59 protein-coding genes and 1 tRNA gene (1 of these 60 running past the window's edge) are annotated in these 54065 nt (G+C 68.5%); 31 read left to right on the forward strand and 29 right to left on the reverse strand.

All coding sequences use genetic code 11. From position 1 onward, the window contains the following. Positions 1-2089, reverse strand: a 2089-nt coding sequence (locus tag ACEQZY_RS17610) for a methyl-accepting chemotaxis protein (RefSeq protein WP_370156181.1), incomplete at its 3' end; no start/stop codon positions are given. Between the two features lie 699 nt (positions 2090-2788). Here ACEQZY_RS17610 and ACEQZY_RS17615 point away from each other — a divergent pair. Continuing rightward, entirely contained in the window at positions 2789-3262 is a 474-nt protein-coding gene (locus tag ACEQZY_RS17615) for a helix-turn-helix domain-containing protein (RefSeq protein ID WP_370156182.1), read from the forward strand. A 220-nt stretch (positions 3263-3482) separates the two neighbouring features. Continuing rightward, entirely contained in the window at positions 3483-4322 is an 840-nt protein-coding gene (locus tag ACEQZY_RS17620) for a hypothetical protein (RefSeq protein WP_370156184.1), read from the forward strand. Positions 4323-4344: 22 nt separating this feature from the next. Here ACEQZY_RS17620 and ACEQZY_RS17625 read toward each other — a convergent pair whose 3' ends face one another. Beyond that, on the reverse strand, positions 4345-5208 hold the full coding sequence (locus tag ACEQZY_RS17625) for a hypothetical protein (protein WP_341705109.1): 864 nt from the start codon (positions 5206-5208) through the stop codon (positions 4345-4347). Positions 5209-5450: 242 nt separating this feature from the next. Between ACEQZY_RS17625 and hslV the strand changes: the two genes are divergently transcribed. The 3 genes from hslV to ACEQZY_RS17640 all read left to right on the forward strand — a co-directional run bounded on the left by hslV (position 5451) and on the right by ACEQZY_RS17640 (position 8192). Next, entirely contained in the window at positions 5451-6008 is a 558-nt protein-coding gene (gene hslV / locus ACEQZY_RS17630; RefSeq protein ID WP_341705108.1) for an ATP-dependent protease subunit HslV, read from the forward strand. Then, positions 6005-7321 carry an ATP-dependent protease ATPase subunit HslU gene (gene hslU, locus ACEQZY_RS17635; protein ID WP_341705107.1) on the forward strand — a complete coding sequence of 439 codons (1317 nt, stop codon included), beginning with the start codon at positions 6005-6007 and terminating at the stop codon, positions 7319-7321. Before hslV ends, hslU begins: the two co-directional genes overlap by 4 nt. Before the next feature lie 79 nt (positions 7322-7400). After that, positions 7401-8192: an SDR family NAD(P)-dependent oxidoreductase gene (locus tag ACEQZY_RS17640; protein WP_370156186.1), complete on the forward strand. Its 792-nt coding sequence runs from the start codon at positions 7401-7403 to the stop codon at positions 8190-8192. 57 nt (positions 8193-8249) lie between these two features. On the opposite strand, the gene ACEQZY_RS17645 is transcribed toward ACEQZY_RS17640, so the two are convergent. Then, complete coding sequence (locus tag ACEQZY_RS17645) at positions 8250-8600, reverse strand: helix-turn-helix domain-containing protein (RefSeq protein ID WP_341704629.1); 351 nt, start codon at positions 8598-8600, stop codon at positions 8250-8252. Positions 8601-8718: 118 nt separating this feature from the next. Between ACEQZY_RS17645 and ACEQZY_RS17650 the strand changes: the two genes are divergently transcribed. Beyond that, complete coding sequence (locus ACEQZY_RS17650) at positions 8719-9504, forward strand: substrate-binding periplasmic protein (RefSeq protein WP_370156188.1); 786 nt, start codon at positions 8719-8721, stop codon at positions 9502-9504. Between the two features lie 15 nt (positions 9505-9519). Here ACEQZY_RS17650 and ACEQZY_RS17655 read toward each other — a convergent pair whose 3' ends face one another. The 7 genes from ACEQZY_RS17655 to ACEQZY_RS17685 all read right to left on the reverse strand — a co-directional run bounded on the left by ACEQZY_RS17655 (position 9520) and on the right by ACEQZY_RS17685 (position 16135). Next, complete coding sequence (locus tag ACEQZY_RS17655) at positions 9520-10608, reverse strand: M14 family metallopeptidase (RefSeq protein WP_341704631.1); 1089 nt, start codon at positions 10606-10608, stop codon at positions 9520-9522. 152 nt (positions 10609-10760) lie between these two features. Next, complete coding sequence (locus ACEQZY_RS17660) at positions 10761-11348, reverse strand: Smr/MutS family protein (RefSeq protein WP_370156190.1); 588 nt, start codon at positions 11346-11348, stop codon at positions 10761-10763. Beyond that, complete coding sequence (locus tag ACEQZY_RS17665) at positions 11329-12036, reverse strand: lactate utilization protein C (RefSeq protein WP_370156191.1); 708 nt, start codon at positions 12034-12036, stop codon at positions 11329-11331. Before ACEQZY_RS17665 ends, ACEQZY_RS17660 begins: the two co-directional genes overlap by 20 nt. Further along, on the reverse strand, positions 12033-13490 hold the full coding sequence (locus ACEQZY_RS17670; RefSeq protein ID WP_370156252.1) for a LutB/LldF family L-lactate oxidation iron-sulfur protein: 1458 nt from the start codon (positions 13488-13490) through the stop codon (positions 12033-12035). Before ACEQZY_RS17670 ends, ACEQZY_RS17665 begins: the two co-directional genes overlap by 4 nt. 2 nt (positions 13491-13492) lie before the next feature. Then, positions 13493-14308: a (Fe-S)-binding protein gene (locus ACEQZY_RS17675; RefSeq protein ID WP_341704634.1), complete on the reverse strand. Its 816-nt coding sequence runs from the start codon at positions 14306-14308 to the stop codon at positions 13493-13495. Positions 14309-14330: 22 nt separating this feature from the next. Continuing rightward, the gene (locus ACEQZY_RS17680) at positions 14331-15230 is read right to left on the reverse strand and encodes a serine hydrolase domain-containing protein (protein WP_370156193.1); all 900 of its coding nucleotides are present in this window, start codon (positions 15228-15230) and stop codon (positions 14331-14333) included. Further along, entirely contained in the window at positions 15227-16135 is a 909-nt protein-coding gene (locus tag ACEQZY_RS17685) for a LysR substrate-binding domain-containing protein (protein ID WP_370156195.1), read from the reverse strand. The genes ACEQZY_RS17680 and ACEQZY_RS17685 overlap by 4 nt, the downstream gene beginning before the upstream one ends. A 153-nt stretch (positions 16136-16288) precedes the next feature. Between ACEQZY_RS17685 and ACEQZY_RS17690 the strand changes: the two genes are divergently transcribed. After that, on the forward strand, positions 16289-16444 hold the full coding sequence (locus ACEQZY_RS17690; protein ID WP_370156197.1) for a DUF1127 domain-containing protein: 156 nt from the start codon (positions 16289-16291) through the stop codon (positions 16442-16444). A gap of 4 nt (positions 16445-16448) precedes the next feature. Here the strand turns inward: ACEQZY_RS17690 and ACEQZY_RS17695 are convergent, their stop codons facing one another. Beyond that, entirely contained in the window at positions 16449-17003 is a 555-nt protein-coding gene (locus ACEQZY_RS17695; protein WP_341704638.1) for an N-acetyltransferase family protein, read from the reverse strand. Between the two features lie 142 nt (positions 17004-17145). On the opposite strand from ACEQZY_RS17695, the gene ACEQZY_RS17700 reads away from it, so the two are divergent. Beyond that, positions 17146-17664, forward strand: a complete 519-nt coding sequence (locus tag ACEQZY_RS17700) for a PAS domain-containing protein (RefSeq protein ID WP_341704639.1) — start codon at positions 17146-17148, stop codon at positions 17662-17664. A gap of 109 nt (positions 17665-17773) precedes the next feature. Continuing rightward, complete coding sequence (locus ACEQZY_RS17705) at positions 17774-18298, forward strand: hypothetical protein (RefSeq protein ID WP_370156199.1); 525 nt, start codon at positions 17774-17776, stop codon at positions 18296-18298. 5 nt (positions 18299-18303) lie between these two features. Here ACEQZY_RS17705 and ACEQZY_RS17710 read toward each other — a convergent pair whose 3' ends face one another. Together ACEQZY_RS17710 and ACEQZY_RS17715 are read right to left on the reverse strand one after the other, a co-directional pair. Then, complete coding sequence (locus tag ACEQZY_RS17710) at positions 18304-19524, reverse strand: murein transglycosylase A (protein WP_370156200.1); 1221 nt, start codon at positions 19522-19524, stop codon at positions 18304-18306. Next, complete coding sequence (locus tag ACEQZY_RS17715) at positions 19521-20192, reverse strand: Tim44/TimA family putative adaptor protein (protein ID WP_370156202.1); 672 nt, start codon at positions 20190-20192, stop codon at positions 19521-19523. Before ACEQZY_RS17715 ends, ACEQZY_RS17710 begins: the two co-directional genes overlap by 4 nt. Positions 20193-20412: 220 nt before the next feature. On the opposite strand from ACEQZY_RS17715, the gene secB reads away from it, so the two are divergent. Beyond that, positions 20413-20889 carry a protein-export chaperone SecB gene (gene secB, locus ACEQZY_RS17720; RefSeq protein ID WP_341705557.1) on the forward strand — a complete coding sequence of 159 codons (477 nt, stop codon included), beginning with the start codon at positions 20413-20415 and terminating at the stop codon, positions 20887-20889. 13 nt (positions 20890-20902) lie between these two features. Further along, positions 20903-21442 (forward strand): PAS domain-containing protein, encoded by a 540-nt coding sequence (locus ACEQZY_RS17725; protein ID WP_341705558.1) that lies wholly within the window; start codon positions 20903-20905, stop codon positions 21440-21442. 18 nt (positions 21443-21460) lie between these two features. On the opposite strand, the gene dnaQ is transcribed toward ACEQZY_RS17725, so the two are convergent. The 5 genes from dnaQ to ACEQZY_RS17750 are packed head-to-tail and all read right to left on the reverse strand — an operon-like array spanning position 21461 to position 25097. After that, positions 21461-22147: a DNA polymerase III subunit epsilon gene (gene dnaQ, locus ACEQZY_RS17730; RefSeq protein ID WP_370156204.1), complete on the reverse strand. Its 687-nt coding sequence runs from the start codon at positions 22145-22147 to the stop codon at positions 21461-21463. Next, complete coding sequence (gene coaE, locus ACEQZY_RS17735) at positions 22147-22752, reverse strand: dephospho-CoA kinase (RefSeq protein WP_341705560.1); 606 nt, start codon at positions 22750-22752, stop codon at positions 22147-22149. The genes dnaQ and coaE overlap by 1 nt, the downstream gene beginning before the upstream one ends. A gap of 16 nt (positions 22753-22768) precedes the next feature. Then, complete coding sequence (locus ACEQZY_RS17740; protein ID WP_370156206.1) at positions 22769-23614, reverse strand: shikimate dehydrogenase; 846 nt, start codon at positions 23612-23614, stop codon at positions 22769-22771. Next, positions 23611-24207: a Maf family protein gene (locus ACEQZY_RS17745; protein WP_370156208.1), complete on the reverse strand. Its 597-nt coding sequence runs from the start codon at positions 24205-24207 to the stop codon at positions 23611-23613. Before ACEQZY_RS17745 ends, ACEQZY_RS17740 begins: the two co-directional genes overlap by 4 nt. After that, on the reverse strand, positions 24204-25097 hold the full coding sequence (locus ACEQZY_RS17750) for a pyruvate, water dikinase regulatory protein (protein ID WP_341704217.1): 894 nt from the start codon (positions 25095-25097) through the stop codon (positions 24204-24206). Before ACEQZY_RS17750 ends, ACEQZY_RS17745 begins: the two co-directional genes overlap by 4 nt. Positions 25098-25482: 385 nt before the next feature. Between ACEQZY_RS17750 and hemE the strand changes: the two genes are divergently transcribed. Further along, positions 25483-26553, forward strand: a complete 1071-nt coding sequence (hemE, locus tag ACEQZY_RS17755; protein WP_341704216.1) for a uroporphyrinogen decarboxylase — start codon at positions 25483-25485, stop codon at positions 26551-26553. 12 nt (positions 26554-26565) lie between these two features. Here the strand turns inward: hemE and ACEQZY_RS17760 are convergent, their stop codons facing one another. Next, entirely contained in the window at positions 26566-27048 is a 483-nt protein-coding gene (locus ACEQZY_RS17760) for an RcnB family protein (RefSeq protein WP_370156210.1), read from the reverse strand. 148 nt (positions 27049-27196) lie between these two features. Between ACEQZY_RS17760 and hemH the strand changes: the two genes are divergently transcribed. From hemH to ACEQZY_RS17805, 9 genes are all read left to right on the forward strand, one after another. Further along, positions 27197-28249, forward strand: coding sequence for a ferrochelatase (hemH, locus tag ACEQZY_RS17765; RefSeq protein WP_341704214.1), 1053 nt, complete (start codon positions 27197-27199; stop codon positions 28247-28249). Positions 28250-28256: 7 nt separating this feature from the next. After that, positions 28257-28682 carry a protoporphyrinogen oxidase HemJ gene (hemJ, locus tag ACEQZY_RS17770; RefSeq protein WP_341704213.1) on the forward strand — a complete coding sequence of 142 codons (426 nt, stop codon included), beginning with the start codon at positions 28257-28259 and terminating at the stop codon, positions 28680-28682. Continuing rightward, positions 28682-29176, forward strand: a complete 495-nt coding sequence (locus tag ACEQZY_RS17775) for a GNAT family N-acetyltransferase (RefSeq protein WP_341704212.1) — start codon at positions 28682-28684, stop codon at positions 29174-29176. Before hemJ ends, ACEQZY_RS17775 begins: the two co-directional genes overlap by 1 nt. A 304-nt stretch (positions 29177-29480) precedes the next feature. Then, complete coding sequence (locus ACEQZY_RS17780) at positions 29481-29660, forward strand: hypothetical protein (RefSeq protein ID WP_341704211.1); 180 nt, start codon at positions 29481-29483, stop codon at positions 29658-29660. A 2-nt stretch (positions 29661-29662) separates the two neighbouring features. Beyond that, positions 29663-29851, forward strand: a complete 189-nt coding sequence (locus ACEQZY_RS17785; protein WP_341704210.1) for a hypothetical protein — start codon at positions 29663-29665, stop codon at positions 29849-29851. Positions 29852-30314: 463 nt separating this feature from the next. Further along, positions 30315-31511 (forward strand): efflux RND transporter periplasmic adaptor subunit, encoded by a 1197-nt coding sequence (locus ACEQZY_RS17790; protein ID WP_341704209.1) that lies wholly within the window; start codon positions 30315-30317, stop codon positions 31509-31511. 91 nt (positions 31512-31602) lie between these two features. Then, a complete protein-coding gene (locus tag ACEQZY_RS17795) occupies positions 31603-34803 on the forward strand; it encodes a multidrug efflux RND transporter permease subunit (protein WP_341704208.1) in 3201 nt (1066 codons plus the stop codon). A 150-nt stretch (positions 34804-34953) separates the two neighbouring features. After that, a complete protein-coding gene (locus ACEQZY_RS17800; RefSeq protein WP_341704207.1) occupies positions 34954-35499 on the forward strand; it encodes an arsenate reductase ArsC in 546 nt (181 codons plus the stop codon). A gap of 169 nt (positions 35500-35668) precedes the next feature. Next, entirely contained in the window at positions 35669-36469 is an 801-nt protein-coding gene (locus ACEQZY_RS17805) for a type 1 glutamine amidotransferase domain-containing protein (RefSeq protein WP_370156212.1), read from the forward strand. Between the two features lie 36 nt (positions 36470-36505). Here ACEQZY_RS17805 and ACEQZY_RS17810 read toward each other — a convergent pair whose 3' ends face one another. Continuing rightward, a complete protein-coding gene (locus ACEQZY_RS17810) occupies positions 36506-37762 on the reverse strand; it encodes an adenylate/guanylate cyclase domain-containing protein (RefSeq protein WP_341704203.1) in 1257 nt (418 codons plus the stop codon). Positions 37763-37903: 141 nt separating this feature from the next. Here ACEQZY_RS17810 and ACEQZY_RS17815 point away from each other — a divergent pair. Continuing rightward, positions 37904-37990 (forward strand) — tRNA-Leu (locus ACEQZY_RS17815). Positions 37991-38029: 39 nt separating this feature from the next. Here the strand turns inward: ACEQZY_RS17815 and ACEQZY_RS17820 are convergent. Beyond that, positions 38030-38944 carry a LysR family transcriptional regulator gene (locus ACEQZY_RS17820; RefSeq protein WP_370156214.1) on the reverse strand — a complete coding sequence of 305 codons (915 nt, stop codon included), beginning with the start codon at positions 38942-38944 and terminating at the stop codon, positions 38030-38032. Positions 38945-39050: 106 nt separating this feature from the next. Here ACEQZY_RS17820 and ACEQZY_RS17825 point away from each other — a divergent pair, with 106 nt between their 5' ends. The 3 genes from ACEQZY_RS17825 to ACEQZY_RS17835 all read left to right on the forward strand — a co-directional run bounded on the left by ACEQZY_RS17825 (position 39051) and on the right by ACEQZY_RS17835 (position 40937). Next, complete coding sequence (locus ACEQZY_RS17825; protein WP_370156216.1) at positions 39051-39842, forward strand: SDR family oxidoreductase; 792 nt, start codon at positions 39051-39053, stop codon at positions 39840-39842. Positions 39843-39966: 124 nt separating this feature from the next. After that, positions 39967-40629 (forward strand): PadR family transcriptional regulator, encoded by a 663-nt coding sequence (locus ACEQZY_RS17830; RefSeq protein WP_370156218.1) that lies wholly within the window; start codon positions 39967-39969, stop codon positions 40627-40629. Further along, positions 40626-40937 carry a DUF3861 domain-containing protein gene (locus tag ACEQZY_RS17835; protein WP_341705742.1) on the forward strand — a complete coding sequence of 104 codons (312 nt, stop codon included), beginning with the start codon at positions 40626-40628 and terminating at the stop codon, positions 40935-40937. Before ACEQZY_RS17830 ends, ACEQZY_RS17835 begins: the two co-directional genes overlap by 4 nt. Positions 40938-40961: 24 nt before the next feature. Here the strand turns inward: ACEQZY_RS17835 and ACEQZY_RS17840 are convergent, their stop codons facing one another. The 7 genes from ACEQZY_RS17840 to ACEQZY_RS17870 form a co-directional block, all read right to left on the reverse strand. Continuing rightward, the gene (locus ACEQZY_RS17840) at positions 40962-41774 is read right to left on the reverse strand and encodes an O-methyltransferase (RefSeq protein WP_370156220.1); all 813 of its coding nucleotides are present in this window, start codon (positions 41772-41774) and stop codon (positions 40962-40964) included. Between the two features lie 74 nt (positions 41775-41848). Further along, entirely contained in the window at positions 41849-42916 is a 1068-nt protein-coding gene (locus ACEQZY_RS17845) for a DUF2332 domain-containing protein (protein ID WP_370156222.1), read from the reverse strand. Positions 42917-42959: 43 nt separating this feature from the next. Then, a complete protein-coding gene (locus tag ACEQZY_RS17850; RefSeq protein WP_341705432.1) occupies positions 42960-43475 on the reverse strand; it encodes a PAS domain-containing protein in 516 nt (171 codons plus the stop codon). A gap of 158 nt (positions 43476-43633) precedes the next feature. Then, the gene (gene egtD, locus ACEQZY_RS17855; protein WP_370156224.1) at positions 43634-44596 is read right to left on the reverse strand and encodes an L-histidine N(alpha)-methyltransferase; all 963 of its coding nucleotides are present in this window, start codon (positions 44594-44596) and stop codon (positions 43634-43636) included. A 23-nt stretch (positions 44597-44619) separates the two neighbouring features. Continuing rightward, positions 44620-45966: an ergothioneine biosynthesis protein EgtB gene (gene egtB, locus ACEQZY_RS17860; protein WP_370156226.1), complete on the reverse strand. Its 1347-nt coding sequence runs from the start codon at positions 45964-45966 to the stop codon at positions 44620-44622. A gap of 136 nt (positions 45967-46102) precedes the next feature. Then, complete coding sequence (locus ACEQZY_RS17865; protein WP_370156228.1) at positions 46103-46345, reverse strand: hypothetical protein; 243 nt, start codon at positions 46343-46345, stop codon at positions 46103-46105. Between the two features lie 59 nt (positions 46346-46404). Then, the gene (locus ACEQZY_RS17870) at positions 46405-47088 is read right to left on the reverse strand and encodes a DJ-1/PfpI family protein (RefSeq protein ID WP_370156230.1); all 684 of its coding nucleotides are present in this window, start codon (positions 47086-47088) and stop codon (positions 46405-46407) included. A 71-nt stretch (positions 47089-47159) separates the two neighbouring features. On the opposite strand from ACEQZY_RS17870, the gene ACEQZY_RS17875 reads away from it, so the two are divergent. Next, positions 47160-47642 carry a cupin domain-containing protein gene (locus ACEQZY_RS17875; protein ID WP_370156232.1) on the forward strand — a complete coding sequence of 161 codons (483 nt, stop codon included), beginning with the start codon at positions 47160-47162 and terminating at the stop codon, positions 47640-47642. Positions 47643-47647: 5 nt separating this feature from the next. On the opposite strand, the gene ACEQZY_RS17880 is transcribed toward ACEQZY_RS17875, so the two are convergent. Then, positions 47648-48361: a TetR/AcrR family transcriptional regulator gene (locus ACEQZY_RS17880; protein WP_341705519.1), complete on the reverse strand. Its 714-nt coding sequence runs from the start codon at positions 48359-48361 to the stop codon at positions 47648-47650. Between the two features lie 90 nt (positions 48362-48451). Here ACEQZY_RS17880 and ACEQZY_RS17885 point away from each other — a divergent pair, with 90 nt between their 5' ends. From ACEQZY_RS17885 to ACEQZY_RS17905, 5 genes are all read left to right on the forward strand, one after another. Further along, the gene (locus ACEQZY_RS17885; RefSeq protein WP_370156234.1) at positions 48452-49726 is read left to right on the forward strand and encodes an MFS transporter; all 1275 of its coding nucleotides are present in this window, start codon (positions 48452-48454) and stop codon (positions 49724-49726) included. A gap of 242 nt (positions 49727-49968) precedes the next feature. Continuing rightward, the gene (locus ACEQZY_RS17890; RefSeq protein ID WP_370156235.1) at positions 49969-51135 is read left to right on the forward strand and encodes an ABC transporter ATP-binding protein; all 1167 of its coding nucleotides are present in this window, start codon (positions 49969-49971) and stop codon (positions 51133-51135) included. Beyond that, the gene (locus tag ACEQZY_RS17895) at positions 51128-52051 is read left to right on the forward strand and encodes a sugar ABC transporter permease (protein WP_341705203.1); all 924 of its coding nucleotides are present in this window, start codon (positions 51128-51130) and stop codon (positions 52049-52051) included. The genes ACEQZY_RS17890 and ACEQZY_RS17895 overlap by 8 nt, the downstream gene beginning before the upstream one ends. Next, positions 52048-52884 (forward strand): carbohydrate ABC transporter permease, encoded by an 837-nt coding sequence (locus tag ACEQZY_RS17900; protein WP_370156238.1) that lies wholly within the window; start codon positions 52048-52050, stop codon positions 52882-52884. The genes ACEQZY_RS17895 and ACEQZY_RS17900 overlap by 4 nt, the downstream gene beginning before the upstream one ends. 40 nt (positions 52885-52924) lie before the next feature. Next, positions 52925-54065: the 5' portion of an ABC transporter substrate-binding protein gene (locus ACEQZY_RS17905; RefSeq protein WP_370156240.1), read on the forward strand. 134 nt of this gene lie beyond the right edge of the window; 1141 of the gene's 1275 nt are visible here — the first part of the coding sequence; its start codon is at positions 52925-52927; its stop codon lies off the right edge, out of view.

The following is a 54065-nucleotide window of genomic DNA, read 5'->3' on the forward strand; positions in this document are numbered from 1 at the left end:
TCTCGGTGAGGCTGGCGCCGGTCTGGTTCACCAGCGCCGCCCCGGTCTTCACCTGGGCATTCGACGTGGCGATCAGTGCCTTGATGTCCTTCGAGGCATTCGCCGAACGCTGCGCCAGGGCCCGCACCTCCTGCGCGACGACGGCGAAGCCCTTGCCGGCCTCGCCCGCGCGGGCCGCTTCCACCGAGGCGTTCAGCGCCAGCAGGTTGGTCTGGAAGGCGATCTCGTCGATCAGGCCGACGATGTCGGCGATCTTCTGCGCGCTCTCCTCGATCCGGGTCACCGCGGCGACGGCATCAGCGACGACCGAACCGCCCTTTTCCGCCGTGTCGCGGGCGGCCACCGCCAGCTGGTTCGCCGCCTGGGCATTGTCGGCATTCTGCTTCACCGTCGCGGTCACCTCGTGCATCGCTGCCGCGGTCTGCTCCAGCGTCGCCGCCTGGGATTCCGTGCGGCTGGCCAGGTCCTGGCTGCCGGCGGAAATCTCGCCGGCGGCCGCCCGCACCGTGCCGGCACTGTCGGCGATATGGCGCAGGGTTTCGCCCAGCGTGCTGCCGGCGGTGTTCACGTCCTGCTGCAGGCGGGCGAAGACGCCGGCATAGTCGCCGGCAACCCGCCGGGTCAGGTCGCCCTCGGCCAGGCCGGCCAGCACGGTGCCGACCGCATCGATGGCGCCCGCCACCGCATCGAGCAGGCGGTTGATGCCGCTGCCCAGCGTTTCCGCGGCGCCCTGCAGCGGCGCGGTGTCGATGCGGCGGGTCAGGTCGCCGCCGGCCGCGGCGGCGACGATCTCGCCCACGGCACGGTCGAGCAGGGCCTCCTGTTCGGCGCGGCGGCGTTCGGCCGCCTGACGCTCGGCCTCGACCTCGCCGCGCAGGCGCTCGTTCTCGGCGCCATTCTGCTTGAACACCTCGACCGCCGCCGCCATGCGTCCGATCTCGTCGCGGCGCTGCAGGCCCGGCACGGCAGTGGCATAGTCGCCGGCGGCCAGCGTCGTCATCGCCCCGGTCAGGGCGGCGATCGGATTGGCGATGTTGCGGCCGATCAGCACGGCGAACAGCAGCCCGACCGCCAGCGCGACCGCCGACAGGACCAGCACGGTCAGGAAGGTGGCGCGGAAGGCCAGCGCCGCCGCAGACTGCTCGGCCTGCAACTCGGCCTGTTCGCTGGTCTGCACCTGGGCGGTCAGATCGGCGATCCGGCCGATATCCTCTTCCATGGTCTGGTAGATCAGCCGGTTCATGTCGGCGGCGGCGCTGGCGGCGTTGATGATGCCGGCCTCGTACTGGCGGGCGAAGTTCTCGGCATTCTCGGCCTGCTCCTTCAGCGCCGGCTTGTCGAGCGCCCCCTTCAGGCTGTCGATCAGCTCGACGAAGACCTTCACCTTGGCGCGGGCCTCGCTGGCTTTCGCCATGTCGCCCTGGCCGATGAACTGGTTGGCGGCCAGGCGGATCTCGGACAGCGCATCCATCACCAGGCCGGCCTCGGCGGCGGTGGCCATGTCGTTGCCGCGCATCGCCGCGCGGATCAGCTGCATCAGCTCCTCATGGGCCTTCGGCCCGTAGACATCGAGCTGGCTGCCCTTGATCTGCTTGAGCGTGTTGCGGGCGTCGATCGCCTCGCCGAGATTGCCGAAGACCCGGTCGAGCAGCGGCGGAATCTGTTCGAGCAATGCCCGGCGCTGGCTGTCGGTTTCGGCGGCCACCGCCGCTGCGATCCCGTCGCGCAGCGCCGGCTCCAGCCGGCGGGTGCCGAGCAGGCCGCGCGGATCGTCACGCTCCACATAAAGCAGCAGGCTGCGGCGCAGATCGACGATGTCGCGCTCGAATTTCTGGATCCGGCGGCCATTCTCGGTGATGGCATCATAGGTGCCGAAGGCCTGCTCGCCGCGCTGGATGCCGAGCACCGCAGCGGCAGCCACCACCAGCAGCAGCAGCAGGGCGATGGCGAAGCCGGCGGCGATGCGGGCCCGGATGCCCAGGCCGGACAGCCAGACCAGCAGCGGCGGCTGGCGACGCGGCCGGGCCGGCGGCTGATCCCCGGGCGCTGGTTCCTGGGCGGTGGCGGCGACGGGTGCGGAAAGCGACATCAGGCGACTCCTGGCAAAACGGCATGGTGCACGGCACCGGCAGGCGCGGCGGCAGGCCGGGTGAGAATGGACCGGGCGGAAACAGGGCGGGCGGAAACAGCACAGAAAGGACGGACGGGGACAGTCATGCGGGGACAGCCATGGCGGGAGGCCGACCGCAGCATGGCCGGCCCGCGGTTGTCCAATCGCGAGTTCGGATGACCGGAGATAAGCCCCGTTTATCGGCGGAACGGCAAAGACTGCGGACGGGCCGGTTGGCTGTCCGGCGGCATACACCAAGCATCAGACCCCCTGACGGGGCGTCACGGCCAATCCGCGGCCGCCCCTGCCAGCCCGGTCCGGGCGCTTCCTCCATTGTCTGATCCGGCAGATTTGCGGGCGGCCGCGCCGCGGTCAAGCATCACCACCGCCGGCCGGCAGAAATGCCGGCCCCACCCGCAAAGGTGACGCATTACCAAAATTTTACATTGTGCCGGCGTAGTCCGAATGACCGCGCAAGGCGAACCGCCCTTGCGCTGCGGCCGCCTAACCTGTTATCGAATCGGATAGATTCAGGAAAGCCGCCGACCGGCGGCCTAGGCGCCGGCCCGTCACGGCCAGGGCCATGCCGCCTGTACAACCCGGTAGCAGCCGCTGGCAACTGGTGGTAAAGACACTATCATTATTGCAACCTTTGACTCACTTTTAATGGAGAAGGTGATGCGGAAACCGAACCCATATGATGCCCATGTCGGCTCGCGCCTGCGCGCCTGCCGCACGCTGGCGGGCTTCAGCCAGGAGCGGCTGGGTGCCGCGGTCAGCCTGAGCTTCCAGCAGATCCAGAAATACGAAAAGGGCCTCAACCGCATCGGCGCCAGCCGCCTGCAGCAGTTCGCCCAGATTCTCAACGTGCCGCCGTCCTATTTCTTCGAGGATATGCCCGGCGTCGACCAGCAGCCGCAGGCCCGCCCCGAACATGCCGTGGTTTCCGAGATCGAGCAGGACAAGAGCCCGGTTTCGCGCCGCCAGGCGCTCGAGCTGGTGCGCAATTTCGGCAAGATCAGCGACGCCACCGTGCGCGACCGCATCTTCCAGCTGATCAAGGCCGCTGCCTCCTCCTACAGCGGCAAGGACGAGGGTGAGGGCGAAGGCGAACAGCCTGTCGCCGCTGCCAGCAGCGACGAAACGGCCTGATCCGGCCGCAACCTTCCTCCCGTTTTACCTGTACCGGGCTGCGGCTATGCCGCAGCCCGTTTTGTTTCGGGGCCGCCATACAGGCACAGGCTCTGTTTTGTCCGCGCAATCCTATCTGACGTAGTTGTCCACAGGAGATCAGCCTCAAGCTGTCATCTTCCTGAGAATCTGGCGCAGGGAAGTGCAATCATCCGGCCGTCCACACTTAATGGAGGCATGGATGACCATTCACACCCTGAAAACCCGGCTCCTGCAGACCCGCAGCCAGCGCCTGCCGGACCAGCTCATTCTCAACCACGGCCCGCGCGAGCAGCTCGGCCGCTTTTTCCTGGAGGCCGACAAGGCGGCCCGCGACCGCGGGGTTTTCCTCACGCTCAGCACCGATTTCGAATTGCTGCGCGAGGTCAACAAGATGAATCTCAAGCACTGGCACGGCCTCGCACCGAGCTTCGATCCCGCCTACGGCATCGATGCCAGCTGCGGCTACTGGCTGATCGGCCGCAATGCCGATGGCGAGATCATCTCCACCCAGGCGGCGCATTTCTATGACATGGGCAAGGAAACGCTGGCCGATTACCTGACCAGCCTGCGCCTGTTCTACAAGGACCCGGATGCGCAGAAGCGGCCGGGCGAAACCTGCAGCGTGACCAGCCCCAGCGCCACGGCGATCCACGGCCGCGTCGTCTTCTCGGGCTCGACCTGGATCCATCCGGACTATCGCGGCCGCAGCCTGCCGAAAATCCTGCCACGCATCTCGCGGGCGCTGGCGATGACGCGCTGGGGCACCGATTTCACCATCAGCCTTGTGTCGATGGCGCTGGTGGAGAAGGGCGTGGCGGCAGCCTATGGCTACGACCGCATCGAGCCCGGCATCGAATGGCTCGGCTCGGCGGTCAGCCCGCGCTATCTCGGCGCCCTGGTCTGGATGCCGCAGGCGGAGCTGCTGGCCGATCTCGGCCGGTTCCGTGAATCCCTGGACGACGATGCCCGCCGCGCGGCCGCGGCCGCCGGCCAGACGGGGATTGCTGGCGATCCGCCGCCGGCGGTGCCGGCCGGCTGAAAGCCGCGCGGTGCAGACCGGATCAGTCGGCCCCGATATCCAGCGGGATCGACAGTTTCGGATTGAGGATGGAGCTGCCGGTCAGGACTGTTTCCCCTGTCGGCAGCTTCCACCGCAGGATCAGGCGCTGGTAGCGGCGCCGGCGCGGATCGTGGCCCGGCTCCTCGACGATCGCATCGATATCGTCGATCTGCGGATCGCCGTTGCCCCGGCAGGCCGCATAGGACTGCGTCACCCAGGCGCCATAGGCGCGGTCGGGCTGGTCGGCAATGCTGCGCCCCACCGTGCTGGCGAAGGAGAAGCTGTCATAGACCGAGAAGCCGCCGCCCCCATACATGATCGACAGGTTGCCGTCGTTTTCGCCGTTCAGCATCACCGTGCGGGTGATCAGGCCGGAATTGCGCAGGTAGCGCTGGATCGGTTCGGAATAGGTGCCGTCGGTGAAGCGCCAGATGTCGAACAGGCTCGACAGGTCGGTCTGGCCGCTCTTGCTCCAGCGGATCGGATCATAGGGCTTGCGGATGAACAGGTCGCGCATGCGCGGCTCGCGCAGGGTCGCCAGCTCCCCGATCCGCTCCAGCAGCGGCGCGGAATCGAAGAACGCCTCCTCCAGCCAGCCGCTGGCGAAATAGACCAGCCCGACCGGCTTCTCACGGATCGCCTTGACCAGATAGGGCCGCAGCGCCGCCAGCACCGCATCGGACAGCATGCCGGCCCGGAACTGCAGCAGGGTGACATCGGCCCGCACCTCGAGCCAGACATAGCCCAGGTTGCGCGCCGCATAGGCGGCGAGGTCGAAATCGGGATCGGGATAGCCAAGTCGCTCGGCCAGTGTTTCCGAGGGCCAGCGCCACCAGCGACCAGACGTGTCGACCAGGTAATTCATGCACACCCCCCGCGGCCCCACACCTGACCGCTCAGGCATGAGTCTAGGGCAGGGACCGTCGGGAGTCGAGGGGGGCATCCGCACCGGAAAGTCGCAATCCCAGTGGGTTACGCAACCCATCCACAAGCCGCGCAGGCCCGCCGGACGGGCGCCGGAAGGGGCTGCGGGCTGCCCCCGGCTTGCGTATCCTGTGCCGCCTCCCTACATGAACGCCCTGTCGCAGATTGAGGATTTCCCCCGCCATGAGCAGCAGCAACGATCCAGTGCCGGTCTGGCACGGCACCACCATCCTTGCCGTCCGCAAGGACGGGCAGGTTGTGCTGGCCGGCGACGGCCAGGTCAGCCTTGGCCAGACCGTGATCAAGTCGAATGCCCGCAAGGTGCGCCGCATCGGTGACGGCTCGATCCTGGCCGGCTTCGCCGGCGCCACCGCGGATGCCTTCACCCTGTTCGAGCGGCTGGAAGCCAAGCTGGAGCGGCATCCGGGCCAGCTGGCCCGCGCCTGCGTCGAACTGGCCAAGGACTGGCGCACCGACCGCTACCTGCGCCGGCTGGAGGCGATGATGGCGGTGGCCGACAAGTCCGTCTCGCTGGTGCTGACCGGCACCGGCGACGTGCTGGAACCCGAGGACGGCCTGATCGGCATCGGCTCGGGCGGCAACTACGCGCTGGCCGCCGCGCGCGCCCTGATCGACCGCACCGACATGGATGCCGAGGCGATCGCGCGCAAAAGCCTGAACATCGCCGCCGACATCTGCGTCTATACCAACCGCAACATCATCGTCGAAAAGCTGTCATGACCTCCTTCTCGCCGCGCGAAATCGTCTCCGAACTCGACCGCTACATCGTCGGCCAGGCCGAGGCCAAGAAGGCCGTCGCCGTCGCCCTGCGCAACCGCTGGCGCCGCCAGCAGCTGCCCGAGGGCCTGCGCGAGGAGGTGCTGCCGAAAAACATCCTGATGATCGGCCCGACCGGAGTGGGCAAGACCGAGATCTCGCGCCGGCTGGCCAGGCTGGCCAACGCGCCGTTCCTCAAGGTCGAGGCCACCAAGTTCACCGAGGTCGGCTATGTCGGCCGCGATGTCGAGCAGATCGTGCGCGACCTGCTGGAAGGCGCGCTGACCATGATCCGCGAGAAACGCCGCCGGGAGGTCACCGCCCGCGCCGAGCTGGCGGCGGAAGAACGCCTGCTGGATGCCCTGGTCGGCGAGAAGGCCGGCGTCGAGACGCGGCAGAAATTCCGCAAGATGCTGCGCGAGGGCGAACTCGACAAGCGCGAGATCGAGATCGAGCTGAAGGATGGCGGCATGGGCGGCATGCCGATGTTCGAGATTCCGGGCATGCCCGGCGCCCAGATGGGCATGGCCAACCTGCAGGACATGCTGGGCAAGGCCTTCGGCGGCCTGCGCGGCAAGCCGCGCAAGACCCATGTCGGCGAGGCGATGAAGGCGCTGACCCAGGAAGAGAGCGACAAGCTGCTCGACCAGGACAGCCTGGTGAAGGAGGCGATCACCGCCGTCGAGCAGAACGGCATCGTCTTCCTCGACGAGATCGACAAGATCTGCGCCCGCAGCGAATACCGCGGCGGCGGCGACGTTTCCCGCGAGGGCGTGCAGCGCGACCTGCTGCCGCTGATCGAGGGCACCGTCGTCAACACCAAGCACGGCACGGTGAAAACCGACCATATCCTGTTCATCGCATCCGGCGCCTTCTCGATGGCCAAGCCGAGCGACCTGCTGCCCGAGCTGCAGGGCCGGCTGCCGATCCGCGTCGAGCTGAAGGGCCTGACCCGCGAGGATTTCAAGCGCATCCTGACCGAGCCGGAAGCCAGCCTGCTGAAGCAGTATGTGGCCTTGCTGGCCACCGAACAGGTGACGCTGGATTTCACCGACGACGCCATCGACGCGCTGGCCAAGATCGCCTTCGACGTCAATGAAGGCATCGAGAATATTGGCGCGCGCCGGCTGCACACCATCCTCGAACGGGTGCTGGAGGAAATCAGCTTCACGGCGGCCGACCATTCCGGCCAGACCGTGACTATCGACGCCGCCTATGTGCAGCAGCGCATCGGCGACCTCGCCGGCAACAGCGACCTCAGCAAGTATATCCTCTAGGCTGCCGCCTTCCGTCGCGGCCGGACTTGACCCGGCCGGCGGAGCAGCGTTTCCTTCCGGCAACGGAATGGAGGAAACGATGGCGGAAGACCTGAAGGGCCGCGTGGCGCTGATCACCGGCGCATCCAGCGGCATCGGCGCGGCGACGGCGAAGCTGCTGGCCGGGCACGGCTGCGCGGTGGCGGTCAATTTCTCGAAAAGCCGCCCGGCCGCCGAGGCCGTGGCGGCCGCCTGCGGGGCGGCCGGCGGCCGGGCCTTCCTCGTGCAGGGCGACGTCGCCGACGATGCCACCTGCCGGCGCATCGTCGACGAGACGGTGGCGCATTTCGGCCATCTCGATTTCCTCGTCAACAATGCGGGCACCACGAAGTTCGTCGCCCACAAGGATCTCGACGGCCTGTCGGCCGACGACTTCCAGCGCATCTACGCCGTCAATACCATCGGTCCCTTCCAGATGATCCGCGCCGCCGAGAGCTATCTGCGCGCCACAGGGGGCGCGGTGGTCAATGTTTCGTCCACCGCCGCCGTCACCGCCATCGGCTCGTCGCTGGCCTATGTGGCCTCGAAGGCGGCGCTGAACGGCCTGGCGCTGGGCCTTGCCCGCGTGCTGGGGCCGGAGGTGCGGATCAACAATGTCTGCCCCGGCTTCGTCGAGGGCGACTGGCTGAAGGAAGGCATGGGCGCGGCCGCCTACGAGGCAACCCGCGCCGCCTGGAATGCACTGGCGCCGCTGGGGCGCACCAACCGGCCCGAGGACATTGCCGAGAGCATCGCCTTCTTCCTGACCGCGGCACCGAACATCACCGGCGAGACCCTGCTGATCGATGCCGGCATGCGGCTGGCGGCACCGCGGCCGGCCGCCGGAAGGTGAAGACCGGAAAGTCGAATACCGGAAAGTCGAATACCGGGCGATAAAGCCGGACGGCAATCAGCCACGCAGCAGCTTCAGCAGCTGGTCGAGCTTCGCCTCGTCGAGATCGCCGATGCGCCGCGCCAGTTCGTTGGCCAGAAGGGTGGCGCGCGGGCTGAGGCCGGCCGTGTCGATGCTGACCTTCGGATGCGACAGCCGGGCCAGGTCGGCCAGCGCGTCGGCCTCGTCCCAGATGATGTTCAGGTAGCCGCAGATCCGCTGCAGCAGCAGCCAGCTCGGCCGGCCGCGATGGCCGTGTTCCAGCGCCGAGAGATAGGCCGCCGAGACGCCAAGATCGGCCGCCATCTGCTTCAGGGTGATGCCGCGCGCCTGGCGCAGGCTGCGCATGCGGGCACCGAAGGGCGTCATGCCCGGCCCCGCTGCCGGCCGGCCGACCATATGTATGCAAATTGCCGCCGCATGGGCTTCAACCTATTCTTTTGTCATGGTTCCGCGCAATCGCCCGTTCTTATGCCTTTCCGGCCGCTTGGCCGCCCTGCTGGCCATCCTGCCGGCCCTGCTGCTCCTGCCGGCCGCCCTGCCGGCGGCGGCCGGGCCGCTGGTGATCGGATTCCGTCACAGCCCGCCCTACGTGATCGCCGACGGCAAGGGCGGCCTGCGCGGCCTGGAATACGAGCTGGTCAGTGCGGCCGCCGCTGCCGGCAATCTGGTGCTGCGCCCCTATGTCGAACCCTTCGGCCGCCTGCCCGAGGATTTCCGCCGCAAAAAGCTGGATGCCTTCGCGCCGGCCAGCGCCTCGCTCGACCTGCCCGGCTGTCTGAGCGCCACGGTGCTGACCTACCGCAACATGGCCTTCTCGCTGGAACGCGACCGGCTGCCGGTCAACGAGATCCACGACCTGGCCTATTACGATGTGATGGCATTCCAGAACGCCCATCGCCTGCTGGGACCGGCCCTGGCGCAGGTGGAGCGGCTGAACAACCGCTACCGCGAGGTGGCCAACCAGATGCTGCAGGTGCGGGCCCTGTTCAGTGGCCGCACCGACATCGTGGTGGCCGACCGCCGCATCTTCCGCTTCCTGATGCAGAGCCCGGATGCCGGCGTCGATGTCTCGCCGCCGGTGACCGAGCATCCGATCTTTCCGGAAAATCCCTACGGCGTCGCCTTCCATGATCCGGGTGCCTGCGCGGCCTTCGATGCCGGGCTGCAGAGTATCCGCGCCGACGGCCGCTACGACGCCATCCTGCAGCGCTGGGATGCCGCCCTGCAGGCCGGGACGCGGGCGCTGGCGCCACAGCGCATCCGCGGCTGAAACCGGCCCGGGTTTTTACTCGCCGGCAAGGCCGGCGAGAGCCTGCTGCTGGATTTCCACGGCCCGCGGATAGCACAGGTCGCGCCAGCCCGCGCTGTCGGGATAGAAGGCGGCGCGGATCTGCGCCTTGATCGCGCGGCCCTGCGGCGAGAAGACATCGCCGCGCAGATGCAGCCAGTTGTCGGCGATCACCGACAGCCGCACCTCCGGCGACGGCAGGGTGCCGACCTCGATGTTGATCGCCACGGTGACCGCCGGTGCGCAGAAGCGGGCGATGCCCATGCGCAGGTTGCCCTCGATCACCGGCGAGTCCGACTGGCCCATCTGCGGCGAGGTGACGGCCGCCCCGAACCAGGCCTGGGCCAGCCGCAGCGGTTCGCTGGCCGGCGCATGCCGGCAGATCAGCTCCGAATAGCCGAAGGGCCCGAGGCCGGTATGGAAGTCGATCACGCAGATGCGTTTCGCCTGCGCCAGATACCGCCCGCAGATGTCGCGGATGGTGCGGTGCGACCAGCAGGCCTGCCTGCCGCCGTAGAAAATGCCGTCCGGATGGCTGTGCTGGCCGCTGACCAGCGCATGGTTGGCGGCCTTCGCGCCGACCCGCTCGAAATAGGCGGCCATCTTCGCCTGCACGGCAGCGGCGGTCGCATCCGTCCAGTCCTCCGGCAGCAGCCAGTCATGCACCTCGGCATAGGCCGGGTTCGATGGCGGCGGCGCGGCATCGAAATCGACGAAGTTGCGGTTGATGTCCATGTTGTCTTCGTTGACCCGGCGGCCCCAGGAAAAGCCGTAGGGATTGGAGGCATGGATCATCAGCATCGCCATGCCCGCCGGCAGTTCCGCCATGCGGCCTTCGGCCAGCCAGCCGGTCTGGCAGCCCGAACCGTAATAGCCCTCGATGCCGTGGGTGCCGGACACCGTGACCAGCACCGCCCGCGCATCGCGCGGGCCGAACCAGGCGAGATCGGTGAACAAAGCTTCGCCGGCGATGCCCTTCAGGGGATGCGGCAGGCTTTCGGTGCTGCCGCCGGCAGCAGCAGCGGCGGCGAGGAACTTCCGGCGGGCGGTGGCGTAATCGGTGGAGAAGAAATCGTGGTGGGACATGACGGCCTGTGGCGGGATTACTGCGGCGGCGATGAAAGCGCCGCCACTTTCTGCCGCGGTCCGCGACTTGGCAAGCATGACCGGAATTGGTTCGCATTGGCCCCGCGGCCGGAAGACGCGCCGCACCGGACCCGACCCCGCCGGGCCCGCCTTTATGTCTCGCGCTGGCGGCGCAGCAGCACGTAGAAGGCGCCGCTGCCACCCATATCGGGCCGGGCCGGCGCCACGCCCAGCACCTGCTCGCGCCACGGGCCGCGACGCAGGTAATCCGGCAGCCAGGCGCGCAGCACGCCGCGGCCGGGATGGAAACCCAGTTCGGCGGCGCTGCTGCCAGAACTGCCCTTGCCGGTGATCACCAGCAGGCAGCGCTTCTGCTGCGCGATACCGTCGCGCAGGAAGCGCGACAGCGCGCGTTCGGCATTGGCCAGCGTCAGGCCATGCAGGTCGATGCGGGCTTCCACCGGCAGTTCGCCGCGCTGGAACCGCTGGCGCAGGCGCTTGTCCATCTGCGGCAGCGGCCGTTCGCTGCCGGCCGGCAGCGGCGCCAGCGGCCGGGCCTCCGCCTTCGCATAGGCCGCCGGACCCGCGCCCTCCGGCCGGTAGACCTTCGGCAGCGGCGCCAGCGGCCGCGGTTCCGTGTCGGCCTTCTTCAGCGGCCGGGCCGACTGCACCACCTGCTGCCAGACCTCGTGGTCAGGCACCAGCGGCGCCGGCGCGATCTTAGTTTTCCGCGGCGCCATCTCTGATCAGCACGATATGCAGCCGGCGCGGGCCATGGGCGCCCAGCACCGGCACGCCTTCGATATCGGCGGTGCGCGACGGCCCGGTGACGAAGTTGACCGTGCGTGGCCAGTTCCCGCTCCAGCTTTCATCGGGCGCGCCCAGCTTGTCGCGCAGCCGCGCGAAGGCATCCTCCAGCCCGCCGGTGATCTGGCTTTCATGCATCACGACGAGATGATGGTCCGGCACGAAATGCAGGGTGGTCGGCGTGGTGGCCGAGGAATGCAGCATCAGGGTTCCGGTCTCGGCGATGCCGGCAAAGGCCGGGGTGACGCTGACCAGATCCCGGCTGCGGCCGGGGCCGTATTCCACCTGCAGCAGCGGGCGTTCGCTCCAGGGCAGCGATTCCAGCAGCGGGTCGGGCGCCACCCGCAGGGTCGACGGCAGGTTATGCCGTGCCAGATAATCGGCGATCTTCGCCGGCACCGCGCCGGCGCTGTCGACGCGGTCGACCGTCACCGTCAGCGCCTCGGCCTTGGCGACAAACAGATCCACCTGCTGCGCATGCGGAATCTGCGCGCGCTGCGGCACCAGGTTGCGCGGATGGCCGGCGATGCGCCCGGCAACCGCCCGCGGCCGCGCCGAGTCATTCACGCTGTCCTTCAGGCCGGCGCGCAGCGTGGCGAAAATCCTGTCGCGCGCACTCATCGGCCGCCTCCCCGCCTGCGGCGCCTGTATTGCGCCATGAAGGTCTCGGCCGCCTGCGGCGCCGGCAGGTCGCGGCCATCGGTCCAGCCCGCTGCGAGAGGAAGGCGTGCAAAGCGCCCGCCGCGCTTCCGCCCCAGCATGTGCAGGGCGGCAATGGCGATGCGGCTGCCCAGCCGGTACAGCCACGGCCGCTTCGCGGCAAAGGCCCAGGCCTCGATGCCCCAGCGCTGCAGGGGCGGGGTGATCTGCTGCGCATGGGCCTGCTCGCGCCAGTGCCGCATGATATCCGGCAGCGGGATGCGCATCGGGCAGACTTCCTCGCATTTGCCACAGAAGGTGGAGGCGTTGGGCAGATGCCGCGCGGTTTCCAGGCCGATCATGTGCGGATCGAGCGCGGCGCCGATCGGGCCGGGATAGACCCAGCCATAGGCATGACCGCCGACCGAGCGGTAGACCGGGCAGTTGTTCATGCAGGCGCCGCAGCGGATGCAGCGCATCAGCGGTTCGAGGGCGGTGCCCAGCATTTCGCTGCGGCCGTTATCCAGCAGCACGACATGGAATTCCTCGGGCCCGTCCTTGTCGCCGGGCCGCTTCGGACCGCAGGACAGGGTGGTGTAGCAGCTCATCTCCTGGCCGGTGGCCGAGCGGGCGAGGATGCGCAGGATGGTGGAGAGGTCTTCCAGGTTGGGAATCACCTTCTCGATGCTGGAGACGGCGATATGCATCTTCGGCAGCGACTGGGTCAGGTCGCCGTTGCCCTCGTTGGTCACGATCACCGTGGCACCGGTCTCGGCGATCAGGAAATTCGCGCCGGTGATGCCGACATCGGCCTGGAAATAGCGTTCGCGCAGCACGGCCCGCGCCTCGGTGACCAGGGCCTGCGGATCGCTGCTGCGCGGCCCTGCCTTCACCCCGGGCGATTGCGGCAGTTCGTAGTCGGGATGGTGTTCCTCGAACAGCTCGGCCACCTGTTCGCGGGTCTTGTGCAGGGCCGGGCCGATGATGTGGCTGGGCGGCTCATGCGCCAGCTGGATGATGTATTCGCCCAGATCCGTCTCGATGGGCTGGATGCCCTGGGCCTCGAGGAAGGCATTCAGGCCGATTTCCTCGGTGACCATGGACTTGCCCTTGGTCACCGTCTTCGCATTGCGCGACCGGCACAGTGCCAGGATGGTTTCGCGCGCCTCGCGCGGCGTGCGGCACCAGTGCACCTTGCCGCCGCGCGCGGTTACCTGCTGCTCGAATTTTTCGAGATACAGGTCGATATGCTGCAGGACGTGATTCTTGATCTTCACGCCTTCGTCGCGGAGCGCATCGAATTCCGGCAGCTCGCGGGCGGTTTCGACCCGGCGGCTGGCCATCGGGCCGCCGATGATGTCCATCGCCTTGCGCAGGTTCGGGTCCTGCAGCGCCTTGCGGGCATTGGCCTCGAAGGCCTGCGCGGTGACCTGCATGCTCATGGCGCCGCCCCCTTATCCGCTTCGCCCAGGGACGCTTCGCCTATGGCGGGTCCGTCCGCCATGCCGGCCAGCACCTCGGCCACGTGGCGCACCTGCACGGCGCTGCCCTCGCGCTGCAGCCGGCCGGCCATGTTGAGCAGGCAGCCCATGTCGCCGGCCAGCAGCAGCCCGGCGCCGGTGGCGGCGATGTCGGCGGTCTTGCGGCTGACGATATCGGTCGAGACCTCGCCATACTTGATGCAGAAGGTGCCGCCGAAACCGCAGCAGGTTTCCGGCGTCTGCATCTCGACCAGTTCGAGGCCGGCGACGGATTCCAGCAGCCGGCGCGGCTGCGTCTTCACGCCCAGTTCGCGCAGGCCCGAGCAGCTGTCGTGATAGGTGGCTTTCGCGTCGCAGGCGACGCCGGCCAGCGTGTCCACCTTCAGCACGTCGACCAGGAAGCTCGTCAGCTCGTATGTGCGCGCCGCCACTGCCCCGGCGCGCACCTGCCAGTCTGGCTCGGCCGCGAACAGGGCCGGGTAATGGTCGCGGATCATGCCGCCGCAGGACCCCGATGGCGCCACCACATAGTCATAGCCCTCGAAGGCGGCGATCACCTGCCGGGCGATGGCGGTGGTGTCGGCACGGTCACCGGAATTATAGGCCGGCTGGCCGCAGCAGACCTGCGCCTCGGGCACCTCCACGATGCAGCCGGCATCCTCCAGCAGCTTGATCGCGGCGAAGCCGACGCCGGGGCGGTAGAGATCGACGAGGCAGGTGACGAACAGCGCCACGCGGGGCGGCGCGGCAGCGGGGGATTCGGGGCTGGTCATAACGGACGGGGTCTCCTCGGGGTCACTCTAGCGGCTTGGCCGCGGCAGGCAACGCCTCGGCCAGCCGGGCGAAGGCCTGCGCCGCCACATCGACGGGCGCATCCGGTTGTGTCGTGCGCCAGAATGCGCAGATTTTCCGCCCCAATGCATAGACCGCGATGCCGCTGCCCGGTCCGCCGCCGGTATGGCCCCATGGATGTGCCAGCGGATCATGCGCCCACAGCATCAGGCCGAGGCCATAGGCCGGATCGGGATAGGTTGCACTGCCGTGTTCGGGCAGGGCCCGGCCCTGCAGCATACGCGCAAAACTCTCCGGCCGCAGCAGCCGGCCATCGACCAGCGCCCGGAGCAGCCGGGCGGCATCCGCCACCGGACCGGTCGCCAGCCCGTGATAGACCCAGCCGGGGTGATAGCTGGTCACGCTGCCCATCGCCACATCATCGAGGTCAGACGGCAGCAGGGCGAGCCGCGTGCCGGCCACGCTGGCCGGCGCGAAGACGAGGCGATCAAGCGCGTCGCCCAGCGAAAGCCCTGCCGCCTGCGCGACCAGCGCGGCGACCTTCATGTAACCGATATTCGAATAGGCCCAGCCTTGCCCCGGTGCATAGCGCAGGCGATCCGCCTCCGTCTCGGCCAGCAGGCGCGCGGCCGGCCAGGGCGCGCGCTGCGCGGCGACATCGGCCTGGTAGGACGCGAGCCCGCCGTAATCGGGCAGGCCGGCCTCATGCCGCAGCAGCTGCGCCAGCGTGTAATCCGCGCCGGCCAGCGGCGCATCGAGAGACAGCGCGCCGTCTTCGGCAAGGCGCAGCGCGGCGATGGCCAGCAATGTCTTGGTGAAGCTCCACCATGGCACCGCGCCGGCATGGCCGTCCTGCACCAGGGCGCCATCGGCGTCGATCACCGCGACGGCCTGTCTGCTCATGCCGGCCGCATGCCCGCCGCGGATTCCCGGGCACCCTCGGCGACCAGCCAGTCGACGAACTGCATCACCGTGCCGTGGCTGCGGTTGGCCGGATACAGCACGTGATAACCCTCGGAGATGAAGACCGGACCGTCGAGCGGCGCCACCAGCCGCCCGGCGGCCAGATCGTCGGCCACCAGCGGCAGGGCGCCGACGGCGAAGCCGAGGCCGCGCAGGGCGGCTTCCAGCGCGAAGAAATAATTCTCGAAACGCTGGCCGCCGATCGGGATCTGCCCCGATGAAAAGCCGGCGGCACGGAACCATTCCAGCCAGGCATTCGGCTTGCTGTCGCTGTGCAGCAGCGGCGCGCGCAGAAGATCGGCCGGCTCTGCCACCGGCCAGCGCGCCAGCAGGGCCGGCGCCGCCACCGGCAGGTTGGGATCGGCCAGAAACTGCCGCGCGACGAACCCGGCGCGATGCATCGGATGGCGGCGGATCGCCACGTCGAACTCGTCCTGCAGATGCTCGATCGCGGCCGTCGAGGTCGACAGCCGCACCTCGACGCGCGGATGCGCGATCTGGAAGGCCGACAGCCGCGGGATCAGCCAGCGCATGGCGAAGGTGGCGACAATGTTGACGCGGATCAGGCGTGCCGTTGCCGGTTCGCGCATGCGTTCGGTGGCGTTGCCCAGCCGGTCGAGCGCGGCACTGACCTCGGCGAGATAGACGGCGGCGCGTTCGGTCGGGATGCGGCCGCGGCCATGGGGCCGGAACAGCGGCGTGCCGAGAAACTGCTCCAGGGTCTGCACATGGCGGCTGACCGCGCCATGGGTGACGCCGAGTTCCTGCGCCGCGCGGCTGAAGCTGCCCAGCCGCGCCGCCGCCTCGAAGGCCCGCAGGGCATTGAGCGGCGGCAGCAGGCGCATCTGTGATTTTTCCTGACGTATGGTTGAGTAAATCACGGCTGGCGGCGCAGCCGCCTTTGCCTATCATAGCCCCGCATAACCCCGGATCAAGCGAGGTTTTTCATGGCTTTCGCGTATCGGCGGCCCGTCCCGGCAGGACGGGCAGCAACGGATTTGTTTTGCCGTTTCATCACATATCTCTGGGATCGCCACCGCGCCCGGGCGGCCTACCGGCGCAGCTGCGACGCCCTGCGCGACCTGGACACCCGGCTGCTCGACGATGTCGGGCTGACCATGGCCGACCGCCAGCGCCTGCGGCCGGGCGGCTAGCGCCTCAGCGCGACCCCGGATCGGCGGCCGGCAGGTCGCCGTCGCCGCGACCCAGCGGGCGCTGCATGAACACGCTGTCGACCCAGCGGCCATGCTTGAAGCCGATCGACGGCAGGGTGCCGACCACCCGGAAGCCCAGCGCCGCATGCAGGCCGATCGAGCCCATGTTGCGGGTGTCGCCGATCACCGCCACCATCTGGCGATAGCCCTGGCGGGTGCAGTCATCGATCAGGGCGGCGAGCAGCGCACGGCCGATGCCGCGGCGCGGCGCATCGCTGGCCACATAGATCGAATCTTCCACGGCAAACCGATAGGCGATGCGCGGCCGATACGGCCCGGCATAGGCATAACCGACGATCCGGCCGTCGATCTCGGCCGCCAGGTAAGGCAGGCCCTTCGCGACGATGGCGGCGCGGCGCTGGCCCAGTTCGGCGGCATCCGGCGGCACCGTCTCGAAACTGGCATAGCCGTGCAGCACGTGATGCGCGTAGATATCGGCAATCGCGGACAGATCGCGGTCCTCGGCGGGACGGATCAGCAGGGCGGTGGCGACGGTCATGGGAGCGGGCGGGAGAGCTGTCAGTGATCGCAATTCGGTAATCGCAACATCGTCAGTATGCCACACAGCTCCGCCCCGCGGAATGGGGCCGGGCCGGGCATTTCCGCTTGCCGAACCCCGGCCCGCGGCCCAGATTCATGGCATGACCGAGGATTTGTCGGCCGGCCGGGGCAGCACGGACCTGAAATTCCGCGACACCGGCGACCATAGCGGGGCGCAGCCGCGATCGCCGCTGCTGCAGACCCTGCTGTCCTACTGGCAGTCGAAATGCGGTCCGGACGGAATCCTGCCGGGCCGGCAGGATCTCGACCCGCTGGAACTGCGCAGCCTGCTGCCCAGCATCTACCTGGTCGACGTGCTGGACGGGAACAGCTTCCGCATCCGCCTGCTGGGCGAGGAGCATGTGCAGATCTACGGCAATGGCGTGGTCGGCCGCGTGATCGACGACATCTTTCCGCCGGCGGCGGCAGCCGAGTTCAACCGGCTCTATGCCGCCGTGGTGCGGCGCCGGACCCCGGTGATCAATCGCGGCCAGATCACCTGGCTGCAGAGCCATACATGGATGCATTTCGAGGGCCTGCATGCACCGCTGGCCGGCGACGGCAGCAATATCGACACGATCTTCGGGGCCGGTGTCTTTTCCGACCCGGATGCGGGCTGACCCCGGATCCGGCAGAACGGTCCGCCAGCAGGGCCCGGTCAGACCAAGGCAGCATGGCGGGCCGCGTGCATTTCGGCGAGACTGCCGCGTATCATGCTGTCCTGAAGCCATGCTGACCCTGATCGAGACCCCGCCGCAGCGGCGGCCGGATATCCGCGAATGCGCCGAACCGCAGGACCTGCTGCTGCGGGCGCTGAAGACGCACTGGCAGGACCTGGTGGCCGCCGGCAGCGGCCGGCTGCCGGCACTGGACGCGATCCGCCTGGCCGCCATGCCGCAGCTGCTGTCGCATCTGCTGCTGGTCGATGTCGAGCCGCCGGCACCGGAAACCGCGCCGGTCTACCGGATCGGCCGGCTGGGCAGCGCCCAGCGCGTGATGTATGGCGGCGACTTCGCCGGCTGCACCCTTGAGGAGGTTCTCGGCGACGACCGCGCCTGGATGATGCGCCACGCCTTCGACGAGGTGCGGCGGCGGCGCGGCCCGGTCGGCTATGCCGGCCGCGTCGCCTGGTGGCCGGGCAAGAGCTGGATCACCTTCGAGAGCATCCAGATGCCGCTGGCCGGCGACGGCACGCGGATCGACATGATCCTGGGCGCCGCCGTTTTCATCCATGGCGGCCGCAAGCGCGGCTGAACCGTTCAGGCGGCGGGCGCCGCCAGCAGCCTGGCCGCAACCGGCTTCGGCAGCAGCAGCCACCAGCGGCCCGGCTGTTTCATGCGGCCGGCCAGCGCCTCGGCTTCGTCGCCATGGCCCCAGAAGACATCGCCGCGCACGCCGCCGCGGATGGCGCCGCCGGTATCCTGCGCCACCATCAGCCGCCGTAGCGGTTTTTCGGCCGCGCCCGGCTGCAGCGCCGGCTGCGTGGTGTCGAGCCACACGGGCAGGCCGAGCGCGAAATGGCTGCGGTCGACCGCAAGGCTGCGGCCGGGCAGCAGCGCGACGCCCTGGGCGCCGGGCGGGCCGTCGCTGTCGTCCTGCGGCTTGGGCAGCTCGCGGAAAAACACATAGGAGGGGTTTTCACGCAGCAGCGCCGGCGCCTCCGCCGGATGCGCCGCCAGCCAGGCCCGGATCGTCTGCAGCGAGACATCCTCGCGGGCGATTTCGCCGCGCGCGATCAGCACACGCCCCACCGCGACATAGGCATGGCCGTTCTGGGCCGCGAAACCGACCCGCATCTGGCTGCCGTCATCGAGCTGCACGAGGCCGGACCCCTGCACCTGCAGGAAGAAGGCATCGGCGGCATCGTCGAGCCAGACCAGTTCGAGATTGCGGCCGGCCAGCGCACCGGCCTCGATGGCGGCACGGTCGTCATAGGGTTTCAGCCGGCCGTCGCGCACCCGGCCGGCGATGCGCTGGCCCTTCAGGCTGTCGCGGAATTCGCCGAGATCGACCTGCACCAGATCGGCCGGCTGGCGGTAGAGCGGCGCCTGGTAGGCGCCGTGGCGCCGGCGGCTGCCGCGCACCAGCGGTTCGTAATAGCCGGTGAACAGCCCCTGCGCCGCATCCTCGCCCAGCACCGCCACCGGCGCCAGTTCGCGTTCGGCCAGCGCCCGCAGGGCGGCATCGTCGCCGGGCTTCAGGCTGCCCAGTGCCATGCAGAACGGCCGCCAGTCCGCCGGCGTGCCGTAGCGGTCGAACCCGTCGAGACCGCGATCGGCAGGCCGCGCCAGCATGCGCGCGCAGGATCGCGCCAGCGCCGGCAGGGCGGCAGCCGGTGCATCGGCCTGCCAGCCGGGCAGGTCGGCAAAGCCGGCCGGGCGGAATGCGAGGGGAAGCGGCTTGCGCTCGGCCGCACAGGCAGCCAGCAGGCCAAGCAGCGTGGCCGCAGCGGCCAGGCGGAACAGCAGGCCGGCGCTCACGCGGCGGCGGGCGCGGAGGTGGCGATCAGGGTCCAGTTCGGATCGCGCGAACCGGTATCGCGGGCGAAGGTCCAGATATCCGTGACCTGCTCGACCGTATTGGCATGGCCGCCGATCACATGGTCGTGGGCGTCGCGGGTGGTGCTCATCAGCTCGCTGTCGAACGTCACCGTGATTTCGGCGATGCGGCCGTTCAGCTGGGTTTCGGTGATCTCGACGGCCCGCATGCCGATCACCTTGGTTTCCATGGTCTCGCCACGGCTGGCGCGGTCGTCGATGGCGCCGGCGAAATCGGCGAAGACCTCGCGCGACAGCAGCGGCCGCAGCGTATCCTTGTCGCCGGCGGCAAAGGCCGTGACGATCATCTCGTAGGCGGCCTTGGCGCCCTCGATGAATTCGGCCGGATCGAAACGCGGATCGGCGGCGCGGATGCGGTCGATCTTCGGGTCGCCGGCCGGGGCGGCCGGCTGGTCGCGGCGCGGCAGGGTGATCACCTTCTCGGCCTCGGCCTTGTCGCCGCCATCGGCCTCGGGCCCGCCGAAACGGCGCCGGCGCTGCTGCTCGTGGCCGGTGCGCTGGCCCAGCACCGAACGCAGCCGCAGCACGATGAAGCCCGCGATGGCCGCCAGAAGAATGATGTCGAGAAACTGCAAGCCGCTGTCACCCATCGGAAATCGTCTTGTCCGCCTGTTGTTTCAGTGTAGCCCCATGGCTCTGTCCGGTCCAGCCGGGCGGCAGCGCCATACCGCAGAGAAATAAGCGGTTTTCCCGGTATTGCAAGACAGGCGCACCCTGGCCGGGCGCGGGCGGGAGGGGCGACTTGTGGCCCGGCGCGAAAGCATGCTAGGGACGGGACCGCCCAGTTTTCAGCGAGAAAGACCGCCGGTCATGACCGACAGCACCCTGCCGCCCGAAGGCTTCAACCCCGACACGGCGCCGCGTTTCGGGCTGAATGCCCAATATACCAAGGATTTGTCCTTCGAGCATCCGATGGCGCCGCGCAGCTTCAGCATGCCGGGCGCGCCGCAGATCTCGGTCAATGTCGGCACCCAGGCCGAACGGGTCAATGATAGCCTGTTCGAGGTCACTCTGCGCATCCTGTGCGAGGCCAAGCATGGCGAGGAAACCGCCTTCGTGGTCGACCTCTATTATGCCGGCCTGTTCACCATCGCCAATGTGCCGGCCGAGCATGTCGAGCCGCTGCTGCTGGTCGAGGCGCCGCGCCTGCTGTTCCCGTTTGCCCGGCGCATCGTTGCCGATGCCACCCGCGACGGCGGCATGCCGCCGCTGATGCTGGATCCGATCGACTTCCTGGCCCAGTACCAGCGCAGCAAGGAAGCCGAGGCGGAACAGCAGACCGCCTGACCCCGGCCGCCCCATGAGCATCCCGCTGGATGACGCGATCGCCCGGTCGTCTCATCCGCGGATGCTGACCCTCGACTTCCTCGAGCACTGCTCGCCGCGCATCCGCCGCACCTGGGATTACTGGAACGCCAAGCGCGGCACACGGCCGATGCCGGCGCGGCGCGACATCGATCCCGCCGAGATTCCCGACCTGCTGCCCTATCTGGTGCTGACCGAGGTGCTGCCGGCGGCACCTTTCCTGCGCTATCGCCTGGTCGGCACCAAACAGGTGGCGATCCGCGGCCACGATCCGACCGGCCTGCCGGTGCGCGGCCATTATATCGGCCATCACCTGGGCAATGACGAGGACGAGGTGATGCTGAATTACCGCATCGTCATCGAGGGCCGGCGCTTTGTTTATGATTACGACGCCACCACCGGCCCAGAGCGGGATGACAGCTCCTTCGGCAACCGGCCGGTGCGCGAACACGGCACCCTGCTGCTGCCGCTGTCCGGCGACGGCGAGACCGTCGACATGGTGTTCTGCTGTGCCGATATCGAGGATGGCGGCTGACCCGGCCGGCCGGGCCTATTAGCCATCCAGCCAGAGCGGATCTTTCAGCTTGGCGACAAAAGCCGCATGGGCGGCCAGTTCCTCTGCACTGGCGGCATGCGGCCGCGGCGGCCGGGCCGGGCCGCGCGGTGTCTGCAGGGGAACCACCGTCTGGCCGCTGCCATCGAGGCCGGCGAGCCCGAGGCCCTGCTGGCGGCCGCCGATCAGCTCGAGATAGACCTCGGCCAGCAATTCGGCATCGAGCAGCGCGCCATGCTTGGTGCGCGCAGAATTGTCGATGTTGAACCGCTTGCACAGTGCGTCGAGGCTGGCCTGGGCACCGGGGAATTTCTGCCGCGCCATCCGCACGGTGTCGATGGCGCGCTCCATGGCGATATGCGGCATGCCCTCCAGCCGCGCCAGTTCCGCATTCAGGAAACCGATATCGAAGGCGGCATTGTGGATCACCAGCGGGTCCTCGCCGACGAAGGCGACGAAGTCCTGCGCCACACTGGCGAAGACCGGCTTGTCCTTCAGGAAATCGTCGGACAGGCCATGCACCCTGAAGGCGTCTTCCGGCATCGGCCGTTCCGGATTGATGTAGACATGGAAATGCCGGCCGGTGGCGATGTGGTTGACCAGCTCGATGCAGCCGATCTCGACGATGCGGTCGCCGTTCTGGGCGTCGAAGCCGGTGGTTTCGGTATCCAGCACGATCTCGCGCATCACTGTTTCTCCCCGGCTCTGCGGTTGAGGTCCGCCACCACGGCGCGGAGCTGGCGTTCGGTCTCGTCCAGGGCCACGCCGGTATCGATCACGTAATCGGCGCCGGCGCGTTTCTCGGCATCGGGCACCTGCCGGGCCAGGATGGCGGCAAATTTCTCTTCCGTCATCCCCGGCCGCGCCAGCACGCGCTGGCGCTGTGCCGCCGCCGGCGCGCTGACCACGATCACGGCATCATAGGCATCGCGGCTGCGGCCCTCGAACAGCAGCGGGATATCGAGCACCGCGAAAGCCGCGCCGGCCGCCTCGGCCGCGGCCAGAAAGTGCCGGCGCTCGGCGCCGACCAGCGGATGCACGATGGCTTCCAGCCGGCGGATCGCCCCGGTATCGCCCAGCACCAGCTTCGACAGGATTTCGCGGTCGACGGCCGCGCCGGCCACGGCTTCCGGAAAGGCCGCCCGCAGCGGCGCCACCGCGGCACCGCCCGGCGCATAGAGCGCATGCACGGTGGCATCGGCATCGAACAGCGGGATGCCCATCGCGGCCAGCATCCCGCCCACGGTGGACTTGCCCATGCCGATCGAGCCGGTGAGTGCGACCTTCAGCATGCCGGACCTCCCGCCATCATTCCGCCAGCACCGCGGCGCGCAGGGCCGGCGTCACCGCCGGCGCCACCCCGAACCAGGCCTCGAAACCCGGCCGGCCCTGATGCAGCAGCATGCCCAGCCCGTCGACCACCGGGTTGCCGCGGGCGGCGGCGGCGGCCAGCAGGGGGGTCTGCAGGGGGGCATAGACGATGTCGCTGACCAGGGCATCGCCGGGCAGGTCGTCCAGCGCGATGTCCAGTGCTTCCATGCCGGTCATGCCGAGGCTGGTGGAATTGACCAGCAGCCCGGCACCGGCCAGCACCGCCGCGCGCTCGTCCCAGTCCGTCACGGTCAGGCGCGGTCCGAATTCGGCCGCCAGGGCCTCGGCCCTGTCCCGGCTGCGGTTGGCGATGCGCAGCTCGGGCACGCCGGCATCCAGCAGCGCGACCACCAGGGCGCGGGCGGCACCGCCGGCCCCCAGCAACACCGCCGGGCGGGCAGCCGCCGACCAGCCGGGCGGGGCATCCGCCTTCAGGCTTTCGATGAAGCCGAAGGCATCGGTGTTGCTGCCGGCGAGGCCGCCATCGGCGCGCACCACGATGGTGTTGACCGCACCGATCCGCCGCGCCGCCGCGTCGGTCTCCGCCAGATAGGGCAGCACGGCCACCTTGTGCGGGATGGTCACGTTGATGCCGCGGAAGCCCGGTTCCCGCGGCAGCGCCGCGAGGAAGGCACCGACCTCCTCGGGCGGCACCGGGATGCGATCGTAACGGCCGTCGATGCCGTATTGCCGGAGCCAGAAGCCGTGCAGCTTCGGCGAGCGCGAATGCGCCACCGGCCAGCCGATCACGCCGGCGCGGGGGATTACCGGATCGTCGCTCACGTGCGCAGCACCTGATGATGGCGCAGGAAATCCAGCAGCGGCAGCAGCGGCAGGCCAAGGATGGTGAAGAAATCGCCCTGGATGCGGCTGAACAGCTGCACGCCGAGGCCTTCCAGCTGGTAGCAGCCGACCGATTGCAGCACGGCATCGCCGGCCTGGGCGAGATAGGCGTCGAGAAAGCCGTCCGAGAAGGCCCGCATGGTCAGCCGCGCGCCGTCGATATGGCGCCAGATGATGGTGCCGCTGCGCGCGACGACGACCGCCGAGACCAGATCATGGGTGCGGCCGCGCAGGGCCTGCAGCTGCGTGCGGGCCTCGGCCATGTCGGCCGGCTTGTCGAACCAGCGGCCCTCGCAGGCCAGCATCTGGTCGGCGGCGATGACAAAGCTGTCGTCGCCTGCTGCCGGCGTGCCGCGCCGCGCCTTCAGTTCGGCCAGCGCCTCGGCGGCCTCGCGCGGACCCGCCCCCTCGGCCTGCAGCGCCCGCTTGATCTCGGCCTCGTCGATGCGGGCCGGCTGCACCGCGAAATCGAGACCGGCCTGGCGCAGCATGGCCGCGCGCGCGGAACTGGCAGAGGCAAGGATCAGGTTCACCGGCGGCGGCCTTCCGGCGCTGGCAGGCCGAGATCGAGATTCTGCTGCCGCCGCTGTTCCTCGCGGCGGGCCTGCAGGTTTAGGATCGCGGCGGCGGTTTCCTCGATCGAGCGGCGGGTGACATCGATCACCGGCCAGCCATGGCGGCTGCACAGCTTGCGGGCCATGTTCAGCTCGTCGCGCACCCGGTCGACATCGACATATTCCGTTTCGGTGGTCTCGTTCATGGCGATCAGGCGGTTGCGGCGCACCGAGATCAGGCGGTCGGGCGAGGCGGTCAGGCCGACCACCAGCGGCCCGTCGGTCAGGCCGCCCAGCCGGTTCACCTCCTCGGGCACCGGCAGGCCGGGCACGATCGGGATATTGGCGGTCTTGTAGCCGCGATTGGCCAGGTAGATCGAGGTCGGCGTCTTCGAGGTGCGCGACACGCCGACCAGCACGATATCCGCCTTGTCGATATCGCCCAGATGCTGGCCGTCGTCATGGGCGATGGTGAAATGCATGGCATCGATGCGGTAGAAATACTCGGCATCCAGCTCATGCTGGCGGCCCGGCAGGTTCTGCGCCTTCTCGCCGAAATAGCGCCCGACGGCATGCATGACCGGATCGAGCACCGGCACGATCTGCAGCTTGGCCTGGGCACAGCCCTTCACCAGGATGTCGCGCTGGCCCTTGTCGACGATGGTGAACAGGACCAGGCCGCCCATGGCGGCAATCGCCTCGACCACCCGTTCCATCTGCAGCGGCGTGCGGACCAGCGCCCAGGTATGCACCTCGACCTCGTCATGGGATTTCTGGAACTGCACCAGAACCGCCTTGGCGATGGATTTCAGGGTCTCGCCGGTGGCGTCGGAGACCAGATGGATGTGAGGCCGGACAGTTTTCGGCATGACGCGGCGGGGGCTGAATTCCGTGGATAAGGGGGACAAGCGGGGGTTTGTCCCCAGTCCGGCCATTTTCATGCCCGCAAGCGGTCTTTCATGCAACCGGCCTGTCACCGGAGGATCAAATTTCCCGCCAACCTGTGAATTCCGTGGACAATCCGCAGGCGCTGCATCCGCTCCCGTTATCCCCATGATTCAGGGCAGCCGGATTGGCGGTTCCGCCACGTTTTGCGGCCTTTATCCCGTCATCCCCGGCCCGCTGCGGATAACCGGCTGCGGCCGGGACAGCCGGCCGGACCATCTCCGGAGAACCGGTAATCCCCGACTCTCCCCGCACAAACAACAACCTCATCTCTTTTATTTTTAAATAAAATAGGAGAAGGAATAGGTCATGGCCCGTCTCCCCCCCGTCCAGGCTGTCCAGCCGACCAAACCGCTCCTGCGTACCCTTGCCGGACTGCCGGCGGAACGGCCGCCGATCTGGCTGATGCGCCAGGCCGGCCGCTACCTGCCGGAATACCGCGAGACCCGCGCCCGGGCCGGCAGCTTCCTCGATCTCTGCTACGACCCGGAACTGGCCGCCGAAGTGACCCTGCAGCCGATCCGCCGCTTCGGTTTCGATGCGGCGATCCTGTTCGCCGATATCCTGCTGATCCCGCAGGCGCTGGGCCAGGGGCTGGCCTTCAGGGAGAACGAGGGACCGGTGCTGGATGCCATCCGTGGCGCTGCCGAGCTGACCCGGCTGAATCCGCAGGGCATCCATGCCCGGCTGGGGCCGGTCTACGAGGCGGTCGGGCGGATCCGGACGGCCCTGCCCGATGACTGCACCCTGATCGGTTTTGCCGGCGCGCCATGGACGGTGGCGACCTACATGCTGGAGGGCCGCGGCTCGACCGATCATGCGGCGGCCAAAACCTGGGCCTTCGGCAATCCGGCAGCACTGTCGAGCCTGCTGGCTATACTGGTCGAGGCGACGGTGTCCTATCTCGACCGCCAGGTGAAGGCCGGTGCCGAGGTGCTGCAGCTGTTCGACACCTGGGCCGGCGTGCTGCCGGAAATGGAATTCCGCCGCTTCTGCGTCGAACCGGTGCGGCAGATCATCGCCCGCATGAAGGAACTGCATCCGGGGGTGCCGGTGATCGCCTTCCCGCGCGGTGCCGGGCTGTATCTCGAAGGCTATGCGGCGGCCACCGGCGCCGATGCGCTGGGGCTGGATTACACCGTGCCGCTGGGCTGGGCCCGCGACCATCTGTGGCCGAAGACCGTGGTGCAGGGCAATCTCGACCCGCGGCTGCTGGTGACCGGCGGTCCGGCGCTGGCGGAAGGGGTGCAGCGCCTGCTGCGCAGCTTCGGCGGCCGCAACCATATCTTCAACCTCGGCCACGGCATCGTGCCGGAAACCCCGGTGCGCCATGTCGAGCAGCTGGTGCGGCTGGTGAAGGGCACCGAAACCAGTGTCTGACACCGGCCGGTCTCAGCTGATGCGTGACAGATCCTCGATGGCGGCAGCAACAAGGCCGGTGCCGATGGCGATCATCAGGATATCGGACGCGACCCGCACGTAGCGATAGCCCTGCGGCGGTTGCTGTATGCGTCTGAGCAGATCCTGTGGCAGGTCGTGGAAGATCACATCGCGTGGCAGCGGCCGGCCTAGCGCCCATTTCTTCGCCTGGCCTGGCGGCATGCAGCCATTGTGCTTTTTTGCCAGCCCGGGCGGGCAATGGCCGGCCCGGAACTGTGATCCGTAATAGTCGCGGATGGCCATGCGGGTATCGTTACCGATGACGATGTCGACATGAAGACTGCCGCTGTGGCTGTCATGACGGGCAGGGCTGCTTCGCTCGGGCGCTGCCCTGTTCGGTTTGCCGCCGGGCGGATCGGCAAAGGCAGGCATGGTGCATGCAAGTGCCATGCATAAGGCGAGGGTGGAAGCGAGCAGAGAGCCGGTGCGGGACATGGACATTCCTGTTCATTTCATCAGGCCGGTCACCCGGATGACCATGCGGTAGTCTCGCCCTGATTGAGGCGAATTTGTGCCCGAACAAAAAAATACGAAGAAACAAGCATATTGCCGGATTGCGCCAGCGGCTTACATTGAGCGGACCATGCCCCAGAAGACAGCCGTCATCCTGTTCAATCTCGGCGGGCCGGACAGCCAGCAGGCCGTGCAGCCCTTCCTGTTCAACCTGTTCAACGATCCGGCGATCATCCGCCTGCCGAATCCGTTCCGCTGGCTGCTGGCCAAGCTGATCGCAACGCGGCGCGCACCCAAGGCAGCGGAGATCTACGCGCAGATGGGCGGCCGTTCGCCGATCCTGCCGCAGACGCAGGCCCAGGCGACGGCCCTGCAGGCGGCCCTGGGCAGCGACGACTATGCCGTGTTCATCGCCATGCGGTACTGGAAACCGTTTGCCGACGATGCAGCACGCGCGGCCAGGGACTGGGGGGCGGAACGGGTGATCCTGCTGCCGCTGTATCCGCAATTCTCGACGACGACGACCGCCTCGTCGCTGCGGGACTGGCGGCGGGCGGCGAAGCGCGCGGGCCTTGACGTGCCGACAGCGGCCATCGGCTGCTATCCGGACGAGGGCGGCTTCATCGCGGCGCAGGCCCTGCTGCTGCAGCGCGCGCTGGATCAGGCGGAAACGGCGGGGCCACAGGATGCACCGTTGCGCCTTCTGTTTTCCGCCCATGGCCTGCCGAAAAAGGTGGTGACCGACGGCGATCCCTACCAGATGCAGGTCGAACGCAGTGTGGCGGCGATCCTGCGGCGGCTGGACCGGCCGGCGATCGACAGCGTGATCTGCTACCAGAGCCGGGTCGGTCCGCTGGAATGGATCGGCCCGGCCACCGATGCCGAGATCGAGCGGGCCGCGAAGGATGGCTGCCGCATCGTCGTGGTGCCGGTGGCTTTCGTCTCGGAGCATTCCGAGACGCTGGTCGAACTCGACATCGAATATGCCGAACTGGCACACGGACATGGTGCCGCCGCCTATATCCGCGTGCCGGCCGTCGGCACCGAACCGGATTTCATCACCGGCCTCGCCGGCATGGTGAAACGGGCGCGGGTCGATGATGGCCAGCCGCGCTGCGGCAGCGGTGCGCGGCCCTGTGGCAATGCCTGGCGGCGTTGCATCTGCACGGATCAGGGCGTATGACGGCGGCATGCTGTATCTCTGGCTGAAAGCCCTGCATGTCATTGCCGTGATCGCCTGGATGGCGGGGATGCTCTATCTGCCGCGGCTGTTCGTCTATCACTGCCAGGTGGCGCCCGGTTCGGAGGCTTCCGAGAAATTCAAGCTGATGGAACGCAGGCTGCTGCGGGCGATCATCAACCCGGCGATGGCCGCGACCTGGATCTTCGGCATCGCCATGGTGGTGCTGGGTGAATGGTGGAGCCATGGCTGGCTGATCGCCAAGCTGGCGCTGGTGATCGGCATGCAGGCGATGCACGGGATGCTGGTGCGCTGGCAGCGCGACTTCGCCGAGGACCGCAACACCCGCAGCGAACGTTTCTACCGGTTCATGAACGAGGTGCCGACCCTGCTGATGATCGGCATCGTCATCCTCGTCATCGTCAAGCCCTTCTGATGTCGCCGCCCTTTGCCATCGCGCCCGCGTCGGACGCGGATACCGACGGCATCGCCGCACTGATCCTGCCGATCCAGCAGGCGGAATTCGGCATTCCGATCACCTACGAACAGCAGCCCGACCTGCGGGATATCGATGGTTTCTACCGGCAGGGCTGCGGCGGATTCTGGGTGGCGAAGACGTCGGCCGGTGCGGTGGTCGGCAGCATCGCGCTGATCGATATCGGCACGGGAGAGGCGGCCCTGCGCAAGATGTTCGTGCACAGGGACTGGCGCGGGCGCGACCGGGGCGTGGCCCAGGCCCTGCTCGATATCCTGCTGGCCCATGCGCGTGGTGCCGGGCTGGACCGGATCCTGCTGGGCACCACCGAGAAATTCCTCGCCGCGCACCGGTTTTACCAAAAGAACGGCTTCGCCCGGATCGATGCTGCGGCCCTGCCGGCCAGCTTTCCGCGGATGGCGGTGGATACCGTCTTTTTCCGGCTCGATCTCTGACAAACCATTATAAATAAATAATAATCCAGTTTTTCCTGTCCTTTTCCGGCCCGATCCGCTATATCAGACCGGCGCGGCCCGCCGGTTTTCCGGCCGGGGCGCCAGCATTGCCGGTGCCGGCGGCGGCCATCCAGGTCGGTCCGGTCCGGAGGTTCATCCGGCAATGCAGCAGGGAAAGGCCCGCGCGGCCCTTCCGCCAGCAGCTCTGAGCCCAGGCTGTTTCTCCGCCATGCGCAAGTCTGGCGGCCGCCCGCATCATCCTGCCGGTGATGCCGTTGCCGATGGTTTTACGAAGGAGCCAAGCATGCCGGATACCAGCCACAAGACGGGCCACAGGCCAGGCCCGCCGGCCACCGACCATGACGACCTGGTCAATGTGTATGGCAGCGGGCCGCTGCCGGTGGGCGAGCGCAGTCCCGCCACGGGCAACGAGAGCCATTCCCGGCAGAAAACCAGTGATTTCCAGCAGAAAAGGAGAGCATGACCATGCGTGTTTTTGTTCGTGAACCGATGTCGGAAGACACCCGCATCTCGATCCGCCTGCACCTGCAGAACTTTTCCGGCGGCAAGGCGGCGGTCGATTCCGACGGCAGCCAGATGGTGGTCGATTTCACCGAGGCCGGCGACGCCCGGCTGTTCCTGAAAAGCTTTTCCGACATTGCCCAGGCCGCGTAACCAGGCGGCCTAACGCCGCCCAGCCGCCGGTCCCGTCCGCAAGCCGCGGGCCGGGACCGGCCGGTGCCTGCCGGCCCGCCCTGGCCGGCCCCCGCTTTTCCCTCCGACATCCCCCATCGCCGCCGCCATGCATTCCCGGGACGGAGTGTTGGGAAAACGTTCCCGTTGTGTACCCGTCCGGCGGATGCTAATTGCCAGTTCCTGCAGGAATTATGATGCGGCGCGTAATTTCACGATTGTCGCCGTGCAATATTTTTGCGGCGCCGCTTTTCCGTGTCCTCTACAGTCCGGCAGCCCGCGACGGGGAATCTTCCCGCCGGCCGCGGCCGGAGATCCCTGCGGTGCTGCCGCAACGTCAGGGTTTCGTGCCCGCGGTCACACGGCGATACCGGAGTATAGCTTGTCGATACCACCGGCCGTGGTTAGTTGTTCGCGCATGCAAAAAGATATCGGGGGTTTTTCCATGACTTCGGGTTCCTTGTACCGGTATGCCCGGATCGCTGCCGCAGCCCTGGCCGGCCTGATCGCCGCCGATGCGGCGCTGGCCCAGCAGGGCCCGCCGCCGGTGACCGTCGCCCGGCCGGTGGTCAAGCCGATCGTCGAGATGGACGAATTCACCGGCCGCTTCGATGCCGCGGCCGCAGTGGAGGTCCGCGCCCGCGTCAACGGCTATCTGGACAGCGTGCATTTCACCGATGGCGCCACCGTGAAGGAAGGCGACCTGCTGTTCACCATCGACCGCCGCAGCTATCAGGCGGCGCTGAACCAGGCCCAGGCCACGCTGAACAGCCGGCAGACCGAATTCGACCTCGCCAAGGTGGAATACGAGCGCTATCAGCGCCTGACCCAGACCGGCGCGGCCGCCACCGCGACCCTGGACCAGCGCCGCCAGGCCTTCCTCGCCGCCCAGGCCAACATCGCCGGCGCCCGCGCCGCGCTGGACACGGCCCGCCTCAATCTCGGCTTCACCGAGATCCGGGCGCCGATTTCGGGCCGCATCTCGCGCAAGCTGGTCACCGAGGGCAACCTTGTCCGCGAGAACGAGACGCTGCTGACCACCATCGTCCAGCTCGACCCGATCTATTTCTATTTCGACATCGACGAGCGGTCCTTCCTCGCCTACCAGCGGCTGGCGATGAAAAACGGCGACAGCCTGAACACCCAGTCGCTGCCCGTCGCCGTGCAGCTGACCGACGAGAAGGATTTCCTGCACAAGGGCCGGCTCAACTTCACCGACAACCGGCTGGATGCGTCGACCGGCACCCTGCGGCTGCGCGCCGTGCTGGACAACAAGAACCTGTTCCTGACGCCGGGCCTGTTCGGCCGCATCGCCGTGCCGGGCACGCCGGAATACGAAGGCATCCTGCTGCCGGACGAGGCGATCCTGACCGATCTCGACCGCCGCTACGTCTATGTGGTGGGTGAAGGCGGCCAGACCCGCCAGCAGCCGGTCACGCTGGGCTCGCGCACCGACCGCTACCGCATCATCCGCACCGGCCTGAAGGGCGACGAGACCGTGGTCATCAACGGCCTGCAGCGCGTGCGGCTGGGCGGCGGCGTGGTGACGCCGCAGCCGGTGCAGCTGCCGCCGGTCTGGAACGGCCTGATGGCCCTGGCTGCCGCGCAGCCGGGCCAGCAGCAGGCCGCGCCGAAGAAATAAGGCGGCCGGCGGCCGCCTGAGCGGTCGCCACCGTTTCCTCTTTGCCTTCCCCCCGCCCGGATTCCGTCCGGGTCCAGTCCAGGGAGCCGTCATGAAGTTCGGGCATTTCTTCGTCGACCGGCCGATTTTCGCCTCGGTGGTCTCCATCGTGATCGTGATCATCGGCGCGATCGCCTTCTTCCAGCTGCCGGTCAGCGAATATCCGGAAATCGCGCCGCCGCAGATCAATGTCACCGCCAGCTATCCCGGCGCCGATGCCGAGACGCTGGCCCGGGTGGTGGCGACGCCGATCGAACAGGAGATCAACGGCGTCGAGAACATGCTGTACATGTCGTCCTATTCGACGGCCAACGGCGTGATGCAGCTGACCATCACCTTCCGCCCCGGCACCGATCTCGACAATGCCCAGGTGCAGGTGCAGAACCGCGTCTCGATCGCCGAGCCGCGCCTGCCCGAGGAAGTGCGCCGCCAGGGCATCACCACCCGCAAGCAGTCCGGCGACTTCCTGATGGTCGTGCACCTGCTGTCGCCCGACAAGCGCTATGACGAGCTGTATATCGCCAACTACATGAACCTGCGCATCCGCGAGCAGCTGCTGCGGCTGGACGGCGTCGGCAGCGTGATCGTATTCGGCGGCAGCGAATATGCGATCCGCATCTGGCTGGACCCGACGCGGATGTCGGCCTTTGGCCTGTCCGGCGCCGATGTGATCGGCGCGCTGCAGGCGCAGAATGTGCAGGTATCGGGCGGCGGCCTCGGCCGCCAGCCGGCCCCGGCCGATACCCCGATCGAGGCGATGGTGACCACCCAGGGCCGCTTCAGCGATGCCCGCGAGTTCCGCAACGTGATCGTCAAGTCCGGCGAGGGCGGCCGGCTGGTGCGCCTGCAGGATGTCGCCCGCATCGAACTGGGTGGCAAGGACTATACCAGCCGCAGCTATCTCGACGGCCAGACCGCGGTGGCGATGGGCGTGTTCCAGCGCCCGGGCACCAACGCACTGGACACCTCCGAGGCGGTGATCGCCATGATGGAGGAGCTGAAGAAGGATTTTCCGCCCGGTCTGGAATACACCATCATCTACAATCCGACCGAATTCATCTCGGAATCCCTGAACGAGGTGTACAAGACCCTGATCGAGGCGATCATCCTGGTCGCGCTGGTGGTGCTGGTCTTCCTGCAGAACTGGCGGGCGGCGCTGATCCCGATCCTCGCCATCCCGGTCTCGCTGATCGGCACCTTCTTCGTGATGTCGATGTTCGGGTTCAACCTGAATGTGCTCAGCCTGTTCGGCCTGGTGCTGGCGATCGGCATCGTGGTCGACGACGCCATCGTGGTGGTCGAGAATATCGAGCGCAACATCGCCCTGGGCATGAGCCCGCGCGACGCCGCGCACGAGACCATGGACGAGGTTGGCCGCGCCGTGGTCGCCATCGCCGTGGTGCTGTCGGCGGTGTTCATCCCGACCGCCTTCATCCCCGGCATCACCGGCCAGTTCTACAAGCAGTTCGCGCTGACCATCGCGGTGGCGACGATCATCTCGGCCTTCAACTCGCTGACCCTGTCGCCGGCGCTGGGTGCGATCCTGCTGAAGCGGCATGAAAAGGGCGAGCATCACCGGCCGCGCTTCATCCTGTTCCGCCTTGGCAGCTATTTCGCCGAACGCTTCAACACCGCCTTCGACCGGATGGCCGGCGGCTATGCCACCAGCGTCGGCGGCGTGGTGCGGCGGCGCTTCGTGATGCTGGGCTTCTACCTGCTGCTGGTGGCCGGCACGGTGTGGATCTTCGGCGCCATGCCGAAGGGGTTCATCCCGCCGCTCGACCGCGGCTATGCCATCGTGGTGATGCAGCTGCCCGATGGCGCCACGCTCGACCGTACCGACGAGGTGGTGCAGAAGGCGACCCGGATCGCCGAAAGCGTGCCGGGTGTGGACCATGTGGTGGCGATCCCCGGCTTCAACGGCGCCACCTTCACCAATGCCAGCAATGCCGGTGTGATGTTCACCACCTTCAAGCCGTTCGAGGAGCGCCTTGCCCGGGGCCAGACTGCCGCCGTGATCATCGGCCAGATGATCGGCCGGCTGCAGGCGATCGAGGAGGCCTTCGTGATCGCCGTGCCGCCGCCCGCCGTGCCGGGTATCGGTTCTGGCGGCGGCTTCAAGATGCAGCTGCAGAACCGCAACAGCGACGACGTGCGGCCGCTGCTGATGGCCGCCTACCAGATGATGGGGAAGGCGGCGCAGACGCCGGGCGTGACCGGGGTGTTCACCACCTTCTCGGCCTCGTCGCCGCAGATCTACCTGAATATCGACCGGGTGAAGGCGCAGATGCTGAATGTGCCGATCGCCAACATCTTCGACGTGCTTCAGATCAATCTCGGCTCGTCCTACGTCAACGACTTCAACGCCTTCGGCCGCATCTTCCAGGTGCGCGCCCAGGCCTCGGCCGAATTCCGCCTCAACAAGGAGGACATCCTGCGGCTGAAGGTGCGGTCGGCCGGCGGCGGCCTGGTGCCGCTGGGCAGCCTGGTTGAAATACGTGAGACCGCGGGCCCCGATCTGGTGCAGCGTTACAACATGTTCGTCTCGGTGCCGCTGCAGGGCAACACGCCGCCCGGCGTGTCGACCGGCCAGTCGCTGGATGTGATGGAGAAGCTGGCGGGCGAGACGCTGCAGCCGGGTCAGACCTTCGAATGGACCGAGCTGGCCCTGCAGGAGCGCCTGACCGGGAATACGGCGATCTTCATCTTCGCGCTGTCGATCGTCTTCGTGTTCCTGGCGCTGTCGGCCCAGTATGAAAGCTGGATCCTGCCGCTGGCGATCATGCTGATCGTGCCGGTCTCCATGCTGTTCGCACTGGGCGGCGTGTGGCTGTCGGGCATCGACAACAACGTGCTGGTGCAGATCGGTCTGGTGGTGCTGATCGGCCTGGCGGCGAAGAACGCGATCCTGATCGTCGAATTCGCCCGCCAGATCGAGGCCGAGGGCAAGAGCACCGTGGATGCGGTGATCGAGGCCTGCCGCCTGCGCCTGCGGCCGATCCTGATGACGGCCTTTGCCTTCATCCTCGGCGTGCTGCCGCTGGTGGTCTCGTCGGGCGCCGGTGCCGAGATGCGCCATGCACTGGGCACGGCGGTGGCCGGCGGCATGACCGGCGTCACCCTGATCGGCCTGTTCCTGACCCCGGTCTTCTACGTGGTGCTGCGCCGCCTGGCCCAGCGGCCGACCCGGGCCGAGCAGCCGACCCCGGCCCCGCATCTGCCGCCAACCCTGCCGGGCCAGGCCGGGGAATAGCCCGCCCACGCGGCCCACCAGGCAGACCGGCCCCGGCATTCCCGGGGCCGGTCTTTTTTTGGCCCCGGCTTTTGATGGCGGCTGTCTCCGTCCTGTCAACAAGGCGCGGTAGGGTGCCGCCGGCATCCACCTGTTCCGGATTCATCCAGCATGACCGAAGACCGCATCTACAACGTGCTGTTCCTGTGCACGGGCAACTCGGCCCGCAGCATCATGGCCGAGGCGATCATGAACAATCTCAGCGTCGGGCGCGGCCGTTTCCGCGCCTTCAGCGCCGGCAGCCATCCGCGCGGCCAGGTGCATGAATATGCCCGCGACCTGCTGGCGACCACCGGCCATTCGGTGAAGGACCTGCGGTCGAAATCCTGGGACATGTTCGCCGCCCCGGGTGCGCCGGTGATGGACTTCGTCTTCACCGTCTGCGACGACGCGGCCGGCGAAACCTGCCCGGTCTGGCCCGGCCAGCCGATGACCGCCCACTGGGGCATGCCCGACCCGGCGGCGGCCACCGGCAACGAGGCGGAGCGGCGCTATGCCTTTGCCGAGGCCTACCGGCACCTGTCCAACCGCATCGGCATCTTCGTCAACCTGCCGCTGGCCAGCATTGCCCAGCTGACCCTGCAGCAGCAGCTGGACCAGATCGGCCGGCCGGCGGCGGCGTCTGCACCCGGAGACCGGGCCGGCACCGCCGCCTGAGCGACCGCCTGAACAGCGGCCGGGACTGCCGTCACAAAGCTTTCACGGCCATGGCACGGCCGGCCCGTTGAAACCGGGCCGGGGCTTCCCATCTGTCTGGGGCGGCTGCCCTGCTGGCCGGCAACAGTCTGTAATGGTTCAAGAATCCGGATTATCAGGGAGAATCGCCATGGCTGCCCATGTGCTGGTTGTCGCCACCTCGCATAACCGGCTGGGCCCCGTCGCCGAGTCCGCTGCCTCGCCCGCCTCACCCGCCCCCACGCCGGGGGCGGAGCCGGCCGCCGGCCCGGCTGATGCCGGCCTGACCGGGGTCTGGGCGGAGGAACTGGCGGCGCCGTGGCTGCGGCTGGCGGCCGCCGGCTGCCGGCTGACCCTGGCCTCGGTGCAGGGCGGGCCGATCCCCTTCGATCCGAAAAGCCTGCCGAGAGCCGGCCGCGACGGCGATGCGGCGGCAGACAGCGTGCGGCAGTTTTTCGCCGACCGGACGGCCATGCAGGCCGTGCAGGCCACGCCGGCCATCGCCACGGTCGATATCGCCGATGCGGATGCGATCCTGCTGCCCGGCGGTCACGGCACGATGTGGGACCTGCCGCAGAGCGCGGCGCTGGCCGAGCGGATCAGGCGGCTGCTGGGACGCGGCGGCATCGTCGCCGCCCTGTGCCACGGCCCGGCCGGGCTGGCCGGCGTGCGCAGCGCCGATGGCCGCCCGCTGGTGGCCGGCCGCCGGCTGACGGCCTTCACCGACAGCGAGGAAGAGAAGGTCGGCCTGGCCCGCACCGTGCCTTTCCTGCTGGAAAGCCGGCTGCGGGCACTGGGCGCCGATGTCGTGGCGGGGCCGGATTTCCAGCCTCATGCGGTGCGCGACGGCAACCTGGTGACCGGCCAGAATCCGGCCTCGTCGGAAGCGGTGGCGGATCTGCTGCTGCAGGCACTGGCGGAGCGGGGCGAGCAGGTGCGCGCGGCGGAATAGCCGGCGGCGGGCTGTGTCAGTCTCAGGCGGATGGTCTCAGGCGGCGCGGCCGCGTTCGGCTTCCTTGCGCAGGAAGGCGGCGTCCAGGGTGAACAGCTCCTGCGGCATCTCGACGCCGCGCAGGGCATAGCGGCCCAGCGAGATCGCCTTGTCCTTCAGGCCGCCGGCGGCCTGGCGGAAGGCCGCCGACAGGATCGCCGGCTGGTCGACCGAACGCGCCATGCCGGCGATGCGCGAGAGTTCGTTCACGGCGGGGCCGACCACGGTGAAGTCGAGCCGGTCCTCGCCGCCGAAATTGCCGTACAGCACGTCGCCCACATGCAGGGCGATCGACATGTCGGCCACCGGCAGCCCGGCATTGGCGCGGCGGTTGCGCACCTCGCGCAGATTGGCCTGGGATTCGCACAGGGCCCGCAGGGCGTCGTGGGTCGCCGCTTCCAGGTCGGTATGGCGCTCGCCGTCGTTGCGGAAAATCGCCAGCACGCCGTCGCCCATGAATTTCAGCACCTCGCCGCCATGGCGGTGGATCGCCGCCACCACGGCGCCGGCATAGTCGTTCAGCAGCGGCATGATCAGTTCCGGCGTCACCGTGTCGACCAGGCGGGTGAAGCCGCGCAGGTCGCTGAACCACAGGGCCGCCGAGATGCGCTCGGCCTCGCCGCGGGTGATGGTGCCGCTGAGCACGCGGCGGGCGGCGTCGCGGCCGAGATAGGTTTCCGCGAGGGTGTCGGCGATGCGGCGCACGCTGGCCGAGCGCACGGCGGCGGCGGCAAACGGGATCAGTGCCTCCAGCATGCCGATCTGCATTTCCGTGAAGCCGCCGCCGGTATCGGTGGCCCAGGAGGCGTAGATCGAGTCGAGCTGGCCGATCACCGCCTTGTCGCCGAAGCGGGTCATGGTGACGACGTAGTCGGTGTAGCCCTCGGCGGCGAGATCGGTGACCACCGGGAAGGGATAGTCGCCGTTATGGCCGTCGATGCGCACACGCAGCTGGGCGGCACCGGATTGTTCGAGATGATAGAAGGGACTTTCGCGCCATTTGCGCTCGCCCTCGACGGTCGCCGAGCGGCCGAATTCATGCAGGATGGTTTCGTCCTGGTCGCGCTTCCAGCCGAAGATGCGGCCGGCCAGCACCGGATGCAGGGTGTCGGCCCCCAGCAGCGCCCGGCCGACGGGAATGTCGGCGGCGTTCAGGGCGGTGCAGAAATCGGCGAGAATCTCGCCTTCGGTGAGGCCGCCCAGCGAGGCATCGGCGATGCGGCGGGCGATGCGGGCGAAGACAGCGGGGTCCATGGAGCCAGCATATAGGGCGCTGTGACGGCGGCTACAATCCGGAAGCCGCCGTGTTTTTCGCCGCCGGGACAGAATGTCCCCCGGCCGGCGGCGGCACGGCGATTGACCCCCGGCGGCCGTGCCGCGTATGGAAAGGGGCCTGCCCGCTTGGCGGAATTGGTAGACGCACGGGACTTAAAATCCCGAGGCCGCAAGGCCGTGCCGGTTCGAGTCCGGCAGCGGGCACCATGGCCGGCCCTGCCCGGGAATGGCCGCAGGCCGGCGGGCTCACATGTCCGCGGCGATCTCCCCGACGAAATCCAGGAAGGCACGCAGCCTGGCCGGCGGCAGGCTGCGGCCGCGGTGGAAGGCGTAGAGCGGGAAGGTCTCGTCCGGCCAGTCCGGAAACAGGTCGACCAGCCGGCCCGCCGCCAGATGGTCGCGGATATAGAAGGCCAGCGGCTGGGCGATGCCGGTGCCGGCCAGGCAGGCGGCCAGCAGGCTGTGGGTGTCGTTGACCAGCAGCCGGCCCCGCGCCGCCACCGGCACCACCTCGGCGCCGCGCCGGCATTCCCAGGCAAAGGGCTGGCCGCCGGCAGTGTCGCGCAGCAGGATGCAGTCATGGCCCGCCAGGTCGCGCGGATGCCGCGGCCGGCCGCGGCGGGCCAGATAGGCGGGGCTGGCGCAGGTCACCACCCGGGTGTCGGCGATGCGGCGGGCAATCAGGCCGGCGGGCAGCTGCGGCGACGGGTCGTCGAAGCGCAGGGCGAGATCGAAGCCGTCGGCCACCAGGTCGCCGAGCCGGTCGCGGGTCTCGATGTCCAGTTCGATCTCCGGATACTGCGCGAGGAAGCCGCCGAGCCGCGGCAGCAGCAGGAAGCTGCCCACTGCGGCATCGACGCTGACCCGCAGCCGGCCGCGCACCGCCGCGGCGCTGCCGGCGGCGCGGGTGGCGGAATCCTCGATCCCGGCCAGCAGCGGCGCCACCTCGTCATAGAAGCGGCGGCCCTCGTCGGTCAGGCTGACCGCCCGGGCGGTGCGGTGGAACAGCCGCACGCCGACGCGCTGTTCCAGCCGGGCGATGGCGCGGCTGACCCCCGAGGCAGTGAGGCCGAGCCCCTCGCCGGCCCGCAGGAAGCTGCCGGCCTCGACCACGGCGACCAGCACGCCGATACCCGACAGCAGGCGGCCGTCGAAGCTCATTTGCGTGATTCCAGATCAATCATGGCCTGACAAAGTTGCGCTCACGTCATTCTGGGTCAAGCCCTAGCTTCGCTTCTGCCGGCTCGCGGCACAGAAAGGACAGCGCATGACCACATCCCCCCAGACCAGTACAGCCCATCCCGGCAGCACGGGCCGGACCAGGACCAGCCAGACCAGGGCTGCCATTGTCACCGGCGCCTCGCGCGGCATCGGTCGTGCCCTTGCCGAAAGGCTGGCCGCCGACGGCTTCGCGGTTGCCGTGAATTATGCCAGCCGCGCGGCGGATGCCGAGGCGGTGGTGGCCGCCATCGCGGCCGCCGGCGGCCGCGCCATCGCCGTGGCCGCCGATGTCTCCGATCCCGCCGCCGCCCGGCGGCTGTTCGACGAGACGGAAGCCGCGTTCGGCGGCATCGACCTGCTGGTCAACAATGCCGGCATCATGACCATGCTGCCGGTGGCCGGCGCCGATCCCGGCGCGGTGCAGCGCGAATTCGCCGTCAACCTGATGGGCAGCTTCAACACCATGCAGCAGGCGGCCAACCGGCTGCGGGCGGGTGGCCGCATCATCAATTTCTCCACCAGTGCCATTGCGCTGGCGCTGCCGGGCTACGGCCCCTATACGGCCACCAAGGCGGGGGTGGAGATGCTGACCCGGGTGCTGGCCAGGGAACTGAAGGGCCGCGACATCACGGTGAATGCCGTGGCGCCGGGCCCGGTGGAGACAGACCTGTTCCTGAACGGCAAGACCGAGGAGCAGATCCGTTTTCTTGCCGGGCTCAATCCCTTCGGGCGTCTCGGCCAGCCCGGGGACATCGCCGGGCTGGTGTCTTTCCTGGCCGGGCCGGAGGCCGGCTGGGTCAACGGCCAGGTGATCCGGGCCAATGGCGGGATGGCCTGAGCCGGAAAACGGAGGGGGGTGCCGGCCGGTGCCCCCCTTGTCAGATGCCGCTTGACTCCCATATCGCTCACTGTATCTTACGATACATCAAAAGACCCAACGAGGGATAAAAGGAGTTTCCCAGATGCATTCCCTGTTCAAGGAGGCCCTGCGTGAGCATGTCGCGCACAAGCTGATGCACCGCCGGCGCGGCCGGCACGGCTTCGGCGGCCCCGGCGGTTTCGCCGCCGGCATGTTCGGCGAGGCCGGCCTCGGCGGCCGCGGCTTCCGCGCCAGCCGCCTGGTCGGGGCCGAGGACCTGCAGCTGCTGATCCTCGCCCTGCTGGCCGACAAGCCGCGCCACGGCTATGAGATCATCAAGGCGCTGGAGGAGCACAGCCACGGCTTCTACACCCCCAGCCCCGGCGTGACCTATCCGGCCCTGACCTATCTGGAGGAGATCGGCTTCGCCACGGTGGCGGCCGAAGGCGCCAAGAAGCTGTACAGCATCACCGGGGAAGGCCGGGCCCATCTCGATGGCCAGCGGGCCCGTGCCGAGACCATGCTGGCCGAACTGGCCCGCATCGGCGAGCGCATGGCCCGCGCGCGCCAGTTCTTCGCCTGGGGCGAGGATGGCGAGGAAGCCGTCGACGGCGAGCCGAACAGCCTGCGCGGCATCCGCCACGCCCTGCGCCACCTGCTGCGCGAGAAGGCCGAGGCGGCGCCGGAGGAGCAGCGCCGGGTGATCGACATCCTCGCCCGTGCCATCCGCGAGATCCGCGGTGCGCAGAAGGATGACGGACGATGAAAAGGGGCCACCGCTACCGCGTCACCGTCGAGCATCTCGCCACGCCGCAGGGCGACGGCGAGACCAGTCCGCCGCTGAGTTTCGAGGCGGTGAACCATGACGACGTGCTGGGCATCGCGCGGCGCATCACCGCCGGCGGCGCCTATGCACCGGATGAATCCGCCGCACTGGCGGTGGGGCTGAAACTGTTCACCGAGGTGATGCTGGCCCATCGCGACGATCCGCTGTTCGGCGAGCTGCAGCCGGCGATGCGGCAATTCATCGGCCGTCTGAAGGAACGCAGCCGCGCGGCCACCGCCGCCGGATAGGCTGCGGCCAGGCGATGCCGCAGGTCAGGCGGGCTGGTGGCGGGCGACCAGCGCCAGCGAGGTGAAGGGCGTGCCCTGGCGGGCTGGCCAGGGCAGCCGTCCGAAAGGCAGCACGGTGATGGCGGGGCATTCCGCCATGATCCGCTGCAATGCCCAGAAGGGCCCGCCGATCATGCGGCCATCCGGCGTGATCGGCCGGGCATCGGCGAAATAGTCATGCAGCAGGATCGTGCCGCCGGGCCGCAGCACCCGCAGCGCCAGCGCGACATCCTCGTAGACGGCCCAGGCCTTGTGGCTGCCATCGAGAAACACGAGGTCGAAGCGGTTGGCGGTTCCGCCCATGTACCGGTCCGCCGGCATGGCGTGGAACTCTGCCAGATGGGCGAGGCCGAGGCGCGCGAGATTGTCGCGCGGACAGGCCGCCATGCCGGCAGCGCGCCAGGCGGCATCGGGCGCATTCACATCGGCGATGTCGACCGAGACGATGCCGGCATCGCCGGTGCCGCCCAGCGACTGCAGCGCCGTGGCGAGAGCGAGGATCGATGAGCCGATATGGGTGCCGATCTCGAGGATGCGCCGCGCGCCCAGCGTCCGCACCAGATGGAACAGGGCGCGGCGGTCGCCGGGATTGATGCCGCCGGCACCATGGGTGTCATTGACCAGCGCGGCGATGGCGGCGGCCGGTTCCGGCCAGGCTGCCGCGCTGGCCGGATCGGCGACAATGGCGGCCGGATCGATGGCGGCTGCCGGCCGCAGGGCATCCGGCGCCAGCGGCAGGCCTGGCCGCCGCTGCAGCTGCAGCAGGTCGGGAGGCAGGCCGGGGCTGGCGAGAAGCATGGCCGGGTTATCCCACCCGGCCGTGACAGCGGCAATCGCGGTCTGCAGCGGGCGTGACGGCCGATACAGCCTTTTCAGCCGTCCCAGCGGATCCAGCGGCCGTGATAATCCACCACCGCCAGCTGCCGGGTGATGCCACCGGGCCACAGGGTCAGCTTCAGCTCGGCCCCGTCGCTGGCGGCGCCGGTTTCCGCCCGCAGCCAGGCCAGCGGCGCCTCTGCCGTCGCCGCCGCGCCGGCCAGTTCGATTGCTTCGGCGATCCGCTGCTGCTCGTCGGCGGGCAGATACTGCCAGACGATGGTGTGATACAGCACCAGGCAGGCATCGGCGGGCCGCGCCGCCAGTTCGCGGATGACGAAATCGCCGGCGCCGATGGCTTCCGGCGGCCGGCCATGGATCGCGGCATGTTCGAGGGCGGTGGCCACCCGCTCCAGCCGCGGCAGCTGGTCGGCCCAGATATAGGACAGCAGCCGCTTGCGCTGCTCGGGGTCGCGCGGATCGATCGGCCGGATGTCGCAGCCGGCGCGGCTGTGCAGCCGGATCTTCGCCGTCGCCGGCAGCGCGCCCAGCCAGTCCGCCCGCAGCAGCAGCGGCGCCGTCATCGGATCGCCGTGGCACCAGCTGCCGAAGTCATAGGCGTAATCGTCCCACAGCAGGTTGAGCCCGGCACTGGCGCCCACCTCGCGCAGGGCCAGCGCGCAGCCGCCGGTGGCGGCGCTGATCGCGAGGAAGCCGCCGAGCAGGATGGCCGAGCGCAGCGGATCGTTGGTCTGCGGCGGCCCCTGCAGATACTGGTCCAGCAGGGCGCTGTGCCGGTCGAGGGTGCCGGCGACCAAGGCGGGATCGAGCCGCCCGGCGGCATAGGCCACGGCCAGGTCGGCATCGCCGTCCAGCACCACCCGGTGCAGGGCGCCGGCGACGCGCAGGGCCAGGGCATCGGCGGCCGGATCGCCCGGCCAGGCGCGCAGCTTTGCCGCCCAGTCCGGCGGCTTCCGCTCCGTCAACTGCCGGTCCGGTGCCGGGTGCTGCCGCAGCAGGCCGGCCAGGATATCCAGCAGGGCCGCGGTCAGCGGCGAACCCAGGGCCTGGCAGGCGGTCGCCTGGCGGCTGAAATGCTGCGGAATCGTCTGGGGCGGCGACATCGGCCCCCATCAAAGCGGGTCGCTGCCCGGCTGTCGAGGGCAGTCAGGCGATCATCAGGCCGTGGCTGTCGTAGCTGACCGAGATGCCGAGCACGATGTCGACGGTCCTGCCGTCGGCGGCCAGCGGCAGCATCAGGTTCTCGGTATCCCGCCAGCTGCCGTTTTCCAGCGGCATCGGACCGCGCCGCCAGGTCGGCTGGCCGTCATGGGTGACGGCATAAAGCCGCGAGCGGTTGGCGGCCCAGGCCAGCGGGCGGACCTCGTCATACCAGCACTGGGTGACCTCGAAGCCGAGCACGGCGACGAACCGCGTGCCGGCCAGCCGGTAGCGGAAGCGCCAGGGATCGCGCTGCACATCGAGCATCCAGATCCAGGGCAGGATGCCGCGCAGGCCGACGGGATCGACCCCGGCGCGGCTGGGCAGCCGGCCGTCATGGCAGCGGCTCTGCCAGTGGCCGAACAGCAGGCGAAGATGCGGATGCCAGCCCGGCGCCGGTGTTGCGACGACCTGCCAGCCGGTGCCGGTGCGCGTCGGCTGCGGCAATGTGCGGGGGTCCATGTTCATGCCCCGGATATAGAGCAGAACACCGCCACCGGCGCCCGTTACGATGCGGTAATGTAACCGCGTTTACACCCTGCGACACCGGGGGACACGGTGGAGAGGATCGCCGGCCGGCCGGCTCGCGCGGAGAGCGCGGCGGGGCCGGTCTGCCGGCGTCAGCGCGGCGCTTCCAGCCAGTGGATGCTGAACAGGGCGTCCGGATCGCACCAGGCCTGGGCCGGGCGTAAGCCGGCCCGCCGCGCGAGGTCGCGGAAGCCGTCCAGCGTGTATTTGCAGGAATTCTCGGTATGGATCGATTCACCGGCCGCAAAGCGATGGCGCGCGCGGCCGATCCGCACCGTCTGCGCCACGCGGCTGACCAGATGCATCTCGATCCGCTGCCGGCGCGGTTCGTAGAAGGCGTAATGGTCGAAGCGGCCGGGATCGATGTCGCTGTCCAGCTCGCGGCCGATCCGCTGCAGCAGGTTGAGGTTGAAGGCGGCCGTCACGCCGGCGGCATCGTTGTAGGCGGCATGCAGCAGCGCCGGGTCCTTCACCAGGTCGACGCCGATCAGCAGGCCGCCGCCGGCCAGCAGCCGCGCCGCGCCGCGCAGGAAATCCAGCGCCTCTTCCGGCGTGAAATTGCCGATGGTCGAGCCGGGGAAGAAACCGGCGCGGCGGCCGCTCGCCGGCGGCAGCGCGAGGCCGGCCGTGTAGTCGGCCACCACCGGACGGATGTCGAGTGCCGGATAATCGGCTGCGAGTTTTGCCGCCGCCGCCCGCAGGTGGCTGCCGGAAATGTCGATCGGCAGATAGGCGGCGGGCCGGTCCAGCGCATCGAGCAGGAAGCGGACCTTGCGGGTCGAGCCGGCGCCGAACTCGATCAGCTCGGCACCCGGCCCGATATGGCCGGCCACCGCTGCGGCATGGCGCTGCAGCAAAGCGGTTTCGGTGCGGGTCGGGTAGTATTCCGGCAGGCTGCAGATCTGGTCGAACAGCGCCGAGCCGCGGGCATCATAGAAGTATTTCGACGGCAGTGCCTTGCGGCGGCGGCGCAGGCCGGCCTGCACGGCGGCGGCAAAATCGTCATCGGCGGCAGGCTGTCCCGGGCGGGTGATGATGGGCGCGAGCTGGTTCATGAACGCGTCTCCTCAGATTGTCGTCAGATGTCGTCGGCGAGGCGGATGCCGGAAAACTGCCAGCGCGCGGCCGGCGGAAAGAAATTGCGGTAGGTGATGCGGATATGGTCCGCCGGCGTGGCGCAGGAGCCGCCGCGCAGCACCTGCTGGCCGATCATGAATTTGCCGTTGTATTCGCCGGCCGTGCCTTCCAGCGGGCGGAAGCCGGGATAGGGTTCGTAGGCCGAGCGCGTCCATTCCCAGACGCCGCCCAGCATGCGCAGGCCGGGCGCGGCAGACAGGCGGCGCGGATGGGCGGCAGCCGGATCGAGGAAGCCGCCGTCGCCGCGCACCAGCGGCGAGCCGGCGGCATGTTCCCATTCGGCCTCGGTGGGCAGCCGGCGGCCGGCCCAGGCGGCATAGGCCATCGCCTCGTGGAAGGAGACATGGCAGACCGGTTCGGCCGGATCGAGCGGACGCCGGCCCTGCAGGGTGAAGACCTGCCAGATGTCCCGGCCGGCAGCGTCTCCGGCCCGCGACCAGTAGAGCGGTGCCTGCCAGCCCTCGCGCTGCACCGTCGCCCAGCCCTCCGACAGCCAGAGATCGGCGCGGGCATAGCCGCCGTCGCGCATGAAGGCGAGATACTCGCCGTTGCTGACCGGCCGGCTGGCAATGCGGAAGGGCTGCAGCAGCACATTGTGGCGCGGGCTTTCGTTGTCGAAGGCAAAACCGTCGTCCGTATCATGACCGATGGGATGGATGCCGCCGCGGAAGCCGATGAATTCCATCGGTGCGATGTCTGTCGCCGGCAGGTCCGGCCGCGGCGGCAGATACGCCGGCGCGAAGGCATGGCGCGACAGGCCATGCCTGAGATCGGTGAGGATCAGCTCCTGGTGCTGCTGTTCATGGGCGAGGCCGAGTTCGAGGACGGGCCGCAGCCGCGCCAGCGCGGCGGTGTCGGCGCCGGCCAGCAGGCTGTCCATCGCGGCATCCACATGGGCGCGGTAGCGGGTGACGGCCGCGGCCGGCGGGCGGCTGAGCAGGCCGCGTTCGGGCCGCGCCTGCCGTTCGCCCAGGGCCTCGTAATAGGAATTGAACAGGTAGTGGTACTGCGGGTCGAACACCGCATAGCCCGGCAGATGCGGCAGCAGCAGGAAGGTCTCGAAGAACCAGGTGACATGGGCGCGGTGCCATTTCACCGGGCTGGCATCGGGCATCGACTGCAGCATCTGGTCTTCCGGCGACAGCGGCGCCGCCAGCGTCTCGGTCAGCTGCCGCACCGCGCGGTAGCGGGCGGCAAGGCCGGCGGCAGTGGCGGCGGTGTCGAGGCCGGCGCCCGCAGGGCTGGGGATGCTGCTGCCGGCTGCCTGGCCGGCCTGTCTGTCGCTCATGGTCCGCGTCCTCCGGGCTGGAAGAGCGGCGACTCTACCCCGGTCCGGGCGGGCGCGGCATGAAAAAACCGTGATCAAAAACGGAAACTGTGATGACCGTCAAAACGGCTGCAGGCTGCTGACAGATTCCGGCCGGCTATTCCCCGGGCGTCTCCTCAAAGCGAACCCAGCTGATCCGCAGACTCTCGGCCGGCGAGGCAAAATGCAGCAGCCGCGCCTTGTAGCGGTCAGCGCCGGCAGAAAAGGCTTCGCGCTTGATGCGGGCGATGGCCTGTTCCATCTGGTTGACGACCCAGCGGTCGGCTTCGGAGCCGTCGTCGGCCTCGCGCCCGCGCACGGACGCGAACATCTCTCTTGCCCATTGCCGCGACGACTTCATTCCCTGGCCTCCCGGTGCGCTTGCGATACCGCACTATACGTCAGAGGCCTGTGACGGGATCATGACCGGCCGGACCCATGTCCGGAAAATAACCGTGCAGATGTGCCCGTTCCCACGTCCGGCGCGGGTAGAGGCGTGATCGGTTGTGCGGCTGTCAGGCCGGTGGCGGCAAAGACATGGGCCACCATCGCATCCTTCTCGCCCACCGGCGCCACATAGTGGAGAATCCGGGCCGCGGTTCCGGCATCGGCCAGCCGCGCCAGCATCCAGGTCGCCAGATAGCTGGAGGCGAGGCAGCCGCCGGCAGTGGCGATGCGCTCCCCGGCATGGAAGGGGCGGTCGAGCACGGTGACGCCGCGGGCCTCGAGATGGGGCCGGGTCATGCTGTCGCTGCAGACCGGCAGGGCACCGAGCAGGCCCTTCGCCTGCAGCAGCAGCGATCCCGAGCATTGTGCGCCGATCAGCTGGCGCGCCGGATCGAGATGCAGCTGCGCCAGGAAATCCGCATCGGCCGCATATTGTGCGGTTTTCACGCCGCTGCCGACCAGCACGGCATCGGCTTCGGCCAGCCAGGACAGCGGCTGCTGGATGCCGACCGGCACGCCGTTCATGGAGGTGACGCTGCGGCCCGGGCCGGTGATCCGCACCTGCCAGCCGGGGGCCTTGTGGCGGCAGAGCATGGCGAAGGCGACGAAGCTGTCGATCTCGTTGCAGCCTTCAAGGGTGAGCACGGCAATCTTCATGGCGGGGGTCCGGGGGGCGGGATATCCTGGCAGCAGTATATCGATGCCGCGGCGCGGCCGGGAGGGCTGACATGGCACAGGGCGGAAATCGGGCCGGACCCGCGGCCGGGGAAGCGGCGTGGCGCGCGGCCGTGCGGGTGGTGCGGGCTGCCGACACCGCCGGCGCCATGACCGGGCCGGGCGGCAGCGGCCGGGCCACGCTGTTCGACTTTGCCGGCACCGGCGGCGGGCCGCCGGATCTGGCCGGGCGCACCTGGATCGGCCGCGTGGTGCAGGCCGCCGGCAGCAGCACCGGACCGCATCATCATGGCCGCCACGAGGCCGTGATCCACGTGCTGCAGGGCCATGCCGAGATCCGCTGGGGCGCGCGGCTCGAATACATGGCCGGGATCGGACCGGGCGACAGCGTCTATTTCGCGCCCTTCGTGCCGCACCAGGAGCGCAATCTCTCCGCCGCCATGCCGGTCGAGTATCTGGTGGTGCGCAGCGACGGCGAGCGCCTCGTCGAGGCGCTGGACATCGTGCCGGCGGCACAGCCGCAGGCGGCCGGCTGAAGGCGTCAGTCCGCCTTCTGTTTTTTCTTCTTTTTCTTTTTGGGTTTTGCCGTCGGGCTGCCGGCGGCGCCGGCATCCATGCCAGCATCCGTACCCGTGGCCGCATCGATCAGCATGGTGGCCGCCTGCAGCGCCGCCTGTGCCGGCCCGGCCTCGCCGAACAGCTGGCCGGTGACGAAGCTGCCCTCGATCAGCAGCATCAGGGCATCGCCGAGCTGGTCCGGGTCGCGGGCGCCCATGGCCGCCGCCATCTGCCGCAGCACGCCGCGCAGCTCCGCCTTGTGATCCTGGGCCACAAGGCGGGCCGGGTGATCGGCCTCCGGATACTCGATGGCGGCATTGGTCAGGCCGCAGCCGCGATAGCCGCCGGCGCTGGCGCGTTTGCCCATCCGCTCGAAATAGGCGAGCAGGCGGGCGCGCGGATCGTCGCTGCCGGCCCGGTCCAGGTCGGCCCGGAACCACTGCCAGAAATCGGTCGAATAGTCGCGCAGATAGGCGGCGGCCAGCTCGTCTTTCGACGGAAAACTGCGATAAAGGCTCGGTTTGGTGACCCCGGCACGGGTGACGATCTCCTCGACGCCGACGGCCCGGATGCCCGCGCGGTAGAACAGCTCGCGGGCGGTCTTGCGGATGCGGTCGGCCGCGCGCGGCGCCGCCGGCTTGCCCCCGGCAGCGCCGGTCTCCGCGCCGTCCTGTCCCGGTTCCGTCTTGCGTGTCATCGCTTTATTGCACCAGTGCAATTTTGGAACTTGACCATGTAACCGATCGGTACCTATATGGGGGCCGTCTGAAACGTACCGGTCAGTAACATGAACATAGCACGCAAGCTCGTCCCCGGCCAGACCTATGCCTTCGTGGTGGTCGGTGTGATCTTCCTCGCCCTGCTGGCCGCCGCCGGCCTGCGTGCCACGCCGGGCGTGCTGATCCTGCCGCTGGAAAAGGCCTTCGGCTGGGACCGCGACACCATCTCGCTGGCCGCCGCGATAGGCATCTTTCTCTATGGCCTGATGGGGCCGTTTGCCGCCGCTTTGTTCCAGAGCTTCGGCATCCGCCGCACCATGGTCTGGGCACTGGCGCTGATGGCCTTTGCCACCTTCCTGTCGGGCTTCATGAGCGAGGCCTGGCACCTGATCGCCACCTGGGGCGTGATGTCGGGCGTCGGTTCGGGCTGCGTCGCGCTGGTGCTGGGCGCCACCGTGGTGAACCGCTGGTTCGTCAGCCATCGCGGCCTGATCATGGGCATTCTCACCGCCAGCACCGCCACCGGCACCCTGGTCTTCCTGCCCGGCCTTGCGGCGCTGACCGAGGCCTATGGCTGGCAGCCGGTGGTATGGGTGATCGCGGCCTGCATGGCGGCGCTGATCCCGCTGGTGCTGTGGCTGCTGCCCGAGCGGCCGGCCGATATCGGCATGGTGCCCTATGGCGCCGACCCGGCCGCCGTGCAGACGCAGGCGGCGCCGCAGAACCCGCTGGTGCTGGCTTTCGGCGCGCTCGGCCGGGCCGGCCGCAAGGCGGATTTCTGGCTGCTGTTCGCCACCTTCTGGATCTGCGGCTTCACCACGAATGGCTTGGTCGGCACGCATCTGATCTCGTTCTGCGGCGACATGGGCATCGCCGCCGTTCAGGCGGCCGGCCTGCTGGCGCTGATGGGCATCTTCGACCTGGTCGGCACCACCGGCTCGGGCTGGCTGACCGACCGCTACGATCCGCGCAAGCTGCTGTTCATGTATTACGGCCTGCGCGGCCTGTCGCTGATCTACCTGCCCTATACCGATTTCTCGCTGGCCAGCCTGTCGGTCTTCGCGATCTTCTACGGGCTGGACTGGATCGCCACCGTGCCGCCCACCGTGAAGCTGTCGGTGGAAGCCTTCGGCGAGCGCGACGGCCCGATCGTGTTCGGCTGGATCGCCGCCGGCCACCAGCTTGGCGCCGCCTCGGCCGCCTTCTTCGCCGGCGTGATGCGGACCCAGCAGGGCGACTATCTGCAGGCCTTCATCATCGCCGGCATCACCGGCGTGATCGCCGCGATCCTCGCCCTGATGATCCGCGGCAGGAAAGGCGGCACGGCCCTCGCGGCGGCGTAAGCCGCCGTGGCAGAAGGGGCTGGCTGCGGCCTGACGCGGGCGCCATCCATGAACAGGCGCCATCCATGAAGGTGGCGGAAGCCGGCGGCCGCGCGACCGGACCGTGCAGCCGCCGCCTACAATGGTTGCGGAGGTCTATACGGAAGCCCGGCGGCAAAGAAAGCTTCAACGCGGTGCCACGAAACTGAAAATCGGCGGCCTGTACTACGGCTGCAGGAATTGCCTGCATGCCGAGGCCGCCAATGGCACAAGTTCTGCTCCGGTCCATCGAGAAATCCTTCGGTGAGACCCGTGTCCTGAAGGGCATCGACCTGGCCATCGAAGATGGCGAGTTCGTCTCCCTGGTCGGCCCGTCCGGCTGCGGCAAGTCGACCCTGCTGCGCATCATTGCCGGGCTCGAGCACCAGGATGCCGGCAGCGTGACCATTGGCAGCCGTGCTGTCGATGGCGTGCGCGCCAGCGACCGCAACCTGTCCATGGTGTTCCAGTCCTATGCGCTGTATCCGCATCTGACGGTCGCCGAGAATATCGCGGTGCCGCTGCGCATGCGCGAACTGGACATGTGGCAGCGCCTGCCGCTGCTGGGCCGTTTCCTCCCCGGCGCCGGCGACCGCCTGCGCCATATCGGCGCCGCCGTGGACGATGCCGCGCGCATGCTCGACATCACCCATCTGATGGACCGCCGGCCCGGACAGCTTTCAGGCGGCCAGCGCCAGCGCGTCGCACTGGGCCGCGCCCTTGTGCGCCGTCCGGATGCCTTCCTGCTGGACGAGCCGCTGTCCAACCTCGATGCCAAGCTGCGCGTCCATACCCGGGCAGAGATCGCCGAACTGCACCGCCGGCTGGGCGCCACCTTCATCTATGTCACCCATGACCAGGCCGAGGCGATGACCATGTCGGACCGCATCGCCGTCATGATGGATGGTGCGCTGCTTCAGGTCGCGACGCCTGACGAAATCTACAACAATCCTGCCGATATCCGGGTGGCCGGTTTCATCGGCTCGCCGCAGATGAACCTGCTGCCGGTGCGGCAGGACCATGATGGCACCGTCGTGGTGCAGACGGCGCGGCTGCCCCTGCACGTGAGCACGCCGCAGCCGGGGCTGACCCTGGGCGTCCGGCCCGAGGCGGTCCGTGTCGCCGGCCATGGCGGGGCATTGCAGGGCTTTGTCCGCCATATCGAGAATCTCGGCTCCGAACTGTTCGTGCAGGTCGGCGATACCGGCGCGGCAGACCGGATCGTTGCCCGCCTTGAGCCGGCCGAAGGCCGGCATCTGTGTGTCGGCATGCCGGTCGGGCTCGGCTTCGATCCTGCCCGGACCATTCTCTTCGGCGAGGATGGCCGCCGCGTGCCGGCCGAGGCCATGACCGGCGCGGTGCCGGCCGGCCGGGGGCTGGTTCATGGCTGAGCTGGCCGCACCGCCGCTGCGCCGCCCGGCGATCTGGCCGGCGCATCTCTACGAGCGGCTGGCCGGCGGCCTGCTGGCGCTGCCGGCGATGGTGCTGATGGCCCTGCTGCTGGTGGGACCGGTGATGGCCGTGGTGCTGATGTCGTTCACCGACTACCAGCTCGGCGCACCGGCCTTCGCCTGGATCGGTGCCGACAATTATCTCGCGCTGCTGGGCGACCGCGTGTTCTGGAAATCGCTGGGCAACACCCTGCTGTACGTTGCCATCGTGGTGCCGGCCTCGGTCGGTCTCGGCCTTGGCGTCGCGCTGCTGGTCGAATCCCGCGACAGCCTGCGCGGCTTCTACCGGGCGGTCTTTTTCATCCCGGTGATGGCAACCCTGATCGCCACGGCGATCTCCTGGGAATTCATGCTGCATCCGCAATTCGGCCTGGTGAACCTGCTGCTGCGGGCAGCGGGCTTCGGGGCGCAGAACTGGCTGCAGGACGCGAAGCTGGTGCTGCCGGTGCTGGCGACGATCGGCATCTGGCAGTCCTTCGGTTTCAACATGGTGCTGTTCATGGCCGGCCTGACCGCGATCCCGCGGCATCTCTACGAGGCCGCCGAACTGGATGGCGCGCGTTCGCCCTGGAGCCGGTTCCGGCTGGTGACCTGGCCGATGCTTGGCCCGGTGACGCTGTTTGTCGTGGTGATCAGTGGCATCCGCTCCTTCCAGGTTTTCGACACCGTGCAGGTGCTGACCAAGGGCGGGCCGAACAAGCATTCGGAAGTGCTGCTCTACACCATGTATGCCGAAGGTTTCGAGTTCTTCCGCTCCGGCCATGCCGCCGCCATCGCCGTCGTCTTTCTCGGTTTCGTGCTGCTGCTGACCCTGCTGAAGACCTGGGCGATCGAGCGCCAGGTGCATTACCGATGACCCCGGCCCTGCGCGACACCGTCTTTTCCGGCCTGCGCCATGCCGCGCTGATGGCCGGCGCGCTGGTGGTGCTGATGCCGTTCATCTGGATGCTGGTGACGGCGATGAAGCCGCCGCAGGAAATCTTCATCGACCAGATCCGCTTCTGGCCCGGGCAGATGTACCTGCTGGAAAACCTGCATGAAGCCTTCACCAAGGCGCCGCTGCTGCGCTACCTGCTGAACGGCGTGATCGTGACGGCGGCGATCCTGGCGATCCAGGTGATGGTGGCGTTTCCGGCCGCCTATGCGCTGGCCAAGCTGCGCTTTCCCGGCCGCCGGGTGCTGTTCGGGCTGGTGCTGCTGTGTCTGCTGATTCCGCCGCATGCCATCGCCGTGCCGCTGTTCCTGCTGTTCCACCAGATCGGCATCCTCAACAGCTATGCCGCGCTGATCCTGCCCTTCACCATCTCGGTCTTCGGCATTTTCCTGATGCGGCAGTTCTTCCTGACCGTTCCGGACGACCTGATCGACGCCGCGCGCATGGATGGCCTGTCGGAATTCTCCATCGTCTGGCGGGTGATGCTGCCGACCGCCATTCCGGCGCTGATCGCGTTCGGCATCTTCTCGGTGGTCGCGCACTGGAACGACTATTTCTGGCCGCTGATCGCGGTCAATTCCGAGCATCTCTATACGCCGCCGCTGGGAGTCGCAGCCTTCCGCAACGAGGAGGCGGGCACCAGCTACGGCCCGCTGATGGCCGCCGCAACAGTGATCATCCTGCCGCTGGTGGCTGCCTTCCTGATGGCCCAGCGCCGGTTCATCGAGGGCATCACCCTGACCGGCATGAAGTGAGCACGCGTTCCGCTTTTCCCGTCCAGCCAAGGAGAGAGACATGAAACACACCCGAATTGCAGCCGCGGCCGCCGCCGCCTTCATGCTGGCCGCCGGGGCGGCCAGCGCCGCCACCGAGGTGGTGATCCAGTATCCCTACGGCGAGCTGTTCAACGAGACCCACAAGCAGATCGTCGCCGAATTCGCCAGGAAGCATCCCGACATCAAGGTGACGATGCGGGCGCCCTATGAATCCTATGAGGAAGGCACCCAGAAGGTGCTGCGCGAGGCGATCACCAACCAGATGCCCGACATCACCTTCCAGGGCCTCAACCGCCTGCGCGTGCTGGTCGACCGCGGCATCGCCGTCGGCCTCGGCAAGTACATCAAGGCCGAGAAGGATTTCGAGGCCGAGGGCTTCCACCAGGCGATGTTCGACATCGGCACCATGAAGAACGAGGTCTACGGCGTGCCCTTCGCCATCTCGCTGCCGGTGGCCTATTACAATCTCGATCTGGTGCGCAAGGCCGGCGGCAATCCTGACAAGCTGCCGACCAGCTGGGATGAGGTCTTCGCCCTGTCGGCCAGGATCGACGCGCTGGGCGGCGACATCAACGGCATGAGCTACACCTGGAACATCACCGGCAACTGGCTGTTCCAGGCCCCGGTCTTCAGCCAGGGCGGCAGCATGCTGAACGCGGACGAGACGAAGGTCGCCTTCGACGGGCCGGAGGGCCAGTGGGCGATGAAGCAGCTCGCCCGCATGGTCACCGAGGGCAAGATGCCCGACTACCGCGAGGCCGACCTGCGCGCCGCCTTCGCCGCCGGCAAGACCGGCATCCACTTCACCTCGACCTCCGACCTCGCCAAGATCACCGGCATGATCGGCGGCAAGTTCGACCTGAAGACCGCGAAGTTCCCCGATGTGAAGCCGGGCGTCGGCCGGCTGCCGGCCGGCGGCAACCTCGCCGTCATCCTGTCGAAGGATCCGGCGCGGCAGAAGGCGGCCTGGGAGGTGCTGAAATTCTGGACCGGCCCCGAGGGCGCCGCCATCGTGGCCAAGACCACCGGCTACATGCCGCCCAACAAGAAGGCCAACGAGGTGTATCTGAAGGACTTCTACGAGAAGAATCCGAACAACTACACCGCGGTGACCCAGCTGCCGCTGCTGACCAAGTGGTATGCCTTCCCGGGCGAGAACG

The sequence above is a fragment of the Ferrovibrio sp. genome, from assembly GCF_964218355.1.
GTDB lineage: Bacteria > Pseudomonadota > Alphaproteobacteria > Ferrovibrionales > Ferrovibrionaceae > Ferrovibrio.

Bases quoted from the DNA above. Each gene is read 5' to 3' on its own strand.
- ACEQZY_RS17675 (WP_341704634.1), bottom strand. From the start codon at position 14,308: ATGACCAGCCCCGAATCCCCCGCTGCCGCGCCGCCCCGCGTGGCGCTG.
- ACEQZY_RS17850 (WP_341705432.1), bottom strand. From the start codon at position 43,475: ATGGACCCCCGCACATTGCCGCAGCCGACGCGCACCGGCACCGGCTGG.
- ACEQZY_RS17785 (WP_341704210.1), top strand. From the start codon at position 29,663: ATGCGTGTTTTTGTTCGTGAACCGATGTCGGAAGACACCCGCATCTCG.
- ACEQZY_RS17825 (WP_370156216.1), top strand. From the start codon at position 39,051: ATGACCACATCCCCCCAGACCAGTACAGCCCATCCCGGCAGCACGGGC.
- ACEQZY_RS17885 (WP_370156234.1), top strand. From the start codon at position 48,452: ATGAACATAGCACGCAAGCTCGTCCCCGGCCAGACCTATGCCTTCGTG.
- ACEQZY_RS17640 (WP_370156186.1), top strand. From the start codon at position 7,401: ATGGCGGAAGACCTGAAGGGCCGCGTGGCGCTGATCACCGGCGCATCC.
- ACEQZY_RS17700 (WP_341704639.1), top strand. From the start codon at position 17,146: ATGACCGAGGATTTGTCGGCCGGCCGGGGCAGCACGGACCTGAAATTC.
- hemJ (WP_341704213.1), top strand. From the start codon at position 28,257: ATGCTGTATCTCTGGCTGAAAGCCCTGCATGTCATTGCCGTGATCGCC.
- ACEQZY_RS17665 (WP_370156191.1), bottom strand. From the start codon at position 12,036: ATGAGTGCGCGCGACAGGATTTTCGCCACGCTGCGCGCCGGCCTGAAG.
- ACEQZY_RS17685 (WP_370156195.1), bottom strand. From the start codon at position 16,135: ATGCGCCTGCTGCCGCCGCTCAATGCCCTGCGGGCCTTCGAGGCGGCG.
- ACEQZY_RS17695 (WP_341704638.1), bottom strand. From the start codon at position 17,003: ATGACCGTCGCCACCGCCCTGCTGATCCGTCCCGCCGAGGACCGCGAT.
- ACEQZY_RS17705 (WP_370156199.1), top strand. From the start codon at position 17,774: ATGCTGACCCTGATCGAGACCCCGCCGCAGCGGCGGCCGGATATCCGC.
- ACEQZY_RS17625 (WP_341705109.1), bottom strand. From the start codon at position 5,208: ATGAATTACCTGGTCGACACGTCTGGTCGCTGGTGGCGCTGGCCCTCG.
- coaE (WP_341705560.1), bottom strand. From the start codon at position 22,752: ATGCTGAAGGTCGCACTCACCGGCTCGATCGGCATGGGCAAGTCCACC.
- ACEQZY_RS17725 (WP_341705558.1), top strand. From the start codon at position 20,903: ATGAGCATCCCGCTGGATGACGCGATCGCCCGGTCGTCTCATCCGCGG.
- ACEQZY_RS17895 (WP_341705203.1), top strand. From the start codon at position 51,128: ATGGCTGAGCTGGCCGCACCGCCGCTGCGCCGCCCGGCGATCTGGCCG.
- ACEQZY_RS17840 (WP_370156220.1), bottom strand. From the start codon at position 41,774: ATGCTTCTCGCCAGCCCCGGCCTGCCTCCCGACCTGCTGCAGCTGCAG.
- ACEQZY_RS17615 (WP_370156182.1), top strand. From the start codon at position 2,789: ATGCGGAAACCGAACCCATATGATGCCCATGTCGGCTCGCGCCTGCGC.
- ACEQZY_RS17835 (WP_341705742.1), top strand. From the start codon at position 40,626: ATGAAAAGGGGCCACCGCTACCGCGTCACCGTCGAGCATCTCGCCACG.
- hemE (WP_341704216.1), top strand. From the start codon at position 25,483: ATGGCCCGTCTCCCCCCCGTCCAGGCTGTCCAGCCGACCAAACCGCTC.
- ACEQZY_RS17715 (WP_370156202.1), bottom strand. From the start codon at position 20,192: ATGGGTGACAGCGGCTTGCAGTTTCTCGACATCATTCTTCTGGCGGCC.
- ACEQZY_RS17670 (WP_370156252.1), bottom strand. From the start codon at position 13,490: ATGCAGGTCACCGCGCAGGCCTTCGAGGCCAATGCCCGCAAGGCGCTG.
- egtB (WP_370156226.1), bottom strand. From the start codon at position 45,966: ATGAGCGACAGACAGGCCGGCCAGGCAGCCGGCAGCAGCATCCCCAGC.
- secB (WP_341705557.1), top strand. From the start codon at position 20,413: ATGACCGACAGCACCCTGCCGCCCGAAGGCTTCAACCCCGACACGGCG.
- ACEQZY_RS17760 (WP_370156210.1), bottom strand. From the start codon at position 27,048: ATGTCCCGCACCGGCTCTCTGCTCGCTTCCACCCTCGCCTTATGCATG.
- ACEQZY_RS17820 (WP_370156214.1), bottom strand. From the start codon at position 38,944: ATGAGCTTCGACGGCCGCCTGCTGTCGGGTATCGGCGTGCTGGTCGCC.
- ACEQZY_RS17680 (WP_370156193.1), bottom strand. From the start codon at position 15,230: ATGAGCAGACAGGCCGTCGCGGTGATCGACGCCGATGGCGCCCTGGTG.
- ACEQZY_RS17645 (WP_341704629.1), bottom strand. From the start codon at position 8,600: ATGACGCCCTTCGGTGCCCGCATGCGCAGCCTGCGCCAGGCGCGCGGC.
- ACEQZY_RS17660 (WP_370156190.1), bottom strand. From the start codon at position 11,348: ATGGCGCCGCGGAAAACTAAGATCGCGCCGGCGCCGCTGGTGCCTGAC.
- ACEQZY_RS17880 (WP_341705519.1), bottom strand. From the start codon at position 48,361: ATGACACGCAAGACGGAACCGGGACAGGACGGCGCGGAGACCGGCGCT.
- ACEQZY_RS17750 (WP_341704217.1), bottom strand. From the start codon at position 25,097: ATGCCGAAAACTGTCCGGCCTCACATCCATCTGGTCTCCGACGCCACC.
- ACEQZY_RS17810 (WP_341704203.1), bottom strand. From the start codon at position 37,762: ATGGACCCCGCTGTCTTCGCCCGCATCGCCCGCCGCATCGCCGATGCC.
- ACEQZY_RS17795 (WP_341704208.1), top strand. From the start codon at position 31,603: ATGAAGTTCGGGCATTTCTTCGTCGACCGGCCGATTTTCGCCTCGGTG.
- ACEQZY_RS17845 (WP_370156222.1), bottom strand. From the start codon at position 42,916: ATGTCGCCGCCCCAGACGATTCCGCAGCATTTCAGCCGCCAGGCGACC.
- hslU (WP_341705107.1), top strand. From the start codon at position 6,005: ATGACCTCCTTCTCGCCGCGCGAAATCGTCTCCGAACTCGACCGCTAC.
- ACEQZY_RS17865 (WP_370156228.1), bottom strand. From the start codon at position 46,345: ATGAAGTCGTCGCGGCAATGGGCAAGAGAGATGTTCGCGTCCGTGCGC.
- egtD (WP_370156224.1), bottom strand. From the start codon at position 44,596: ATGAACCAGCTCGCGCCCATCATCACCCGCCCGGGACAGCCTGCCGCC.
- ACEQZY_RS17890 (WP_370156235.1), top strand. From the start codon at position 49,969: ATGGCACAAGTTCTGCTCCGGTCCATCGAGAAATCCTTCGGTGAGACC.
- ACEQZY_RS17900 (WP_370156238.1), top strand. From the start codon at position 52,048: ATGACCCCGGCCCTGCGCGACACCGTCTTTTCCGGCCTGCGCCATGCC.
- ACEQZY_RS17870 (WP_370156230.1), bottom strand. From the start codon at position 47,088: ATGAAGATTGCCGTGCTCACCCTTGAAGGCTGCAACGAGATCGACAGC.
- ACEQZY_RS17780 (WP_341704211.1), top strand. From the start codon at position 29,481: ATGCCGGATACCAGCCACAAGACGGGCCACAGGCCAGGCCCGCCGGCC.
- dnaQ (WP_370156204.1), bottom strand. From the start codon at position 22,147: ATGCGCGAGATCGTGCTGGATACCGAAACCACCGGCTTCGACGCCCAG.
- ACEQZY_RS17775 (WP_341704212.1), top strand. From the start codon at position 28,682: ATGTCGCCGCCCTTTGCCATCGCGCCCGCGTCGGACGCGGATACCGAC.
- ACEQZY_RS17790 (WP_341704209.1), top strand. From the start codon at position 30,315: ATGACTTCGGGTTCCTTGTACCGGTATGCCCGGATCGCTGCCGCAGCC.
- ACEQZY_RS17805 (WP_370156212.1), top strand. From the start codon at position 35,669: ATGGCTGCCCATGTGCTGGTTGTCGCCACCTCGCATAACCGGCTGGGC.
- hemH (WP_341704214.1), top strand. From the start codon at position 27,197: ATGCCCCAGAAGACAGCCGTCATCCTGTTCAATCTCGGCGGGCCGGAC.
- ACEQZY_RS17800 (WP_341704207.1), top strand. From the start codon at position 34,954: ATGACCGAAGACCGCATCTACAACGTGCTGTTCCTGTGCACGGGCAAC.
- ACEQZY_RS17830 (WP_370156218.1), top strand. From the start codon at position 39,967: ATGCATTCCCTGTTCAAGGAGGCCCTGCGTGAGCATGTCGCGCACAAG.
- hslV (WP_341705108.1), top strand. From the start codon at position 5,451: ATGAGCAGCAGCAACGATCCAGTGCCGGTCTGGCACGGCACCACCATC.
- ACEQZY_RS17620 (WP_370156184.1), top strand. From the start codon at position 3,483: ATGACCATTCACACCCTGAAAACCCGGCTCCTGCAGACCCGCAGCCAG.
- ACEQZY_RS17655 (WP_341704631.1), bottom strand. From the start codon at position 10,608: ATGTCCCACCACGATTTCTTCTCCACCGATTACGCCACCGCCCGCCGG.
- ACEQZY_RS17875 (WP_370156232.1), top strand. From the start codon at position 47,160: ATGGCACAGGGCGGAAATCGGGCCGGACCCGCGGCCGGGGAAGCGGCG.